The organism is Acinetobacter sp. CY79, from assembly GCF_059515845.1.
Window position 1 is genome coordinate 1 of record NZ_JCAKMY010000026.1, and the last position, 47,103, is coordinate 47,103.

Annotated in this window: 44 protein-coding genes and 2 rRNA genes; 11 read left to right on the plus strand and 35 right to left on the minus strand. The window is 39.0% G+C overall.

Annotated elements, in window-relative coordinates:
• Positions 1-28 precede the first annotated feature (28 nt).
• The gene (locus tag AC5YCE_RS11435) at positions 29-961 is read left to right on the plus strand and encodes an IS5 family transposase (RefSeq protein ID WP_496171020.1); all 933 of its coding nucleotides are present in this window, start codon (positions 29-31) and stop codon (positions 959-961) included.
• A 103-nt stretch (positions 962-1,064) separates the two neighbouring features.
• Complete coding sequence (locus tag AC5YCE_RS11440) at positions 1,065-1,808, plus strand: sporulation protein (RefSeq protein WP_496172128.1); 744 nt, start codon at positions 1,065-1,067, stop codon at positions 1,806-1,808.
• Positions 1,809-1,886: 78 nt separating this feature from the next.
• Here the strand turns inward: AC5YCE_RS11440 and AC5YCE_RS11445 are convergent, their stop codons facing one another.
• Complete coding sequence (locus AC5YCE_RS11445) at positions 1,887-2,534, minus strand: HAD-IA family hydrolase (protein ID WP_496172129.1); 648 nt, start codon at positions 2,532-2,534, stop codon at positions 1,887-1,889.
• A gap of 110 nt (positions 2,535-2,644) precedes the next feature.
• Between AC5YCE_RS11445 and AC5YCE_RS11450 the strand changes: the two genes are divergently transcribed.
• Positions 2,645-3,412, plus strand: coding sequence for a hydroxymethylpyrimidine/phosphomethylpyrimidine kinase (locus AC5YCE_RS11450; RefSeq protein WP_496172130.1), 768 nt, complete (start codon positions 2,645-2,647; stop codon positions 3,410-3,412).
• Between the two features lie 33 nt (positions 3,413-3,445).
• Here the strand turns inward: AC5YCE_RS11450 and AC5YCE_RS11455 are convergent, their stop codons facing one another.
• The 8 genes from AC5YCE_RS11455 to rpe form a co-directional block, all read right to left on the minus strand.
• Positions 3,446-4,096 carry a nuclease-related domain-containing protein gene (locus AC5YCE_RS11455; RefSeq protein WP_496172131.1) on the minus strand — a complete coding sequence of 217 codons (651 nt, stop codon included), beginning with the start codon at positions 4,094-4,096 and terminating at the stop codon, positions 3,446-3,448.
• Positions 4,097-4,134: 38 nt separating this feature from the next.
• Positions 4,135-4,623, minus strand: coding sequence for a methylated-DNA--[protein]-cysteine S-methyltransferase (locus AC5YCE_RS11460; protein ID WP_496172132.1), 489 nt, complete (start codon positions 4,621-4,623; stop codon positions 4,135-4,137).
• Between the two features lie 33 nt (positions 4,624-4,656).
• On the minus strand, positions 4,657-4,971 hold the full coding sequence (sugE, locus tag AC5YCE_RS11465; RefSeq protein WP_496126558.1) for a quaternary ammonium compound efflux SMR transporter SugE: 315 nt from the start codon (positions 4,969-4,971) through the stop codon (positions 4,657-4,659).
• A gap of 72 nt (positions 4,972-5,043) precedes the next feature.
• Positions 5,044-5,361 (minus strand): DMT family transporter, encoded by a 318-nt coding sequence (locus AC5YCE_RS11470; protein ID WP_496172133.1) that lies wholly within the window; start codon positions 5,359-5,361, stop codon positions 5,044-5,046.
• A gap of 225 nt (positions 5,362-5,586) precedes the next feature.
• Positions 5,587-6,381 carry a copper resistance protein B gene (locus AC5YCE_RS11475; RefSeq protein WP_496172134.1) on the minus strand — a complete coding sequence of 265 codons (795 nt, stop codon included), beginning with the start codon at positions 6,379-6,381 and terminating at the stop codon, positions 5,587-5,589.
• A gap of 204 nt (positions 6,382-6,585) precedes the next feature.
• Entirely contained in the window at positions 6,586-7,797 is a 1,212-nt protein-coding gene (locus tag AC5YCE_RS11480; RefSeq protein ID WP_496172135.1) for a glycerate kinase family protein, read from the minus strand.
• 16 nt (positions 7,798-7,813) lie between these two features.
• Positions 7,814-9,262, minus strand: a complete 1,449-nt coding sequence (locus AC5YCE_RS11485; RefSeq protein WP_496172136.1) for an SLC13 family permease — start codon at positions 9,260-9,262, stop codon at positions 7,814-7,816.
• 894 nt (positions 9,263-10,156) lie between these two features.
• Complete coding sequence (gene rpe / locus AC5YCE_RS11490) at positions 10,157-10,843, minus strand: ribulose-phosphate 3-epimerase (RefSeq protein ID WP_496172137.1); 687 nt, start codon at positions 10,841-10,843, stop codon at positions 10,157-10,159.
• Positions 10,844-11,060: 217 nt separating this feature from the next.
• Here rpe and AC5YCE_RS11495 point away from each other — a divergent pair, with 217 nt between their 5' ends.
• Positions 11,061-11,354: a DUF2218 domain-containing protein gene (locus tag AC5YCE_RS11495; RefSeq protein ID WP_496172138.1), complete on the plus strand. Its 294-nt coding sequence runs from the start codon at positions 11,061-11,063 to the stop codon at positions 11,352-11,354.
• A gap of 190 nt (positions 11,355-11,544) precedes the next feature.
• Here the strand turns inward: AC5YCE_RS11495 and AC5YCE_RS11500 are convergent, their stop codons facing one another.
• The 9 genes from AC5YCE_RS11500 to AC5YCE_RS11540 form a co-directional block, all read right to left on the minus strand.
• The gene (locus AC5YCE_RS11500; protein ID WP_496172139.1) at positions 11,545-12,606 is read right to left on the minus strand and encodes a M48 family metallopeptidase; all 1,062 of its coding nucleotides are present in this window, start codon (positions 12,604-12,606) and stop codon (positions 11,545-11,547) included.
• 9 nt (positions 12,607-12,615) lie between these two features.
• Positions 12,616-13,629, minus strand: a complete 1,014-nt coding sequence (locus AC5YCE_RS11505; protein ID WP_496126576.1) for a YjgN family protein — start codon at positions 13,627-13,629, stop codon at positions 12,616-12,618.
• A gap of 248 nt (positions 13,630-13,877) precedes the next feature.
• Complete coding sequence (gene fghA / locus AC5YCE_RS11510) at positions 13,878-14,714, minus strand: S-formylglutathione hydrolase (protein ID WP_496172140.1); 837 nt, start codon at positions 14,712-14,714, stop codon at positions 13,878-13,880.
• Positions 14,715-14,735: 21 nt separating this feature from the next.
• Complete coding sequence (locus AC5YCE_RS11515; protein WP_496172141.1) at positions 14,736-16,193, minus strand: C13 family peptidase; 1,458 nt, start codon at positions 16,191-16,193, stop codon at positions 14,736-14,738.
• A gap of 118 nt (positions 16,194-16,311) precedes the next feature.
• Positions 16,312-17,130: a class I SAM-dependent methyltransferase gene (locus tag AC5YCE_RS11520; protein WP_496172142.1), complete on the minus strand. Its 819-nt coding sequence runs from the start codon at positions 17,128-17,130 to the stop codon at positions 16,312-16,314.
• Positions 17,124-17,948 (minus strand): undecaprenyl-diphosphate phosphatase, encoded by an 825-nt coding sequence (locus AC5YCE_RS11525; protein WP_496172143.1) that lies wholly within the window; start codon positions 17,946-17,948, stop codon positions 17,124-17,126. Before AC5YCE_RS11525 ends, AC5YCE_RS11520 begins: the two co-directional genes overlap by 7 nt.
• A gap of 86 nt (positions 17,949-18,034) precedes the next feature.
• A complete protein-coding gene (tsaB, locus tag AC5YCE_RS11530; protein WP_496126546.1) occupies positions 18,035-18,700 on the minus strand; it encodes a tRNA (adenosine(37)-N6)-threonylcarbamoyltransferase complex dimerization subunit type 1 TsaB in 666 nt (221 codons plus the stop codon).
• Between the two features lie 170 nt (positions 18,701-18,870).
• Positions 18,871-19,398, minus strand: a complete 528-nt coding sequence (locus tag AC5YCE_RS11535) for a gamma carbonic anhydrase family protein (protein ID WP_496126575.1) — start codon at positions 19,396-19,398, stop codon at positions 18,871-18,873.
• A 191-nt stretch (positions 19,399-19,589) separates the two neighbouring features.
• Complete coding sequence (locus tag AC5YCE_RS11540) at positions 19,590-20,204, minus strand: NUDIX hydrolase (protein WP_496172144.1); 615 nt, start codon at positions 20,202-20,204, stop codon at positions 19,590-19,592.
• Positions 20,205-20,333: 129 nt separating this feature from the next.
• On the opposite strand from AC5YCE_RS11540, the gene AC5YCE_RS11545 reads away from it, so the two are divergent.
• A complete protein-coding gene (locus AC5YCE_RS11545; RefSeq protein WP_496126544.1) occupies positions 20,334-20,882 on the plus strand; it encodes an NUDIX hydrolase in 549 nt (182 codons plus the stop codon).
• Between the two features lie 62 nt (positions 20,883-20,944).
• Here the strand turns inward: AC5YCE_RS11545 and filF are convergent, their stop codons facing one another.
• The 6 genes from filF to filA all read right to left on the minus strand — a co-directional run bounded on the left by filF (position 20,945) and on the right by filA (position 28,996).
• Positions 20,945-22,897, minus strand: coding sequence for a putative pilus system protein FilF (filF, locus tag AC5YCE_RS11550; RefSeq protein WP_496172145.1), 1,953 nt, complete (start codon positions 22,895-22,897; stop codon positions 20,945-20,947).
• A gap of 18 nt (positions 22,898-22,915) precedes the next feature.
• A complete protein-coding gene (gene filE / locus AC5YCE_RS11555) occupies positions 22,916-24,175 on the minus strand; it encodes a putative pilus assembly protein FilE (protein ID WP_496172146.1) in 1,260 nt (419 codons plus the stop codon).
• Positions 24,175-25,839 carry a putative pilus system OmpP1/FadL family transporter FilD gene (gene filD, locus AC5YCE_RS11560; RefSeq protein ID WP_496172147.1) on the minus strand — a complete coding sequence of 555 codons (1,665 nt, stop codon included), beginning with the start codon at positions 25,837-25,839 and terminating at the stop codon, positions 24,175-24,177. Before filD ends, filE begins: the two co-directional genes overlap by 1 nt.
• 12 nt (positions 25,840-25,851) lie before the next feature.
• Positions 25,852-27,090 (minus strand): putative pilus system protein FilC, encoded by a 1,239-nt coding sequence (filC, locus tag AC5YCE_RS11565; RefSeq protein WP_496172148.1) that lies wholly within the window; start codon positions 27,088-27,090, stop codon positions 25,852-25,854.
• Between the two features lie 39 nt (positions 27,091-27,129).
• Positions 27,130-27,963: a putative pilus system C39 family peptidase FilB gene (gene filB / locus AC5YCE_RS11570; RefSeq protein WP_496172149.1), complete on the minus strand. Its 834-nt coding sequence runs from the start codon at positions 27,961-27,963 to the stop codon at positions 27,130-27,132.
• A 187-nt stretch (positions 27,964-28,150) separates the two neighbouring features.
• Positions 28,151-28,996: a putative pilus system protein FilA gene (filA, locus tag AC5YCE_RS11575; protein WP_496126538.1), complete on the minus strand. Its 846-nt coding sequence runs from the start codon at positions 28,994-28,996 to the stop codon at positions 28,151-28,153.
• Positions 28,997-29,204: 208 nt separating this feature from the next.
• On the opposite strand from filA, the gene AC5YCE_RS11580 reads away from it, so the two are divergent.
• Entirely contained in the window at positions 29,205-30,602 is a 1,398-nt protein-coding gene (locus AC5YCE_RS11580; RefSeq protein WP_496172150.1) for an anthranilate synthase component I family protein, read from the plus strand.
• A 123-nt stretch (positions 30,603-30,725) separates the two neighbouring features.
• Here AC5YCE_RS11580 and hisC read toward each other — a convergent pair whose 3' ends face one another.
• Complete coding sequence (gene hisC / locus AC5YCE_RS11585; protein ID WP_496172151.1) at positions 30,726-31,820, minus strand: histidinol-phosphate transaminase; 1,095 nt, start codon at positions 31,818-31,820, stop codon at positions 30,726-30,728.
• A 148-nt stretch (positions 31,821-31,968) separates the two neighbouring features.
• A complete protein-coding gene (gene hisD, locus AC5YCE_RS11590) occupies positions 31,969-33,270 on the minus strand; it encodes a histidinol dehydrogenase (RefSeq protein WP_496172152.1) in 1,302 nt (433 codons plus the stop codon).
• 184 nt (positions 33,271-33,454) lie between these two features.
• Here hisD and AC5YCE_RS11595 point away from each other — a divergent pair, with 184 nt between their 5' ends.
• On the plus strand, positions 33,455-34,132 hold the full coding sequence (locus AC5YCE_RS11595) for a hypothetical protein (protein WP_496172153.1): 678 nt from the start codon (positions 33,455-33,457) through the stop codon (positions 34,130-34,132).
• A gap of 41 nt (positions 34,133-34,173) precedes the next feature.
• Here the strand turns inward: AC5YCE_RS11595 and hisG are convergent, their stop codons facing one another.
• The 6 genes from hisG to AC5YCE_RS11625 form a co-directional block, all read right to left on the minus strand.
• Positions 34,174-34,875, minus strand: a complete 702-nt coding sequence (hisG, locus tag AC5YCE_RS11600; RefSeq protein WP_496126535.1) for an ATP phosphoribosyltransferase — start codon at positions 34,873-34,875, stop codon at positions 34,174-34,176.
• Positions 34,872-36,131 (minus strand): UDP-N-acetylglucosamine 1-carboxyvinyltransferase, encoded by a 1,260-nt coding sequence (gene murA / locus AC5YCE_RS11605; RefSeq protein ID WP_496172154.1) that lies wholly within the window; start codon positions 36,129-36,131, stop codon positions 34,872-34,874. Before murA ends, hisG begins: the two co-directional genes overlap by 4 nt.
• Positions 36,132-36,137: 6 nt before the next feature.
• Positions 36,138-36,389, minus strand: a complete 252-nt coding sequence (gene ibaG, locus AC5YCE_RS11610) for a BolA family iron metabolism protein IbaG (protein WP_496126533.1) — start codon at positions 36,387-36,389, stop codon at positions 36,138-36,140.
• Between the two features lie 133 nt (positions 36,390-36,522).
• The gene (locus AC5YCE_RS11615) at positions 36,523-37,113 is read right to left on the minus strand and encodes a cold shock domain-containing protein (RefSeq protein WP_496172155.1); all 591 of its coding nucleotides are present in this window, start codon (positions 37,111-37,113) and stop codon (positions 36,523-36,525) included.
• A gap of 84 nt (positions 37,114-37,197) precedes the next feature.
• Positions 37,198-37,530 (minus strand): ribosome hibernation-promoting factor, HPF/YfiA family, encoded by a 333-nt coding sequence (hpf, locus tag AC5YCE_RS11620; protein WP_496152685.1) that lies wholly within the window; start codon positions 37,528-37,530, stop codon positions 37,198-37,200.
• Positions 37,531-37,723: 193 nt separating this feature from the next.
• A complete protein-coding gene (locus AC5YCE_RS11625) occupies positions 37,724-39,172 on the minus strand; it encodes an RNA polymerase factor sigma-54 (RefSeq protein WP_496172156.1) in 1,449 nt (482 codons plus the stop codon).
• A gap of 516 nt (positions 39,173-39,688) precedes the next feature.
• Here AC5YCE_RS11625 and AC5YCE_RS11630 point away from each other — a divergent pair.
• The 4 genes from AC5YCE_RS11630 to AC5YCE_RS11645 all read left to right on the plus strand — a co-directional run bounded on the left by AC5YCE_RS11630 (position 39,689) and on the right by AC5YCE_RS11645 (position 42,950).
• Complete coding sequence (locus AC5YCE_RS11630) at positions 39,689-40,585, plus strand: amino acid ABC transporter substrate-binding protein (RefSeq protein WP_496172161.1); 897 nt, start codon at positions 39,689-39,691, stop codon at positions 40,583-40,585.
• Positions 40,586-40,672: 87 nt separating this feature from the next.
• On the plus strand, positions 40,673-41,515 hold the full coding sequence (locus tag AC5YCE_RS11635; protein ID WP_496172157.1) for an amino acid ABC transporter permease: 843 nt from the start codon (positions 40,673-40,675) through the stop codon (positions 41,513-41,515).
• A gap of 2 nt (positions 41,516-41,517) precedes the next feature.
• Positions 41,518-42,195: an amino acid ABC transporter permease gene (locus tag AC5YCE_RS11640; protein ID WP_496172158.1), complete on the plus strand. Its 678-nt coding sequence runs from the start codon at positions 41,518-41,520 to the stop codon at positions 42,193-42,195.
• Between the two features lie 11 nt (positions 42,196-42,206).
• Positions 42,207-42,950, plus strand: coding sequence for an amino acid ABC transporter ATP-binding protein (locus tag AC5YCE_RS11645; protein WP_496172159.1), 744 nt, complete (start codon positions 42,207-42,209; stop codon positions 42,948-42,950).
• A 26-nt stretch (positions 42,951-42,976) separates the two neighbouring features.
• Here the strand turns inward: AC5YCE_RS11645 and AC5YCE_RS11650 are convergent, their stop codons facing one another.
• From AC5YCE_RS11650 to AC5YCE_RS11660, 3 genes are all read right to left on the minus strand, one after another.
• Positions 42,977-43,723, minus strand: coding sequence for a hypothetical protein (locus tag AC5YCE_RS11650; RefSeq protein WP_496172160.1), 747 nt, complete (start codon positions 43,721-43,723; stop codon positions 42,977-42,979).
• Positions 43,724-43,888: 165 nt separating this feature from the next.
• Positions 43,889-44,003 (minus strand): 5S ribosomal RNA (gene rrf, locus AC5YCE_RS11655).
• Positions 44,004-44,187: 184 nt separating this feature from the next.
• Positions 44,188-47,084, minus strand: a 23S ribosomal RNA gene (locus AC5YCE_RS11660).
• Between the last annotated feature and the right edge of the window lie 19 nt (positions 47,085-47,103).

Sequence of the window (47,103 nt, forward strand, 5' to 3'; positions counted from 1 at the left end):
AAGGCTTATTCAGCAATATAATTTCAAAATGAATAAACCTGCAGCTAAAATCTACCATACAACCAATTGGTCATCCTATAATCGAGCCTTAATTAATCGAGGCAATATTTCCATTTGGTTTGATCCAAAGACTCAGTGGTATGCACAATCACAAGGCAAGCAAGGTCGAAATCAAACCTATTCCGATACAGCGATTCAATGCTGCTTAATGATCAAATCTCTATTTCGACTCTCTTTACGCATGGTTACAGGTTTTGTTCAAAGCCTGATTAAGCTTTGTGGATTAGATTGGACAGCTCCGGATTATTCCACCCTTTGTCGTAGACAGAAGCATATTGATATTGCGATTAGCTATCAAAAAAGTAGTAATGGGCTGCATCTACTTGTAGATTCTACTGGCTTGAAGTTTCTTGGTGAAGGTGAATGGAAATGCAAGAAACATGGGTCTGAATATCGTCGCCAATGGCGTAAGCTTCACATTGCTATAGATGCTAAAACCCTGCAAATACGTGCAGTACAACTCACCACAAATGATGTCAGTGATTCTCAAGTATTTGAAGATTTACTTGCTCAAATTCCCTTGGATGAACAAATTGATTCTGTTTATACAGATGGTGCTTATGACACAAAGCACTGCCGACAACTCATTTTAGATCGAGATGCATATGCGGTCATTCCACCGAGAAAGAATGCAAAACCTTGGAAAGATCAACAAGCGAGGTCTATAGAACGCAATGAGTTATTGAAAACAGTCAAACGGCTAGGAAGATCGCTTTGGAAAAAGTGGTCTGGTTATCATTGTCGAAGTTTGGTGGAAACCAAGATGCATTGCATCAAATTATTAGGCGATAAATTAACATCAAGAAGTTTCCCTAGTCAGGTGAATGAGATTCATGCACGCATAGCGGTCTTGAATAAATTCACAGAATTAGGTCGCCCTCATACCCAAGTTGTCTCTTAAATTTAACTCAATTAGGGTAGCTCTGCCTTTCAAACCTTTGTGCAACAAAGCCCTTTTGAATAGCGCAAAATTTTAAATGTTGAAATTAAGAGATCCCTGACTCATGCTGAATAAATTACTCTCAAGTATCGGTATCCAAGGCGTACAAGTCGATACCATTCTCCACACTCAACAATTACAAGCAGGTCAGAATCTTTCAGGTGAAATTCATTTTAAAGGTGCCAACAGCGATAAATCCATTAATGGTATTTATCTAAAACTCATGATCAGCGCTGAGGTGGAATCTGGAGACAGTGAATTCAATCAATCGCTGTGTATTGCTCAGTGGCATGTCAGTGGTGCTTTTCAACTCAAAGCCAATCAAGTGCATCAACTGCCTATTCACCTACAACTTCCTTTTGAAACACCTGTGACCGAAGTTCAATGTCGTAGAAACAGCACACGTGTTTGGTTACATACGCATTTAGATATTGATTGGGGTATAGATGCAACGGATAAAGATTTTCTCAGCATCCAACCTACCCCTTGTATGCAAAACTTTATGATTGCCATGCAACAATGCGGTTTCAACTTAGCCACTGTAGATGTAGAAAAAGGACAACTCCGTGGCAATGGTTTTCATTCTACGATTGGGTGTTATCAAGAATTTGAATTTAAACCGAATGCAATGTTCAGTGGCATGAACGAAGTTGAAGTGTCCTTTGTTGCTGAAGCACATCAAACCCATGTCTTACTTGAAATAGATCGTACTTTCCGTGGCGATGGCTTTAAAAGTATGACCATTCCACATCATTTGGCATCTGTAGAAAACATCGTGCACGAAATCAGACGAACATTGTCACTCTAAGATTTATCAATAGAGGTCCATTAAAAAATGCCCTTAGATTTGGGCATTTTTATGGTTTGATCATTCAGCTTAAAAAACTTAAGCAATCACATCCAATAAGTCTGAAAATTGTGCAATCCTTGCTTTAGGCTGACATGCTGTGAATTCTTCATCAGAACCATAACCATATTCAACAGCAATGGTTTCAATGCCATTTCGTCTTGCACCTAAAACATCATGCTCACGATCGCCGACCATTAAACACTCTTCAGGTTTTAACTGTTCTTTTTCCAAGATATAAGCAATCAAATCACCTTTATTGGTGCGATCACCATTCAACTCGCTCCCATAAGGATAATCGAAATATTGAATCAAATTAAAATGTTCTAAAATTTGTTTTGCATACACTTCAGGTTTAGCGGTTGCTAAAAACAGTTTATAGCCTCGTTTTTTTAACTCTGCCAGAGTCGCTGCAACATCTTCAAACACATGATTTTCAAATAAGCCTGTGACAGCAAAACGCTCACGATATCCAAGAAGCGCCTGTTCTGCTAGAACATCATTTGTATCGACATTGAGGATTTTCGCTAAAGAGGCTTTCAGCGGTGGACCAATAATCCAATCAATATTTTCAGTGTCAGGAATCGGATAACCGACTTTATTTAAACCATAACGTGCTGAGGTCGTGATTCCTACTTTTGGATCGGTGAGCGTTCCATCTAAATCAATTAATAAATTCTTAATCACAGCCTGTCCTATCTACCCATCGAATACAAAACATTTACAGCATATAGCTATCGAGACTTCGCTCAATTTTGCCTATACTAACGCAAATTTTATGATTTAAGGACTTTGGTGTGCGCCCAACAGTATTATGCTTTTCAGGACTTGATCCATCGGGTGGCGCTGGACTTCAAGCAGACATTGAAGCCATCGGTCAAAGTGGTGCACACGCGGCAATTGCTTGCACTGCACTCACGGTGCAAAACTCCCAACAAGTTTTTGGATTTGAAGCGACATCAAAAGAATTACTATTAGCCCAAGCCAACGCTGTTGTGGGCGATTTACCGATTAAATGTGTGAAATCTGGCATGCTCGGTACTACCGATAATATTGCAGCGCTTGCTGAGTTTTTGAGACAGCATCCAGATTACTTATATGTCCTTGATCCTGTATTGGTGGCAAACAGCGGTGGCTCATTAGGCAATCAAGCAACTTTGGTTAAAGCTTTTGTGGAGTTAATTCCGCTTGCAGACTTAGTGACGCCAAATACAGTTGAACTTCGTGCATTAACAGGCGAACAAGACATAGAGCTTGCAACACAAAAGTTATTTGAGATGGGTGCTAAAGCCGTACTGGTCAAAGGTGGTCATGAAGATACCCCTGAATATATCCGTAATGCTTTGTATGAAAATGCTGAACTCATCTCAGAAACCAAGTGCCCGCGTTTAGAAGGTGAATATCATGGTTCGGGTTGCTCTTTGGCGAGTTTTATTGCAGGGCGTTTAGCGCAAGGCGATGCCTTAAAAACTGCGGTTCATCATGCTGAAACTTGGTTATTTGGTGTATTAAAGAAAGCTGAAATTCCTGTGGAAGGTGGTCAACGAATTCCTAAACGATTTTAAATTTTAGCTTTTGAAAGCTTACTTAGTAAGCTTTCAATTTTTTTCATTTAGATATGCCACATGATCACGATTGGTTTTCCAAGATTTTTCCAGAACCTCTTTTTCGATCCTGCGTTGAATTCTTTTGAGTTTAATCTGTGAAATGACAGGTTCTTTGAATGTTTCAACATAATATGTCCATTTACCACCTTTAAAGACATTTTTGGGCATCTCAGTTTTAAATTCACAATCGGGCATAAATACGACCAGTGAATGCAAATATTCAGGCTCAACAAGATCACCCAGTATCTGCTCTAAAACCTTTTGGTGTTTATAGTTTTGATGCAATGGATTTTGAAATTTATAAGAATTTTTATAGATTTTTTGCGTCCATGTTTTTTGACGTTCAGTTCCAAAAATCCAGCCTTTATAATTTTTCGTTTCAATAATAAAGATACCAAAAGGACTCAACAGAATATGATCAATCTGAGTCGTGCCCCCGCGCCCGTCAGGTAAAGTACAATCATTGAGTAAAGTATAATGTTCTTTTAAATAGAGTTTGACCTGCGTTTTCACCGCAAACTCACCAAACTTTCCTTTCAAGATGGGTTTAAATGCCTTAATTGCTCCAACAATTAAAAATAACGGAATCATCCACCACAATTGTGAAAACAGTGGAGAGAGCATCGCAGAGTAATCAAGCATATAATTATTCAAATAATATTTTTATAAACAATAACATACTATTCAAATAATTGATTTTCGATCTTCAATAAAATCGCTTTATTCTCCAAACCACCTGCAAATCCAACCAACTCACCTTTCGCCCCAACTACACGGTGACAGGGTGCAATAATCGAAATCGGATTTTTACCATTGGCTGCTCCCACAGCTCGAACTGCTTTTACATTTCCAATCTGTTCCGCAATCTGTTTATAGCTACGCGTTTCACCAAAAGGAATCGTCAACAAAGCTTGCCAAACTTTCTTTTGAAAATCTGTCCCTTGAAAATCCAAGGCTAAATCAAAAACTTTACGTTGATGGTTAAAATATTCTGTAAGTTGTTTTTCTGTATTTAAAAGTACTGGATGATTTTCATCTTCTACCAATGTTGCCATACGTACACGATTCGGATTTTCATTTTCCCAAAGAATAGCAACCAATGCCTGATCATGAGCGACCAATTTTAGCCTGCCCACAGGTGTCTTTATTTCTTTAAAATACAGTTGCATGACAATTCCTAGATCAGAAAATATATCTAAACTTTATGATGATAATTTCATGAGCACTAAACCTGAAATAATAAGTACTGCAGCCAGCATGCGCATTGCACTCGCAGGTTCACCTAAGATAAAAATACCTACTGCAAATGAACCTATAGCGCCTATGCCTGTCCAAACAGTATAGGCTGTTCCCAACGGCAGAGTTTTCATGGCATAGGACAACAAGCCAAAACTCACGATCATAAAGACAATGGTTAAAATGCTTGGCACGAGTTGAGTGAAGCCATTTGAGACTTTCATAAAATAAGCCCAAACCACTTCAAATAAACCCGCAATGATCAATAACACCCAAGCCAAGATTCTTCTCCCCAAAACAAAAAGTTCAGGCCCCTCTGAGTAGAAGCCTGAACATTCATTACAAAAATTGATTTATGACGATGAAATTTTCATCAACACTAAGCCAGAAATAATTAGAATTGCAGCAAGCATACGTATAGCCGTTGCAGGCTCACCTAATATGAAAATTCCCACAAGGAAAGAGCCTATCGCACCAATACCTGTCCAAATCGTATAGGCTGTACCCAGCGGTAAAGTTTTCATGGCATAAGCCAATAAACCGAAACTTAAAATCATGAAGAATATGGTGATGAAACTGGGCGTCAGTTTCGTGAAACCTTCTGATAGTTTCATCGAATATGCCCATACAATTTCAAAAAGACCTGCAAAAATGAGAACAACCCAAGCCATGATGACTTCTCCACTTATCTTATTTAAATGAAGTCAGGTCGTCCTGACGTTTTTTCTTGAAAATTAAATCTGTGTTTAAAACAGAATTTTATATTTTCAAGGGAGGTCGTTCCCCCTCTGTATGAATTGCATCATATCAAATCAAAATGTCAATTTCTAATGGCATTACATTTTTTGACCAAACCTATGCTTTAAAACATCCTAGTCATACTTGTTCAAATCATTTTAAAATTTGATTTCAATCCCTATATCAGATGACCAGTCTTTGCTCGAATTTTCTTGATTTTGGTTTAAGGTTTTTGCTTTGCCTTTACTGTATCCATAAGCAATATCAAAAAATGGGACAATATGACGCGTCAGCGCATAACGCCCTTCCACCCCGATCTGCAATTGATTCAACCCTGTTTGTTCCGCATAGTCGGAGGTGTCTTTTAAAATAAAATCAGCCTCTACATAGGGTTTTAAAGTCACCTGATTGCTTACTTTAAAATTTCGTTGAAGATCCAAACTGACCATACTGTAATCATCAAAATTTGAATATAGATATTGTTCAAATTTAATTTTCGATTTCGAAGTTAGCTCTAAGCCAATCGTTGCACTGGTTGTTTCGTTTTGAATCTCGCGATTGCCATCAAACTCATGTACTGTACCCATTTTGACGTAAACATCCTGAGACACCTTAACACTTGCCAAAGCTTCTAACTGATATTCAACCTGTTTAGATTCTTCTTTTTCTAACTCAAAATTTAACTCAAATCCAAGTTGATCTTTTGTTACTCTGGTTTCGACTTCGGATTCCCAAGTACCTTGGCCATTTTTATCAACCAGCCAGATACTTTTGCTTTTCACTAAAAACGCCATTGGTTCATTCTCAGAACCTAGCGTGATGCCTTTCATATCAAGGTTTTCATCTTCAATGGAATGAGTATGCTGATGTTTAGACAGTGATGTAGCCGCTAAAACGGATTGGTTAAGTCCGAATAAACATAAAAATAAAATTGGAAAAATGAGTCTTTCCAACTGAATCCTCTTCATGAAGAAAAATAAGAAATAACGCAATCGACTTTGTATCAAAACACAACCTAATTGAAATCATTTTTTGAAATAGTGAAACAGCTGAAATTACACCTAAAAGCCTTACTCACTTAATCAAGTATATTCAACCTTGATGGGTTAAATAAGGCTCATGCATTTTTATAATTAGTCTAAAAGATGTACTTAAATTTATGCGATTTTATGACGGGCAATATTCGCTCCGAGTACCAAGGCACGCATGATTCTTTCTGTCGCATCCGTCAATAGACTTTCACCTGATGATAACGCCTCAGATAAAGACATCGGAACTGGAACGATTGAACCCATTGCTTCGATACCAATATCATAGACTTGCTCAGCACCAACCCCTAAAGTTCCCGCCAAAGCGATGACAGGAACATCATATTGAGACGCACGTCTAGCCACTTCGGCAGGAATTTTTCCTCTTGGGGTTTGATAATCAATCGCTCCCTCGGCAGTAATCACCAAATCGCAATGCTGTAACGCTAAATTCAGATCAAATCCAAGGAGGTTGGTATCCATAAAAATGTCGAAACGTGACTCTAAATTGGCACCAATCGCTGCCATTGCGGCACCTAATCCACCTGAAGCCCCTGTACCACGACCACAAGCAAAATCAAAAGCTTTATCATCATGGAGACTAAACTTCGTCAAAAGTTTTGCCCAATGTTCTAGCCCTAAAGATAACTCTTCGACCTGTTCAGGGCTTGCACCTTTTTGAGGACCAAACACCTTAGCAACGCCCTGTTGTCCTGTGAGGACATTAAACATATTTAAAGCTAATGTGATTTTGACTTGTTTATTTAAAATTGAAGGATGTAGGTTAGAAAAATCAATTTGGTCAATCTGCTTTAATGAAGCTCCACCGAAAGGAACTTGATGTCCATTTTTATCGAGAACCTGTGCTCCCAGTGCCTGTAATGCCCCTATTCCCCCATCACAAATACCTGAATCACCACAGCCCACGATAATCTCTTTAGCACCACGTTTGATTGCACCAATAATTAACTCACCTACGCCATAGCTGGTTGTTTTCATCGGATTTCTAGCATTTGAAGGAACAAGCTTTAACCCTGCTGCTGTCGCAATTTCAACCACTGCTTTGGAAGAGTACTCACCCCCTAACATCGCAAAGTGAGCATTAATTTTATGACCGATAGGCCCGGTCACCTTTTTATTGACTAAGTATCCACCTGTGACGCTCGACAAAATCAAGGCAGTATCCTCACCACCATCAGGTATTGGCGTTGCTTGAATCTGACAATATGGAAGCACTCTTTTTACACCATTTCGAATACATTGAGCGACTTGAATTGCGCCTATAGACTCTTTAAAACCACTCGGTAAAATTAAAATTCTTTGCGGTAAATGTGTTTTCATTTCTCATACTCCATTTCTAATCTTCTAATACTTCCATGCCCATTAAGGGCCAAATAAAAAAGCTAAATACGCATAGCGCAACAAACAACAAAGGTGCTAAATACAAGCTAAGCTTAAAAAGATCATGTGGAGAAAATATGGTGATTCCGTCTACTTTATTAAACATTGCAAGTGGTTTAGCAGAAGACGGTAATGTGTGACAAAAACCTGCTGCTGCAGTTGATATAAAGGCTGTTGTGGAAGGTGAGACCCCAAATTCAGATGCAGATGCAATCACAATGGGGATCAATACAGCAGACCTTGCTGAACGAGATTGAATAAATAAATGAGAGAGCAGTGAAATTAAAATAATAATAACAATAAAAGTAACACTTAAAAGCTCACTAGTTTTATCTAGATGATTAAATATATGACTAGATACCCACTCAATCGCTTGGGTCTGTATTAATGCGACTCCCATACCCAAAGTGGCCGCCATAAATAACAGCAGAGACCATGGAACAGTCTTTATTGCCACTGAAAATTTTACAGCACCGACATGAGGCATTGTCATGAGTAAAGCGCCTAATAGTGCAACCAATGCCGTTGAAATTCCATGCCATGTCTCGGTAAACCATAAAATAAGTACGAAACCAAAGATTAATAAACAATTTCTTTGTTGAGTTTTTTGAGTGTGGGGCAAATTTTGTGATAATTCAGGGATAGCTTGAGGGACAATCTTGATTTTTATATTGCGATCTTTATGGGTCGTAAATACTCTTAAAATCAGCTCAGTACATAGTAGACTTGAAACAATCGCAAATGGAAACCCATATAAAAACCACTGTACAAAAGAAAAAGTAGAGTGATTGGCTTGTTCCAAAATTTGATTGGTAATCAGGTGAGCCCCTGCTCCAAGATAAGACCCTACAGCAGACAGTAAAATGACTGAAGGGAATAACAGTCCTAATCCAATCACTAGTCTGGGAGAGCTTTTTAACACCAGAGCAAGCCCTAAAAATATAGGCAATGAAAATGCCGCACGTCCAGAAGTTGCGGGGATCACAAATGCTGAAAGAATAAGTAAAGCACTAGAATAATAAAAAAGTTGCCGAGGCGTATGCGCAAATTGAACAATTTGGCTTGCAAATTTAGACGTAAGTCCCGACTGAGTTAAACCCGCAGTCAAAATAAAGGCGGCGATAAGTAACCAAATTAAATCCTGACCTAAGGATTGATAAATGATTGTCTCATCAAGTACACCAGCGAAAACAAGCGAAATAACGGCAATCAGTGCAATATAAGTATCATCAATTTTAGAAAATACCCACAACCAAATTGCAGTAAAAAAGATACTTAGCGTGATCACACCATCACTAGATAAATTGATGTTTTGCCGATAGAAATTAAACCAAAGTGACGACTGAATAATTAAAAAAAATATCCAAAATGAGAAATGAACTTTATTATCTGATAAAACTCTCATGCTTAAAATCTACAAATTTGAAAAACCGAATTATTAAAAAAAATAAAATCTTTATTAAATTGCCATTAAAGATTAATAAATAACCCGCATTAATATTATGATTGCATGAAAGTATTATGAAATATTACAGAAAAAAACAATTTTTCAATTAGGGAAAACTAAATCCTTTAAAAAGGAATAGATTGTGAATGACTCAAAAGTTCTGAGTCAAATTTTATAGTCTTGAGTTTTTGATCCAGTAATTTTTTAATCTTACTTTTAAATTGAGTATCTTCGTCAACACCTACATCAGCCACCAAACATCTAAATTTCAAAAACTAAACTCTTGCTGAAGCTCGCTAGAAAATGCATGAGGAAAAATGAATTGACGTGCATTGACCTTTTAATAACAACAATTAATTTAATGAGCGATACGGGCAGTATATTTATGCAAGCAATATATGTCACTAACATGGAAAAGCAGTTTTCCCATAACTCATCAGTGTTAAAGATTAATTGAGCAACGTTATCGGTGGATCTATAAATCTGATGACTTGATAGATTAGAGACTTTGCGTATTTTTTAATTTTATAAGGGAGTTATACACACCTTATATCGAAACTGATAAGTCCTGAAACTTAAAAAATATCAACAAGCAATTAAGATGTATCAGCTCAAATATTAGACAGCAATTTTCTCTTTAATTGCGACATTGATGAGCTGATTTATAAAGGCCTCCGAACAGCAAAAAAGAATCCATTTGGATTCTTTTTATACATTTATTGTCTAAATAACGGACCATTAAGTATCAATCGCTTAGTAATTAGTCTAGATATCCACTCGGTTATCAACATAGATACTCACAATGTTAACCACAAACTTATCCACAGCATGATTATAAGTTACTCACAATTCTTATAAGCTAACTGAACCAACCTTCGCTAATTCAGCACGCATTTCATCAATCACAGCTTTATAATCGGGCTTTCCAAAAATTGCTGAACCTGCGACAAACATGTCAGCACCTGCTTCAGCAATTTCACGAATATTTGTAGGGGTTACACCGCCATCCACTTCTAAACGAATATCACGACCTGAAGCATCGATCAACTGTCGAGCTTCACGAAGTTTATCTAAAGTCATTGGAATAAATTTTTGACCGCCAAATCCAGGGTTAACGCTCATCAATAAAACTTGGTCAACTTTATCCATAACATAATCAAGATAGTGCAATGGAGTTGCAGGATTAAAAACTAGTCCCGCTTTGGCGCCACCTGATTTAATCAATTGTAATGAACGGTCTATATGATCTGAAGCTTCAGGATGGAATGTAATGATGTCCGCCCCTGCTTCTAAAAAGTCACCAATCATGCGATCCACAGGCTTAACCATTAAATGCACATCAATCGGTGCTTGAATGCCATACTTCTTTAATGCTTTACATACGCCAGCACCAAAAGTGAGATTCGGTACATAGTGATTATCCATCACATCAAAATGCACAACATCTGCACCAGCCGCTAAAACATTCTCAACCTCCTCACCTAAACGCGCAAAATCAGCAGATAAAATTGAAGGAGCAATAAGATATGGCTTGGACATGGGATAACCTGGCTCAAAGAATATGTTAATAAGGAATTATACCAAACTAATCCAGCTGAATAATTTCGATTATCTATCGTTTTTCAAATAAAGCTGATTCATTTAAGCATTTAACAAACTCAAGGATAAAATTCAACACAGCGTTCTATGCACACAACTATAAAATAAATGAAATAATGATATGATAATGAGAATTATTCAAATATAGACTTACATTATGAAAAGTACCACCGTGATTATGACCAATGAAGCGGCTAGAATTGGAAAACGTTTACTCAATCATTGGAAGCACAAGTTTGAGGTGAGTGAAACCGTAGACCAACATGAACATATCGTATACTCAATCTTTATGCCTGATGCTACGGTGAAACTCACTGCGCTTGAAGAAAAATTAAATGTCGAAATCATCACTGAACGTGAAGATTATAAGATGCTTGAAAAAGTAGTGATTGATCATTTAAGTCGTATGGCACACCAAGAGTTTACCGTTGAATGGCAACATTCGAATTAGAATTTCACCTTGGTATTTTGAAATACAAAATGTTCTATAGATTTTCCTTAATTAAGGTCACTAAACTTGAAAAAAGATAGCTGAATGAACAATATCAATTTTGTTGTATTGTTCATTCAGCTGATGATCTAAATTTTATAAATGACATTCTAGATGGAACTTAGAAATATCTCATTTAAAAAAATTAAACTTAAGGATTAGCAGATTGATATTTTGCTTCAAAATCCCGCACAGTTTTAACACGCTCAGCTGTCGCAGGATGGCTGGAAAGTGCATCTAAAATGGATGGAAACGGCCTAGATTTTTCATCTGTAGAGGCCTCTTCACCAGCATCTTCACTCATGCGTTGTAGTAAATTAGCGAAGTGCCCTGTTTCAATTTTTTTATCATGCATTAGATGCAGCGCATAAAGATCAGATTCACGCTCAAACTCACGAGAATAGCCAGCACCCACAACTGCAATAGGAAGTGTCGCCACTAAATCAGAACTATCACCTGTAATCGCGACATATAAAATACTAAACCCTAGGCTGGATATCGCTTGTTGCAAGCTATGGCGTTTCAATAAATGTGCTTGTTCATGTGCCAACACACCAATGATTTCTTGATCACTATGCGCCATTTCCACCAGTTCATCGGTAAGAATGATCGTATTATTGGGCAATGCCAAGGCATTTGCACCTAACCTGTCACCCAATCTAAACTTCAGTTGAGCTGGCTGATCACCTGCGACAATTTTAAGATAATCCGATTTGATTTTTTGTTGACGCTCAGCCGACAACTTCGTCGGTTGAGTGTAATCATTCACATATTCTTCGGCCTGTCCCCCAATACGAGATAAGGTATTTTCAGGTAATTGAAAAGCAATCATCTTCGCCGCTGAAGGGATTCCCCACTTAACCACTGAAAATCCAAGTGCTAGGATAAACACGATACTAAATAAAATTAACGATGGTGTTCGCTCTAATTTCCATACTTTAGAGTGAAAACTGGTGTGATCAACAGGAATCCAATCGGGTACATCACGATTTTGCAATTCAATTCGTGCGTCATTGTCCAATTCAATCACAGGATTCCGTTGTCCAATAGCGCCAATAAAACTCATTTGATTTTCATGGTAACGGTGACTTTTTTCGACTACATCGTGGTATCTCACCACCACAGACTGTTGATCGAAAGGATGTAATGTTGCTTGGCGAGGTTTTGAAATGACACCATCATAATAAATAATCGGAATAGATTTCATCGTCATCATCCAAGCTTAGAGTGAAATATCGAGATCAAAAATATCACTAATTTCTTCTGCAATTGCATTGTGATCTTGCTGTGCAATATTCATCATCAAATTAGGGTCATCTTGCAAATGCAAACTCATATTCTCAATTTGATAGCGATATAAACGAATCGCCGCCCAAGCTGACATTAATCCAAGGCTTAGAATTTTGACAATCCAATTACTGGCTACGATCCAAGCATAGCGCCATTGATTACAGTCGGTCTTAAATTGGCTGCTACTCAGGCTTGTATTATTCCATGTGGTAATGAATAAACGCGCTTGCATCAGTGGCCCTACAAAAAGTAATCCACCAATATAAATGACGAAAATCAAATATCCGACATATGAGCCTATCAACAAATCTTGCATTGGCATCGCAAATAATGCCAAGACTCCACATACCATCAATACGCCCACAAACATCAGCATCGGAATATAGATTGCAGCCATATAACTTGGCCAATCCGCATTGAGCTTAAACTTCAGCTGACCTGCATAAAGATGGTTCAATGTGTAGCGCTTGTATAGCCAAATCGCAACAGGTGTGAAAATACCCAAGGTGAAAATCACAATCAATGCCGCAAAAAAGAACTGTTTATAAGCTTCTTTGTTCGTGCCTTCAAAATAGAACCGACTGTTGCCAAACTTACTATTCCTCGAAGTAAATCGAATCGTTGCACGTACTAGCCAGGGTAACGCCAAGTAAATAAACAAACCACCAAACGCAGCAATGGTCATTTCCATATAACCTGCGAAGGCAAATACTCCCCAAATACTGAGGGCAATAAGTCGACCCACTAAAATCTTGGTGGGTACACCTGTAAAATCGAAAAAACGGTGAAAAAATTCGGTGTTGTTATAAAAATATCGTAACCGTCTTACTTTAGCCCAAGGCGCATATAGGCTGAGGGTCGCGATGGTCAATAAAATATTGACAATCCAAATACCAAAATACTCCATGGCATTACCATGGAATCGAAAGCGAAATTCACGCCCCATATACACGGGACGATGTTCACTTTCATTGGTCGGTGAAAAGGGTGGATCAATTTCAGAAAAATTGGATGGAATCGAAGGAAGATCAGAATGTTGATGTTGCATTATTATTCTCAATTTATATTTGGAAATGACACTTAAAACATGACGTAATTCGTCAAAAAAAGTAAAAACTGAATGTATATTTTTTACACTACATATTTAAAGCTAAAACAGTAGATATTGAAAGCATCAATATCTACTTTTATATATTATTTTTGCAATTGAAGTGCATGAAATTGCAGATGATCATCTATAAAACTTTGAATAAAGAAATAGCCATGATCATAGCCTGCATGTTCGCGCAAAGTGAGTTTCTGCCCCACAGATTCGCAAGCTAGTTTCATTTTTGCAGGGTTGAGCTGACTATAAAATTGATCATCCACGCCCTGATCAATTAAAACTTCAGAGAATAACGGGCCTTTGGAAAGGACGAGTTCTGTTGCATCATGCGCTTTCCATTGGACTTGATCATCACCTAAATATTGGCTGAATGCTTTCTGCCCCCATGGACAGTCAATGGGTGCACAAATCGGTGAAAATGCTGACACTGATTTAAACTTTTCAGGATACTTCCATGCCAAGGTGAGCGCCCCATGACCACCCATGCTGTGGCCCATGATGCCGATCGCATCCGCTTGAACTGGAAATTCATTTAATACCAGCGGATACAACTCTTCGATCAGATAACTTTCCATCTGAAAGTGTTGCTTCCACGGCGCTTGTGTCGCATTGATATAAAAGCCCGCACCTTGACCAATATCCCAACTATCCCCTTGCTCAACATCATCCCCGCGTGGCGAAGTATCTGGTGAGATGAGAATAAAGCCCAATTGCGCAGCTAGACGCTGTGCATGTGCTTTGATCACAAAGGTTTCTTCAGTACAGGTCAAGCCCGCTAAATAATAAAGTGTAGGACATGAGTCTCCGTCCAGAGCTTGAGGCGGCAAAAAAACCGAAAATTTTGTGGTTCCCTTTAAACACTCAGATTCAAGCTGATAAGTCCGCTGTTCACCTTCAAAGCATTTATTTTTTTGAATCAGTTGCATAGCTCCCCCGCATCAATATTTTTAGTGAGTTTGAACTGTTGTTTCAGGTTTTAAGTTCAATTGATTTAAATCATTGTGTTGAATAGTTTCAGTCCCCAACGCCTGCGCATTAGCTAAAGTCTGAGTTTGCGGGAATAAGCGTTTCTCGAGCTGTGGCAACATCAATTCCATATTTTTCCCAATCACCCACTGTGGCTCAGAAGGCTCAAAACCTTGAGCTTGTTCCCATGTGGCTACAGTGCCCGAAGCTTCATCAAAAGCTGCTTTTAAACTGCTTTTTTCGCGCATGGCTTGATCAAAGAAGGCACGACCAAAATAAGTATAATCCGATTCATTTGAACAACCAAAAGATGAGCGATCTGCAGCCGATGCCGTAATAATCAGCGTATCTGGAGATTGTAAAGCGGGTATAAAACTACCTGAATAGCATGCTGAAATTACAATCACCTTCCAACGAATTCCCGACTTGTCAAGGGTCTCTCTCAACCATTGTGGATCAACATCATCTAAATCAATGGGGTCATTCTCAATTTGAAATTGATTTTGTAACCCGTGTGAAGTCATATATAAAAATAAGACATCACTTTCAGGATTCATTTGTGAACCAATACGTCGCAATGCCAACTCTATACTGGTCTTAGAGGCTATTGGAAATTCAGTCCCAGTAGCAGCATTATTGATCAATGCAATAGAACGACCAAACGTACCAAATCGGGCATCAAACTGTTCCTTGATTCGTTCAATTTCGAATTTAAATACATCTTGTGTCATACCTGCGACACCCATGAAATACCAATGGGATTGCGCGTACTCACCGAATTGGATTTGATCCAAGGCTTTGCCCAGTAACTTTGGCTGACTATATAAAACCTGTTCAGACACTGTAGGTGGAATTGCTTCAACTTTCCAAATCGGTTGATCTTTAACAGCCATTTGCCAAACGATAAGCGTAAATAGCGTAGTGAGCATAATCAATGCTCGTTCCCACCATGGCCACTTTAACTCACGTGCAAATACCCAGACCACCGCCAAACTTTGCCAGACGAATAGCACCATAAACAAGATCGGTAGGTAGTCATAGGTGAAATTTGGCAACCAATCTAAGATACCCAAATATTGAATAAAACTTTGTAAAATCGCGATATGTGTGTCGAGCACCAACCATAATAATGCAGGTACTAGCATCATTCGAGGATTGTTAATTCGCTGGGATAAAAAGATCCCGACAATCAACGCAATAAAAGGCCAAAGCGCATAACTCACTAAACCTTGTTTATTGAACTCTCCCAGATCACCAGCAATGAGCCAACTAAATAAACTATTGGCAACACCCCCTAAAATTCCCCAAAAAATCAGTTGAAGGATGGATGGGCGTACGATTTGCAAAGACTTCCTTGAGCCTAAGAATAACCACATCCCTGCACGTTGGTTACTTTTGAAATCATGCCAAAAATTAATTGAAGGTTTTAGATCTATCATGGATATCTATTATGCAGGTGCCTATATCAGCATGCTTAGTTTATGCTTGGTTAAATTTTTATCAATGCTATTTCAACTATATAACAGATTTAAGTCTGTTATTTGATCATTTACCAAACTACTCAGAAAATTTAGTCTTAAAGTAAGCATCAAAACGACAAGCATCACCTTGCCATTGGTGATCGGGCTTTTGATCATCTAAAAATACAGCCAATCTTGGTCTTTTAACAACGACGCGTTTCGCCATTTTTTGGGCAAGTTTTAATAAATTATCACCCAAGTCCATTTCACCATCTTCTGGCAATAACATATGCAGTAACTGCATTTGTTTTTTAACTTGAGCTTGCTTCTTAATGGCATTTTGATTTTGATCCCGTTGTGGGAACATCGGATCTAGATAAACAACATCAACTTCATTTTGCGCAGCAATCTGCTGTTGTAGATAATCTGCTGAATCAGAAAAGACCAAATGAATCCGTGCAACCGTGCTGGCCAATACAGGATCATTTTTTACTTGGCTTTTGCTCGACTCTAATAAGGTAAATAAAATTGGATGACGCTCCACCAAAGTCACTTCTGCACCCAGATAGGCCATGAGTAAACTATCGTGTCCCAATCCTGCTGTTGCGTCGATCAGTTTGGGTTTTTCAGCCAAATTACAGGCACGTGCGATCATTTCAGACTTTAAACTGGCACGTTTTAAACGCCCAACTTCAGCTGTCCAATCCGGTTGCATTTTCATGCCATTGGCACATAACCAAAGCCCATTTTGATCCACACAGAGTGCTAGTTCAGGATGGAGTCGAAAAAACCGTGCATTGAGTTTTTCAACAACTTCTAAATTTACAGACACTGCACGAGAAGAAAGCACAGCAGAAAACTGCTGTGCTTTCTCTTGAAAGTCTTGTTCTACAAATAAGCGCATTTCGCTTACCATAACTTCCAACCTGTATATGCAAATAACAAAATAACCAAACCTGAAACGATGCGATACCATGCAAAGATCATGAAATCGCGTTTAGCGACATACGCCACCAAGACACGAATTAAAATTAAAGCAGATACAAATGAAACCAGAGTCCCTGTTGCGAGTACCGCCCAATCTTCATTGCTTTGAAATACATCATAACTTTGATATAGATCCAATAAACCAGCACCGATAATGACAGGTATACCCAAAAAGAAAGAAAACTCAGTTGCCGCTTTACGAGAGACGCCTAAGAACATCGCCCCAATAATGGTCGCCCCTGAACGCGAAGTCCCTGGAATTAAAGACAGAACCTGAATGAGTCCCACCCAAATCATGTCCCTATAGGTCATATTTTCAACTTCTGCGGCTTTCACAACTGGCGGATTTTTTTCAATCCAGATGATGATTAGACCACCCACAATCAGACCAATCGCAATGGCAATATCATTAAATAACAATGCTTTTACGGTTTGACCAAAAGTTAAACCGATCAAAACAATTGGAATCGACGCCAATATAAGCCCAATCCCTAAACGGCGACCCTGTTCTTCACCTGTGAACATGCCTGTTGCTGCACCCCACAATCTCGCCCAATATTCATAGATTACTGCTGCAATTGCGCCCATTTGAATTGCAATAACGAAAACGTCACTCTTTTCCTTGGTCCAAAAATTCATTAATTCGGATGCAAGAATCAAATGACCTGTACTCGATATGGGTAAAAACTCTGTAATACCTTCAACAATACCCATAATCGCCGCTTTGAGCAGCAGTAAAATATCCATAAATAGCCTTTTTTATCGCTTATTTGGTTTTAACTTTTTCATCATCATTGGATCAACGTAGCTTAGCTTGCATTGAACAACCTTAACTACAGTTTCTTTTGATCTGCAATTTTTTTCCATGCATCATCACGTAAATATACGGGCAAAGCCAATTCAGCACTCACCCAAATATTATTCAACGCTTGTTGTCTTGCAATGGTTGCAATGTCTTCTGCCGAAGCTGAAATATGTGTATGTTCAGTCGCCTCTGCATCGACAAGTGCTGCACCCGAACCGATGAGCGTATATTGTTGATACTGTTTAGCATCGCTATAGCTTAAAAGCTTCTCCTCATCTACAGCTTGCATAATCTGCTGATCATCGAGTTTAAAGCTTGCGATATACACTTCTTGCATACGCGCATCAATCACAGCAGTCACTTGGTCCATGCCTTGCTCGCGATAAGCAGCTTGTGCCAGTGCTTGCAAAGTGGATACAGGAATAACAGGTAAATCATTTGACCATGCTAAAGCTTGAGTCACTGCAGCATTAATGCGGACACCACTAAATGAACCCGGACCACGACTAAATGCAATCGCAGTCAAATCGATAAGAGAAATTTGAGTTTTTTCTAAACCTTGCTCAATCATTGGGAGAATGGTTTGAGTTTGAGCCTTGGCACGAGCATCATGCTGAAAAAATAATGTCTGGTTTTCATCGATTAACGAAACCGAACACTGCTCATTTGCAGTTTCTAGTGCAAGCAATTTCATGCATGACCCTATACATCGTTAAAATCACGCTATGATACTCCACTCATTTTATTCAAGCGAGTAGTTCCCCTCGCCTGAGTACGCATATTTACACTTCTCATTCATTTCAAATCAATATGAATAACTTAAATATGATGTTCAGTCATAAATGAGCGAATCATTGGTTTACTTTAAAACTCAATTTTTTCAAGATGAATAAAATTTTTATAATGGGCTGCATAATGCAAAGCACTCATCTTGAGTTTAGCTTCTGCAAATTCATCTAAAGTTTTCACGACTTTGCCAGGTGAGCCCATGACCAAAGAGTTATCAGGAATGACCTTTCCTTCTGGAATGAGCGCATTGGCTCCGATAATGCAATTTTTACCAATCACTGCATGATTCAAAACAACAGCATTGATACCGATGAGAGAGTTATCTCCAATGGTACACCCATGTAACATCGCTTGATGACCGATGGTCACGTATTCCCCAATATTTAATTCAATACCATGATCGGTATGGAGTACGACATTTTCTTGAACATTACTAAAATCCCCAATTTTAATTTTACAGTTATCTGCTCTCACCACAGCTCCAAACCAAATGCTGACTTGTTGTCCAAGTTCAACTTGACCAATCACGGTTGCATTTTCAGCAACCCATCCATCCCAGGGTTCATGCATGGCTTTAGGTGACATTCCTTGAAAGGTATACATCATTTTATTTTTTCCTTTTAATGACTTTTAGAAAACAAATTTTTAATAAATTCTAATATTTAGGATTGAAATGCTATTTATCGCTACAGCGTTTTAGATCAGCTCGTTGATCAATTCAAAATCAAAAAATTAATATTCTCTTTTTTCCGATATATATCATGCATCACTCAAACCTATTCAACAAAATTCATTCACTTTGGCTTGAAAAGTGACGATTTAAAATTGGGAGAATTTAATAAAAAGGGCCAACTCTTTTTATAGTCCAAACCGTATTGAAAAAGAGAAATCAAAATACGCGCTGTCAGCCCCCAAACAATTTCATTTTCGATTCTAAGACTTGGAAAATAGATGGATTGTTTAGCCAAACGTACTTCATAAGGCATTGGATTGGCATACATCATATCTTTTAGGGATGCAAAAAAGATCCGATCAATTTCGCTAGGCTGGGCGATTAAATTCACTGTAGGCGGTATCAATCCAACCACAGGTTTAACCAAAATCCCAGTCTTTGAGCGTTCCATCGGTAGATCACCTAACAAAGTAACATCAAATGGATTAAGCGCAGTTTCCTCCCATGCCTCACGTAAAGCAACCACAATATTACTGGTATCGTTGGGATCTCGTTTACCCCCAGGAAAAGACACTTCTCCAGCGTGGTTATTCATATATATCGAACGGCGAGTGAGTAAAACTTTAGGATCATCTTCATTGGTAATCGCAATCAGTACAGCTGCATGCGCGTCTTGCACACGTTTTGCAAAACGTAATCGCTGTTGTAAAAGTTGGGTTAATGGCTGATCCGTCATTCTCAATAACTCAAATCTCTTTTTTGTTGTTATAACATCATATATGAAATTTTATGCGCAAGGCTATAAATGATGCGAAACTCATTATTTTAGGCTATGCTGAGTTATCTTATCATTTCAATGAAGCTTATGCGTTTCTGTACTGCCTGCGGACATCCTACTCAAGAAGAAATTCCTTTAGGCGATCACAAAGTTCGTCAAGTCTGTACACAATGTAAAACCATACACTATGTCAACCCAAAAGTGATTTGCGGTGCTTTAGCCATTTGGGAAGATAAAGTTTTACTATGCCGACGTGCAATCGAACCTCGTTATGGTTTGTGGACACTTCCTGCAGGGTATATGGAATTATTTGAAACCATGGAACAAGGTGCGGCTCGCGAGACCCGTGAAGAAGCTGAGGCTGAAGTTGAAATCGAACAACTCTATTGTATGTACAATATTCCGCGTATCGGTCAAATTTACGTCTTATTTAAATCTAAGTTAATCGAAGGTCGGTTTGGCGCAGGTGATGAAACTATTGAAAGCCGACTCTTTGAAGAACATGAAATTCCGTGGGATGACTTAGCATTCCCGAGTGTTGAGAGGACACTTAGACATTATTTTGAAGACCGTAAAACCAATATATTCCCAAATCATTTGGAAACTCTGGGTACGCGATTGGATCATACAGGTTAAAACTAACACTAAAAAATCCCTCATCAAGAGGGATTTTTTTATGGCTTAATTAAGTCTGATGTCTATTTAATCGCGTAGGTTGAACATGGCAGTAATTTAATCTGTTCAATTCGACCTTCATCCAATTTAGCAAGATTTGCTTGCTCAGGCGTAACTGCGGATGCATTGGCTAAATTAAATATCTTTTGGGAAACTGCATGAAGATTATCCCATTTCACCGTTGCCGTATCAGACTTCCAGTCTGATATATTCAGTGCGTCAGGATGTATACCATCATCGATTAAACGTTTTAAGTTAATACGCGCACCACTGGTTACTACATCAAGCGTTAAAGAGGTAGTTGGATTATTACTTGGTAAAGTAGCAAAACTAGAATTAAATCCGACTATCGCTCCATCTAATTTGCCAAAATCTTTATGTGCTAAAATCATCCGGATCGTCATTGATTTATCTGTTGCTGAAGAGTTAGTCGCGCCAGTCGTCCCTATGCGATACTGTTGCACACTATTCGTATCTACAAGATTTTGATCCACGGTTGAACAGCTTGTTGATGCTAAACTCGTTGCAGTTCGATTTGAACGAATATCGCCATTTTTATCAATCACAATACCCACTTCGACTGGTGCATCACCCGAATTAGTAAAGCTAAATCTTAATGTTGCATAAAGTGGAAAAATATATTTTTCCCCTGCTCTAACTGTATTTTCTGTTTTAAATACGTCATTTCCTAAATAGGTAGCTGGATTGGTTCGAGTTAAATCAATTGCACCTTTAAAACTTTCACCATTCAAACTTTGATTCCAACGTCCATACACTGTTGACGTATCTGCTGGAGCTGGATCCACACCCGTAGCTTGTTTATAGTAATACTGATTGCCAGCAATAACTTTTTGATTGAGAAGCTTACCTTGAAAAATATTTAATTTATCCGTCGTATTTAACCCTGTTTTAAAACTTAAAGGATTTTTAATTTCGTTGCTTAATGGATTGATCCAATCTTTTACGCTGGTCTCAGCTTTCCCTGAATCAATATTGGATTTAATTGGCGCGACTTGAGTAATTAAATTTACGCGAGCGTTACTTGCCAAACCTCCGCTACCACTCTCTGGAGGAATGCCAGTCCACTGTACTGTATACCCAGTGCTGTACCCTTGACGATCGGTAAGTAAATAGAGATTTGCAATCGTTTTTTTACTCGAATTACTTTCACTCGTACCGTTAAAACCTCCAAGATCGACGTTCCCAGCTTGCAAAGCAAAAAAGTTAGCTAAATATATACTCACATTTTTCAAATTCACCAACTGCTCTGCCACAGTGAGCGCAGATGCTTCACTGATTTTATTGCTTATGTTCAGCCATGGTGCTAAATCTGTTAAATAAGAACCATCAATGAAATCTTGTGCACCAACATTGCTTGCTAATACATTTAGACCATTTTTTTGATCCATTCGTAATTCGACAGGCTGCACATCGACTTCAGATTTACTGACTCCATTATCAATGGCAATCGCCTGAAATAATCGTACAAGTCCAACCATCGTTGTATATGTTTCATCGGTGATATTCATATTGGCGGCAGGCTTACCCGTCATCCCAGAAGCGATATCCAATAAGCTAATTTCTATGGGTTGAGCTTGAAGTCGTAAGGTACTCAATTTAGCTAGATCAACTACACCTAAATCAATTCTACGACTTGAGTTATCCCCTTGAATATAAAAATGCACCTTATCTTTGACTTCGCAGCCACCAGTAAAAATATTGCCCTCTTTTAAAACTTCAAAATGGTTATTTGGATCCAACTGACAATCAAAATTTAATCCTGAAATAGGATAAGAAACGACGAAACCTTGGCATTTCTCGCTTGCCCAATCACATCCATTGGTTGAGGTTTTGATACCACCATTTGGATCTTCATTAATGGTTGAACTCTCTCCACCGCCACATCCAGACAATGCAAGACACAGTGCTGAAAATGCAAATGGAAAGGCTTTCTTTAACTTAAATTTATTTGTCATTTTTATTACTCTTTTCAATCATCTTAAAACACTGAGTTTGATTTGACCTTTATTGGTGAGTTGAACATTTTGAACGTCCACGGCTTCTGATAATGGTGTCATAAATAGATAAACAGCATTGGGTGGCTTTTTCAGTACACCCTCTAAAGCAGAATAGCTTGTAGAGGTTGAATTGATATTTTCATTTTTAAACCCACTTACACCTTCGATCACGCATCCTTGCTGATCTAAAAATACAACCAAAGGCCAATAATAACTTGGAGACTTTTGTGAAGATGCATAAGACGTGAAATGAATATTTTCTACAGGCTTATCTAATTTAATCACATCATAAGCAAATTGTTCTTTGATGGGCGGAACTGGCCAAATTCCCATTTCATTTTTATCTAAACTCAATAGTTTAGCCTTACTCATCTTTTTACCTTGAAAACAACCTTGTTCTAATGACTGAACAACTTCATTTTTAGGTAAGCGATAATACGTTGATGCTAATACCACTGGTTCACTTTTTAATGAAGGCGCTTTGATCAATTTTGAAAAAACTGATTTAGATATTCCTTTTTCGCGTTCCACTGTTTCAAAACGCCTTGTTCCTCCCACACTAGAATCAGGCATGATGTAAAAACGTTTTTTACCTTCTAAATTGAATTCGCGATCTTCCAAATATTCGTTATCAACATATTCAACACCGTCGATTTTTGTTATTACTTCACGACTTGCGATTTTATTTTCAGCTAAATTCTCTGAAGAATCCTGATTAGAAGGCGTCACATTTGCTGAATTTTGTATAGTTTGATCACGTTCCTTGACACGTATTGGATCAAAATCTTTTTTAGATGTTTCGAGTTGCTTAGATAAATGATCAACCTTTTTATCATCAATGCTTTGCTTTAGTGAGCCTCTATTTTCAGGAGGAGCATGTTTCTGTCTGATTGGCTTTGATTCTTTCAATTGAACAGGATGTTGCTCAGCCTCTTCAGCATGAAGACTCTTGGGCTGATCTTTTGCAACAGCTTGTGCATTCTTTTCTACTTTCGGAACTAAAGTCTTTGGGCTTGATTCTTGATTTTTTCCTTGGTTATTGATTGAAGTCTCAGGAACTACACTATTTTTTGGCTTACTTATTTCTCTAACTGGTTTTGCTTCACGCTGTTGCACAATCATAGGACGGCCATCTGGACCGATGATAGTATAGAAATCAGCCGCATAAACAGGAATCAATCCAAGCTGTACACAAACTAACGAACAATATGTGAAAATCCTTTTTCTTTTATTCATTACCATCTCGTTCTATAGTTCAAGCCTAAAATGGTGACTTTAGTATTGGTCGATACATTAAGCCCTGCATAAGGGTTATAGAGTAAATTATTAATACTCGTGTCATTTGCAAGCGAACTCGAACCAGCAGGGATATTGTCACGGCTTCTTAAGAAAGCCACCGACAAATCGATATCAGTATCTTCATCAAAGCGATAACCAAGGCCTAAACCGAATAATTGTGCGTTATTGATTGGCACCATCGTATTACGTTTATCATTTGGAATAGCACTGGTTCTAGGCTCATATCCTGCACGTAGTTTTAAACGATCATTAGCAGAATACTCAAATCCGATTCCCCAGCTCCATGATGACTGGAAGCCTAGCGGAAAAGAAAGACTCTTATCTGTTACGTCTGCTGATAAAAGTTTAGCAATTTTTAAGGCATTAATTTGACGATCAAATTCAAACTTAAACTCATCCCAAGCAGAAAAATCAGTCCACCCGACGTCGAAGTTCACTTGTAAATCGGGTAAAACTTTATATTTGATCCCTGCTTGAAAATGCGCGGGGTATTCTAAATCCATCGACAATAAGCCTGATTCACTTGGACCGATATAACTCGGAAAACCGAGAATAGCAGCCAGAATTTGCCCTGTAGCCGAAGAGTTAAGTCCCTTAATGAGCTCACGAGGTGCATTGGCATTTTGAATATTATATTTACCTTTTAAACGCATTTTGGCTGAGCTTTGATAAACCAAACCCAGACCAAATTCATCCGTCGGCTCCCATAATACCCCTAAGTTGTAACTAGGGCTCAGGCTTTGTTCAAGCGCCACTTCCATTTTACCGAAACTGCTAAACGGATTCATGGCTTCATCAGCATTACACATACCAAACAGCATTAAGTCGGTAATGATATTTGAGTTTTGACGAAATGGAGCACAGACCGATTCATCGACCATCCGTAGCACACCAATCAGCTCATTCGGCATTCTAAGATCAGTTTTTAGAGCGATGGCTTGATACGACATCCCCACGCCACCACCAATTGAAAGCTCATCACTGACTTCATAGGCAATGGTTGGTGATAAATAGGTAATCCTCTCTATGGCCACTTGCTGACCCATGTAGTTACCGGGATTACCATCTTCGGCACCAAAACCAGCAACCATTGGAGCATAGACAGAAGTTGCATAGGTCAGTTTAGAACCAGGTGGATTGTAGGAAATTCCAGCTGTAGGGGCGGCAACAGGAATCCCCTCGCCTAGATCAATTACCTTTTTGAGTATCGGAATATACAAGCTCGCATATTCAACATCACCACTCACCGTTCCTTTAAAATCGGTACATAAACTTGACGGATTATCAGGTGAATCATTACAAACTAGAGGGTCATCTGAAAAGCCAAAAACATCATATCCACTGGGTGCAGAAAATTCACGTTGCACATCGAAGTTTGCGATAAGTCCCTGAACATCCGTTTGTAAACCCTTAATTTTGGTCAATGCCGCAGGGTTGAAGTGAACCGCACTTATTCCCGGAGGATCAGCAGTAACAGCATTCCCCATCGATAATGAACGGACATCGACTGATAAATTTTGCCCAAGCTGTGCAAAAACTTGTGTGCTACATCCCGTTAGTACAATGGCAGCGACTAATGGATGTATACGATGGTATTTCATACCGTAGCTCCATTAATTCGCTTTTTTCTTGGCAAAACCTAATATGTCTAATGGGAATGACAGCCCTAAAGATACGTCTGGCGCATCCTCAGTCAGACCAATACCTAAAGTACCATTCACAATCGTTTCAGGGCTTACACGAACACCCAAAGCAATCGCAAATACCGAACTGGTTTGATCCGCTGCTTTATATTTTTCACCAGAAGTATAAGTAAAAGATGTGTTGGTGTTGAAAGATTGTTGATATGACATTGTTAGAGAAACGTCATAGTTAAACGAGTACGCAAATCCGAAAGAAAAACCACCCGTAATACCAGGGTCAAAGGTATCAAGAATTCGATTCGTCCCTGTTAAACCTTCGCCCTGACCATTACCACCACCACGAATTTGGTTCAATCCTGATTCTTTAAAACCATAGTTTGCAGACACTGAAGCAAATAAAACCACTGGATCAATATATTTACGTGTGCTCGCACCAACACCTACAGAATAATACCCTTTACCCGTGGATAGATCCGTTTCTGGATTAATCTCATAAGGACTATCACCTGTTTTGGTAGAAACACTACCAAATAAAATTAAAGGTAATCTACCAGCTTTCAATGGGAACGGTTCCCAACGTGCGCCTAAGTTAATGTCACCCAGCCCCGCTGTTGTCGCATCTTTAAGATTGTCTGATTTGGCCACTAAAGGCACTGAAGCACTAAAAGTCAGATTATCGAGGACACCATATTGTGCAGTGAATGTATTGGTAATGGTATGGCTGGCATCCTCATCAACACGCAATTGATAAAGCTGTCCCTCATCCATTGAAGCATTAATCTGAGAATCTCGATAATATGAATAATCAAGGTCATAGAAAGTGGTGATTTCACCTTTCTTGATGAGAGAATATTGACGCTCATTGGAGGTAAATACTTCTTGTAAATTCGTTTCTTGGGTTGCATCACCTTCTTTTTGTTGTAATGCATTTGCAGCCTGTCCTTCACCTTCTGGCTTTAAAGAAGGTGTTTCATCCTTGTTGATTGTTGGTGCTTCAGCTTGTTGTGTAACAGTTTGAGGTGCTTCACTTGTTTGAACGGGTTCTACATAAGCAGAACCAGCTGTATCACTTTCTACTGGCGTTTCAACTGAAGAGCTTGTTTCTTCAACCTCATTCTCTTTAACGATAGTTTCAGCTGCATAAGCCCCACCCATGACAACATTAATACTCACCGCTAAAAGCGTTTTTTTCATCCATTGATTATTCATTTCATCCTACCCATTTTTATTTGAATTATTTTTAGATCCTTACTTACGTTTATAATAGAGTCGCATAAACGTTGTAATTGGCTGATTGTACGTAGGTGAATTAGGATCTCGGTCAATTACTTTACGCATAGTCGATGCTTTATCCGCAATACGATTCATGTGATCTGTTGAAAACTGTGCATCTACCAAGGCATAGCGATTAATTGTGGCATCTTCAACATGCCTCATATCGGACTCTTGAAGTGCTAAAAGATTTTGTTGTTGTTCTGTAGGTACATTCACTAAAAACAAGGTATTATTTTCCCAAATTTCCTTAAAGCGCTCTTGATCAAAACTAATATTACCAAGTGCAGGGTCTGCAACATATACACGACCATCTTTAAAAGCCTTATAAACAACAAAATGCTTAAATCCAGCATAATGAATTGGAACGATCGCAGGTTGCTTTTGTTTGATCAGATCTTCAAATTTGCCTTTGTAGCCTCCACTTTCATACCCCAAAGCTGTCACAAAACGCTTCATATCTAACAAAGAAAAACTACGTCGCTCAATGATTCGTTCATATTCACCAAAACGCAACAACCCTTCCATCGTCTGTTGTTCGGTAAGCTTTAAACCCGCATGACCATTGAGTATGGTTGTGAGTGCTGCAGATCCACAGCTATAATCATAAGCCTGTCGTACAATTCCTCTGAATTGATCCTCTAAAGCAGGCTTAATCATGACTGGTTCACGATGATATCTTCCGAATGACTTTTCTCTAGGATCGGCAATTTCAGAATAATAAACTGCTTCAGCAGGTTTCTCTTTTATATCGAGTGCATGGCTGGCAAAGTAGTACATAATTACCGAGCCTAAAGTAATTTCTATCATATTTTTTACTATTCTAGTTTAGGCAATCATTGCCCGTGTTTAGCATGGTATTTTAAACATTAAAAATCATATTTTTATTATCGATAAGATACCGTTTTTTCTAGAAAAATACAGTAATTTTAATTCATTTATAGATATATTAAAAAAAAACGCGTGATCAACACGCGTTTTTTTGATTCAAACTAAATTAGTGACCTGTAATGGTGATCGTAGAAGCACCCATATTTAGACCTTTAATTTCCACATCACCAATCGAAGCAACATCTTTAGATCCTAAGCGAATACCCGTAATATAAGCACTCATATTTTGCGCAGCAGGCTTAATTGCAAGACCTGTAGGTGTTACACTAATTTTAGCATCAGCAGCTAAAGTCGTTGTACCAGTCGTCACCAATTGGATATCGCCCAAATGAATTGTACCGCCACCAGCATTATCTTTAATACCTAGATTAGATAACTGTAAGCCACCTGCAATTTGAGACTTAAGGTCAATCATCGCACCTTGAGGTGTAGCACCCAGTTGAATATTTGCACCTACTGAACCAAGAGTTAAGGTTAAGCCAGTAAGAATTTCGTTCGTACTACCTTCTACTACGCCACGAACAACACCGTCTTTATTACCCGCTTTTGCAACGCCGATTGAACCAATCTCAGCCTTTAAACCAGTCACTGCTGCTGCAACGTTAATAAACGCACCATTCGCACCTGTACCCGCATCAGAATCAATGACCAAATCTAGAAGATTTGTATTCGGATCTGTTTGAGAAATTTTTACGCCCGGGCCAGTACCATTACCCACTACAATTGTACCTGCTACACCAGTACCACCATTTGTACCAGCAGCCAAACCATCATTATCATGAACATAGAGTTGATCAACAGTAATTTGCCCGCCATCGAGTTTAATACCGATATTGATACCGTCTTGACCTGTTGTTGAACTCAATGAAGCATCATCCATTGCTTGCATAGCCATTGCATTTGCACTGATTGCGATAGATGAAACCAAAGCAAGTTTAGTAAATAATTTCATTTGTACTCTCCCAAGAGCATTTTTTTTCATTGTTAACCACTCTCCGTATTTCCGCTGTTTTTTGTTTTTTGTACAGCCGAAACTTGAATCCTTGAGCAGTCCGATTTGCATTATTAAATTAACCTTATGCTATCTTATGTTCAACCACTCTTTTTAAAATATGGCCCATTCCCGATAAACGGCAATTCTGTGACTTGGTGGTAACTTTATGGTAGTAATTACCGAGATAGTGCAAAGCATCTCACACTCTATAAACTCTTATTTTTTTTCAAAAAACTTAAGAGTAGATCATTATTCCCAAGGACAAATTTTAGAGAAATTAATCCCATTATTTGGGTTAGTTTATCTAGAAAATGACTCAAATCCTGTTATTGCTTTTCTACCTCATCAATATTTGATGATAAATGGATCAAATGTGACTTGTTTTGAACGTGATCAAGCGTGCCTCTACCAAGAGAAAATCACACTCAACTCGATTCAAGAATTCGTACAATTTTCAGAAACCGATCATTCTGAATGCTCAAATTATTTTCAAGGTGGTTATATTGGCTTCGTAGATTACAACCATGCTGTAAAACAATCTGTATGTAGTCAAACAAAGCCACAACCTCAGTTTTATCTTGGTCAATATGACAGTTTTATTCGATATGAGAATTCATCATGGATTTTTGTCAGTAGTGAAACCAACGCTGAATCGCTTTATGATCAAGTCGTAAGTCTACTTCACTCTAGTTGCTCAACAAATTCAGATATTTTTGAGTTGATTTCACCTTGTAAATCACGTTGGGATAAAAGTGAATACCAGTCAGCCTTTAACAAAATTCAAGACTATATTTTGGCGGGTGACTGTTATCAGATTAATTTAACGCAAGAGTTTCAAGCTCAGGCAAAAGGTCCACTCGTTGAAACAGCACAACAGTTTTGGGCATTAACCAATGCACCTTATGCAGGCTATTTAAAGTTACATGACTTTGAAATTCTGAGTTGTTCACCAGAACTTTTTATTGATTTTAGATCACAGCGCGAAGTCATTACTAAACCAATCAAAGGCACAATGCCTCGTTATGCCGATCCAGTCGAAGACCAAATATCAAAAGACAAGCTCATCAATTCAAAAAAAGATCAGGCTGAAAATGTCATGATCGTTGATTTACTCAGAAATGATTTGAGTGTTTATGCTGAAATCGGCTCGGTAAAAACCACAAAACTTTTTGATATTGAATCATTTAATCAAGTTCACCATATGGTGAGTGAGGTTCGTGCCACACTTAAAAAAGAAGTGCATCCTTTTGAAGTTCTCATGTCTGCATTACCAGGTGGCTCAATTACAGGCGCACCTAAAATTAGAGCAATGCAAATCATCGAAGAACTTGAGGGCTCACCAAGAGGTGCTTATTGTGGATCGATGGGTTATTTTAACTATGATGGCACAGGTTCTTGGAATATTTTGATCCGCACCATTCAAAAGAAAGCGGATCAAGTTTCAATTTGGGCTGGTGGTGGGATCACCATTTCTTCAGATTGTGAAGCTGAATACCAAGAGTGTTTTGATAAAGTATCTGCACTATTGGATCTCATCAATACCTATTATCAACCTGATTTATAAAAATATTGATAATCAGATAACTCAATAAAAAAGCGAATCTTTTGATTCGCTTTTTTACCATCAACTCGCAATCATAATCTAAGTTGTCAAGTTGCCTTAGCTACAAATATTGTAGATGCTCAATTAAACTAAAATTGAATTTTTCAAGGTATCAACCAAACGCTGATTTTGCTCATCTGTACCAATCGTAATTCTTAAGAATTGATTAATACGAGGTTTATTGAAATAACGCACAATAATGCCATGTTCACGTAATTCCGATGCTAAATCACCCGCATCTTTAGTTGGCAATGAAGCAAAAATGAAGTTTGCACTTGATGGCAATACTTTAAAGCCCATTTCAGTCAGTTGAGCCACTAATTTTTTACGACTCGCAATCACCTTATTATTTTGTTCTTCAAAATAAGCTTGATCTTCAAAAGAGGCGACAGCTGCCACAATTGCAAAACGATCCATGGGATAAGAGTTAAAACTATTTTTAACTGCTTCGAGTGCAGCAATAAGGTGGGGTTGTGCGATGGCGAATCCAACACGTAAACCTGCGAGTGAACGTGATTTGGATGTAGTTTGACACACGACTAAGTTTTCGTATTTTTCCACCAAACCAACAGCGGATTCCGCACCAAAATCCACATAGGCTTCATCAATTACCACCACAGAATCTGGATTGGCTTGAAGCACTTCCTCGATCGCAGACAATCCTAATGCAATACTGGTGGGTGCATTCGGATTGGTAATGATAATTCCGCCATTTGGCTGTTTATAGTCATCCACATTGATTTCAAAGTCATCATTTAATGGAATGATTTTGGTCTTGTTGGATAAACCAAAAAACTGACTATACACAGGATAAAAACTGTAAGTGATATCAGGATAAAGAATTGGCTCATCTTGTACAAAAAATGCTTTGAAAATATGTGCCAATACTTCATCAGAACCGTTACCAACAAAGACATTTTCCACAGGAACATGTTGTTGCTTCGCAATCGCTTGTTTTAATTCGGTTGCATCTGGATCTGGATAAAGACGCAATACATCTGCTGAATTTGCCAACACCGCTTGCACCGCTTCAACCACTTTTGGTGACGGCGGATATGGATTTTCATTGGTATTCAATTTTAAAATATTTTGAATTTTGGGTTGTTCGCCTGGTGTATACGGTTCAAGTTCTCGTACTTCAGGGCTCCAAAAACGCATTTGTTCTTTCGTAATATTCATTGTTTAATCTCTTTTCACCCTCTCCTAACCTCTCCCATTGGAGAGGGATCTACACCCTTTGCATCATCTTTCAACTTAATATGTAGTTTAATTATGCAATTTTCCCTCTCCTTTCAGGAGAGGGTTAGGGAGAGGTTTTTAAAACTAATTATTGATAACGGTAGCGGGCAGAACGTGCATGCGCATCCAAGTTTTCTTGTTGCGCCAAGATATCTGCTGTTTTCGCCAAGCTTTTTACACCCTCTTGTGAACACATAATTAAACTCGAACGCTTTTGGAAATCATAAACACCGAGTGGTGATGAGAAACGTGCGGTTCCAGACGTTGGTAACACATGGTTTGGACCTGCACAATAATCACCGATCGCCTCTGGCGTGTAACGACCCATGAAAATTGCACCTGCATGGCGAATATCTTCAGACATTTTTTCAGCTTCGTCTAAACATAACATCAAATGCTCTGGTGCAACTTGATTAATGAGTTGTATCCCTTCAGCACGATCTTTCACTAGAACCAAAGCACCACGGTTCTCTATAGAAGTACGTGCGATATCTGCTTTAGGTAAAGCTTCTAAATGTTTTTCAATCCACTGTTCAACTTCATTCAATAAGGTTTCATCAGGCGTGATAAATACCGCTTGCGCCACGGTGTCATGCTCAGCTTGTGACAATAAGTCCATAGCCAACCACTCTGCATTATTCTCACCTTCTGCATAGACGAGAATTTCAGAAGGTCCTGCAATCATATCGATACCCACTTGACCGAATACTGCACGCTTTGCTGCAGCAACGAAACGGTTACCTGGTCCCGTAATTTTATCGACAGATGGGATGGTTTCAGTCCCATACGCTAATGCAGCAACCGCTTGTGCACCACCAATCGTAAATACACGACTGACACCAGCCAAATATGCAGCTGCCAATACCAGTGGGTTTAACTCACCATTTGGTGCAGGCACAACCATAATAATCTCAGGCACACCTGCCACATGTGCAGGAACTGCATTCATTAACACTGATGATGGATAAGATGCCAAACCACCCGGAACATAAATACCCACACGATCCAATGGTGTCACTTTCTGACCTAAGGTATTACCCAAAGCATCAACATACGTCCAGCCATCTTGCTTTTGTGCTTGATGGAATTCACGAACTCGATTGGCTGCCATCTCTAGCGCTTCACGCACTTCAGTCGTCAAACCTTCAAATGCGGCTTTCAATTGCTCTTGAGTCAGTTCTAGGTCAGAAAATTGATGCGCTGGATGTCGATCGAACTGCTGAGTAAGTTTAAGAACATGAGCATCACCATGCTGACGTACGTCTGCAATGATTTGATCTACGGTTTTTAAAAGCTCTGGGTCACTCACGGTTTCAAAAGCCAACAAATCAGCAAAGACTTGTTTGAAATTTTGATCTTGAGTCGATAAACGTCGCATCAATTTATCCACAATGAATAATAAAGGGTAGCTTTAGTTTACCTGTTTTAACAGCATTTGTGGCGGTGAATCTGTTTCAGAATAGATAGTTTTATTGAAAATTGCTTTTGGAATTATTGACGTATCAGTTAGCATCAGATTTTTAATTATTTATATGTTTACTATTTAATTTTTTCGTTTTAATTAGGGGAAATCAATGAAAGAAATAGAAAAGTATATTGGCTATTACTTATTGGTTTATGTCGTTGTACTGGCACTATGTGGATTTATTCAATACCTTTACAAATGTCAGGGACAATCTCTGCTCTGTGCTGTTAGTAGTGATGGGCTTGTGGAAATATTGACAGTAACTGCTTATGTACTGACTCCAATTGTTGCGATTATTGGATTTCTAAGTTGGAAAAAACAAAAGCAATATGATGTAGAAAAACAGTATGCAGAAATTATTTTAAATAATATTGATGAAATACGAAGTTATTTACATATGTACTACCACCAAGTTAATTCATATAACAATACAGAATCAGCAAAAAATGCATTAAACAATTATGAAAAATTAGATTTGTTGCAGAAACAGTATTTGATTTCATCTAAATTTATAACGCTACAGAAACTCTTGAACAATCCAATATCAAAAAACCTTTTAATAAGTTTTGAAAATGAAACATTATCTTTTATAACAGCAATTGATGTTGCAGTGAAAAATGAACTGCCATTTGCAACAAATAAGAAAATTAGAATCAAAGTTAGCGATGCTAATCAAAAAGATCTTATAGATCGTTATATCCCTCTTTGCGAATTAAAATTACTATTTGACGCCTCTTATGATGGCTTAGCTTTAGAATTAATTAAAATAGTTAAGCTCAAAAAATAAAAAACCGCCCAATAGGACGGTTTTTAAAAACTTAAATCACATTAAGCTTTTTTCGCATTTTCACGCTCTTCAACCGCTTTTTCAAGCTGAGCAAGAATCGGATTTAACAAAGTCTGTTTACGCTTAAAACTGGCTTTGTTCACGATTAAACGTGAAGATACTTTACAAATTTCTTCAAGTGGCTCTAAACCATTTGCACGTAAAGTATTCCCCGTGTCTACAACGTCTACGATGTAATCACCCAAACCAACCAACGGCGCAAGCTCCATTGAACCGTAAAGTTTAATCACGTCCACTTGCTCGCCAAGGCTTGCATAATATTGACGTGTTAAATTCACGTATTTCGTGGCAATTTTTAAACGCCCTTTTGGACGAACCATGCCAACTTTACCTGCTGTCATCAATTTACAAACAGCGATTTTCAAGTCTAATGGTTCATACACATTTTGCGCGCCATGCTCCATCAACACATCTTTACCCGCAACACCAATATCCGCCGCACCATTCTCAACATAAGTGGGTACGTCAGAGGCACGTAAAATCAAAATACGGACGTGTTTATGTGTAGTTGGGAAAATTAACTTACGTGATTTATCAGGATCTTCCAGTAAGTTAATTCCAGCGGTTTCAAGTAAAGGCAGCGTTTCTTTCAAAATACGACCTTTACTCAAAGCCAATGTTAAACCATGATCAAAATTTCCCATGACATCAAAATTAGGATCATCGTTTCTCATATCGCTCATGAACTTACTCGCTTAATTTGGGCACCAATACCTTGTAATTTTGCTTCAATATCTTCATAACCACGATCGATATGATAAATACGATCAATTAAGGTCTCGCCTTCAGCTGCAAGTGCTGCAAGAACTAAAGAAAAAGAAGCACGTAAATCTGTTGCCATGACAGGTGCAGCAGAAAGCTTTTCTACCCCTGTCACTACTGCATCATTACCTTCAACCTGAATGTTTGCCCCCATACGTGACAATTCAGGTACATGCATAAAACGATTTTCAAAAATCGTTTCAGAAATCGTTGCAAACCCGCGACCAATCGCATTCACCGCCATCAATTGAGCTTGCATATCTGTTGGAAATTCTGGGTGTGGCAATGTTTGAAAACTCACCGCTTTGGGACGCTTACCCATCATATCCAGTTCAATCCAATCGTCACCACGGGTCACTTCTGCACCCATTTCTTCGAATTTATCGAGTACAGCTTCCATTAAGGATGGATCTGTATGCGTCGTTTTTACACGACCACCTGTAATTGCAGCTGCAGCAAGATATGAACCTGTTTCGATACGATCGGCGACAACTGAGTATTCACAACCATGTAAGCTTTCAACACCCGTAACAACTAGGGTATCAGTATCTAAACCTTCAATTTTTGCGCCCATTTTAATCAGCATTTGCGCAAGGTCAGTGATCTCAGGTTCACGAGCCGCATTACGGATAGTCGTTACACCATCTGCAAGTACAGCAGCAGTCAAAATATTTTCTGTTCCACCCACGGTCACCATATCAAAGATGACTTCACCACCTTTAAGACGACCATCAACTTTGGCATGCACATAGCCGTTTTCAACTTCAATTTGTGCACCTAAAGCTTCAAGCGCTTTTAAATGCTGATCAACAGGGCGCGAACCAATGGCACAACCACCTGGAAGTGATACTTGTGCACTACCATAGCGCGCGAGTAATGGACCAAGCACCAAAATAGACGCACGCATGGTTTTTACAAGTTCGTAAGGTGCAAATTGATTATCCAATGTAGACACGTCAGCCGTTACCGTATCACCTTCATAGGTCATAGTAACGCCTAATCCACTGATCAATTTCACCAAAGTATTTACATCTTTCAAATGCGGTACATTGCGCAGTGTAATCGGGCTATCAGCCAAGATCATTGCAGCCAATAAAGGAAGTGCTGCATTCTTTGCCCCAGAAATACGGACTTCACCTTCGAGTCTCGTACCACCAGTAATTAAAAATTTATCCATTAAATCTTAAGCTCCGAAAAGACTAGCTTTGCGCCATTCTTCTTTTGTCATTGCGCGAATGGTCACTGCATGAACTTCGCCACTTTTTATATATTCATTCAGCGGAGCATATACAGACTGTTGGCGTGCAACAGTTCTCTTACCTTCAAACTGATCATCTACAATACGGAGGTCAAACTTCCCACCTTGTCCACTTACAGCAACATCAGCAGCAGGAAAAGCAGCTGTTAAAATTTCAGTGAGCTGTTCACTATTCATTGCAAAGACCTCTTATGGGACGATCATTAGTGTAAAAACCGTTTATTTTACTATAAGTCGGCAATTTAATTCATTAAGACATACAATTAATCTATAAAAAATAGGCTAATCACAGCCAATATCCCCTTATCCACTACCATCTAGAATCATTTTCACACGGTTCGCCATCATGATTTCCATCCATTTTTGTACCAGGGCAGTTCCGAACAAACCAACGTGCTTCTTCTCTAGAGTTCATTTCTGAGCAATGAACTCGACCATCACAGTTATATCCATTCGGATTTGAGTTTGTTGATGGGTTTACAAGGGTTTGAATCGAATTCGGTGCTTGTGCTGCGAGATTTGATCGCTGATATTTATGATCAATTGCATAAACTAATCCAGCGATCACTAAAAGACCAACAAGCATAAATCGCAATCCACCACCTAATTTATGTTTGGTATAAGTGTTCTTAGAAGCTACTCTTTCCCTAGATAAAGTACGGCTTTGTGGTGTGTGCCTTTCAGTTTCAATCTTTAAATCCAGCCGAACAATATTCTCAGCTTTAAATTTGCCATTCTCACTTATGATTCTAAATTTAAAGCGTTCCCCTTGCTTCGGCTCAACATGTTTGTTTGGGCAATTTGTTATATGAAAAAAGATGTCTTTATTTTCCCCTGCAACACTAATAAAACCAAAACCTTTTTCTACATTATAGGTTTTAACAATTCCCTCAACAAACATAACTACACATCCGTTTTTTTTAAAATTTGAATAATAAAAAAGAGGTTTATCAACCTCTTCCTTAGAATTCTATAGGATTCATTCTCAAACTGCTAATGGTTGGTATTCCATCTGCATTTTACGATAGCGCGTAAGTTGTTTTTTAATTTTTTCAGTCAACTTTTTAATTGAAGCATACATATCATCACCAGAAGCTTGGGCAAATAATTCCACACCCGGTAAGCGCACAATCGCTTCCGCAATATGATTTGCACTGCCCTTTTTAGAGCGTTTATCCACTTGATGATCTTTGGTAAGTTTCACCTGCATACTATTCACCTGATCAAGGTGTTTGGTCATTTCGGAAAATTTACCTCGAATACTCTCTTCAATAGCTGGAGTGATACTTAAATGATGTCCGCGAATTGTAATTTGCATACGTCTTCCCTCTCCGTTATAGGATGTGAACAAGTCAAAGTCGAAAGATGACATGACAGCGCGATCATTTTGGAAATACGCTACAATACAATCATGAAATCATTTCGACTTGCCTCATACAATAAAAAGTAGCATAAAAAACAGATTCATTATTTAGTCATAATGAATCTCTAAAATAATCACACTTCAAATTTTAGATCAAGACTTTTCGATCAGAAGATGCTGGAATATGTAACGATTCTCGATACTTTGCCACTGTACGACGCGCAACATCAATCCCATCTTCATTGAGCATTTTTGCTAATGAATTATCTGATAATGGCTTACGTGGATTTTCATCCGCAATCAGTTTTTTAATTTTTGCACGAATTGCTGTTGAAGATGCCTCACCACCTGTTGTCGTTCCCACATGACTCGAAAAGAAATATTTCAATTCAAATAACCCACGTGGTGTCAGTAAAAATTTATTGGTGGTGACACGAGATACTGTGGATTCGTGTAATTCAACTTCCTCCGCTACCTCTCGAAGAACTAAAGGCTTCATGCCCTCCGCACCAACTTCTAAAAACTCTCGTTGATGCTCAACAATACACGTGGCAACTTTCAATAAGGTTTTATGGCGTTCATCGACACTTTTAATAAAATTTTTAGCATCTAACATTTGATTACGCAGATATTGATTATCAGGACTTTGATCTGCACGACGAATCATATTTGAATAAAAAGAATTGATCCTTAATTTGGGCAGTACATCTGGATTAAGCTGAACATGCCACGACTCATTTTTCTTCGAAACAACGACATCAGGAATTTGATAATCCGATTCTTTTTCTTCAAATCTTAAACCCGGATAAGCCTGCAAAGTTTTTAATAATTCGATCCCTGATTTTAGCTGCTCCAACTTAAATCCAGTCTGCTTAATCAATTTATTAAGATCATTCGCAATGAGTAACTCATAATGTTTGAGTAACATCATCGCTTCTGATCGAGCAAATGTATGTTGAGGCAACACATTCAATTGAATATATAAACATTCAACCAAGTTACGCGCACCCACGCCTAAAGGATCTAAGCGCTGTATGTGTTTTAACACTACAGCAACTTCATCAAGCTCTACCTCCTCCTGATAATTCATTTGATCTAAGAGATGCTGAACAGCTTCAAGGACTTCTTCCAAAGTCTCATCCAAAAAACCCTTATCACCCAATGCATCCACAATACAATGCGCAATCAAACGATCAATTTGAGAAAAATTCAGTAAATTCACTTGCTCTAAAACATGTTGCTTTAAACTGGTGTACCCTTGGCGATTGTCTTCTCGCTCTTCAAAATCTGGCATTTCCATTGCAGATGACTGATGCGTATAAACATCATCCCAGTCCGTATCTACGGGTAACTCATTAGGCAGGTGATCCGCATTTAATTCATGTGTCAAATCTGTTGTTGGATGCTCAACAATTTCTTCAAGACTCTGAATCGGTGCCTCTTCTTCTACTTGCTCAAGCAGTGGATTACTTTCTAATTGTAATTGAACTTCTTGTTCCAACTCTAAACTTGATAACTGTAGTAAACGGATGGCTTGTTGCAATTGAGGGGTTAAGGACAAAGAATTTGATACTTTAAGTCCCAGCGATAACTTCATAAACAACATCCCCCTCAGCAGTGTAATTAATAAGCAAAAAACATGCCTGTTATTTTTATAACACAACCATATTGTCTTTGAAAGCAGTTATTTAAATATATATTTTTACAAAATTTAAATTTATTTATTATTTTTCAATAACTTTAGTTAAACCAAAGTTGTATGAATTTGAGTATTTTTAGATTTTGTAAAATTTTAAAGCATCTGTGATAAAGCTTTGAATATCATTTTTATAAATAGATCTGAAAGTAATATCAAATGAATAAATGACGAATCCTCTGTTCAATCTCACTATTTCAAATAAAATGAATTGAGAATAAAGAAATCGTGGATGCAATTGGATGGCATTCACTCAGTCTTTTTTTAGCTTTACTTATTCTTAAGGACGGTATAAAACAGCGATAGGGTTATTTTATATACACCTTTTTTGAATATGGTATGAATTTTGAATAAGCATTAAACGAAAAAATTTAATAACTACGGTTAAACATCAGTATTAGAAATGGAGATTTAATGATGAAAAAATTATCAACCAAAGTACTTGCCTCGACCTTAGGCGTAATTCTAGCTGGTGGTGCATTTACCACCGTGCAAGCAGATACCATCGCTAAAATCAAAAAATCAGGTAAAGTGGTCATTGGTTATCGCGAATCCTCCGATCCGATCTCCTATATCGTTGGTGGTAAACCAATGGGTTATGCGATTGATATTTGTAATAACTTCGCCAACACACTGAAAAAAGATTTAAAACTCCCAAACTTAAAAGTTGAATATAAAGCAGTTACATCATCCACTCGTATTCCTGAAATGCTTGCAGGAAATATCGACATGGAGTGTGGTACAACCACAAATTCAATTCAACGTCAGCAACAAGTCAGTTTCTCAACAAACTACTACGCAACCGAAGTTCGCATGGCTGTGAAAGCCAATTCAACAGTTAAAGATTTAGGTGACTTGAACGGCAAAGCAGTCGCAACAACCCAAGGCACTACATCTGATAAATACATTAAAATGGGCGCTAAAGGCGAACAAGTTAAAGTGACCAATGTATATGGTAAGGATCACTCCGACTCGTTTGCAATGGTTGCATCAGGTCGTGCAGCTGCCTTTGTGATGGATGACAACATCCTTGCAGGTCTGATTGCAAAATCTTCAAATCCAAAAGATTTTAAAATCGTAGGTCCTGTTCTATCTTCTGAACCCTATGGCATTATGCTTCCAAAAGGTGATACTGCCTATAAATCGATTGCGGATAAAGTCGTGACGGGTATGTGGAAAAATGGTCAAATGGCCGCTCTTTACAAAAAATGGTTCCAATCACCAATTCCACCAAAAAATATCAATCTCAATATGCCAATGAGTACCTCTTACAACAAACTAAAAGCAGCGCCAAATGATAAAGGGATTAATTAATCTTTTCTTAATTTAACAATACAGCCAAAGCATATTCCATGCTTTGGCTTATTTAATGATAAAAAATAATTTACTCAAGGAGCACACATGTCAGTTGGCTCACTTAATTGGACTGCTTATTGTTTAGCATCAAACGAATACGGGGAAGATAAGGCCGCTTGGGCTGAATCCATCTGTAAAGCGATTGGTGGTGAAAGTTACTCCCCTCTTGCAGATGCACCCACTTGGATACAAATTCTTGGATCAGGTGTATGGACAATGCTATGGACAGCATTTGCTGCATTTATTATTGCCTTTCTGCTTGGCTCTTTAATTGGAATTATGCGTACATTACCCAGTAAGCCTTTGGCTTTCATCGGTACATGCTACGTTGAACTGTTCCGAAATATTCCGCTCATTGTACAACTTTTCTTCTGGGCATTTGTATTTCCACAACTTCTACCGCTCAGCATGAGTACAGGAAGCGGAGAAATGGTTCCGGGTGGTTGGTGGCAAAATATTCTCAATGACAATCCTGCCATTATTGGTGTTTTCGCATTAGGACTTTACACGGCTGCGCGTATTGCAGAACAAGTTCGTGCAGGGATTAGTACCGTTTCCCAAGGTCAAAAAAACGCAGCTTTTGCCATTGGTCTAACCCAAAACCAAAGTTATCGTTATGTCATTTTACCAGTGGCTTATCGTATCGTTTGGCCAACACTGACTTCAGAAGCCATGAATGTCTTTAAAAACTCCGCGGTGTTATTTGCGCTCAGTGTGCTCAATTTCTTTGCCTATACCAAAACAATGCGTGAAGAAACCTCACAAGATATTGTGATTTTGATCCTCTCGACCCCAGTTTATCTTGTGATTACCTATGCAATTAAATACTTAATGGGTTGGATCGAAAAACGCATGGCTGTACCCGGTCTTGGCTCAGGAGGTAAATAAGCATGGATTTTAGTATTCTACAAAATGAAGATGTCATTACCACACTGATTCAAGGTTTTAAATTTACCATTACTGTGACTGTGCTTTCCATCATTGGTGGTATTTTGATTGGTACACCTTTGGCGATGATGCGTTTATCAAACAACAAAATCGCCAGTGGATTTGCTAAATTCTATGTCGACTTTTTCCGTGGTGTACCCCTGATTCAAGTCATCTTTATTTTTTACTTTTTACTGCCAAAGTTCTTTGATTTTCAATATCACACCTATTGGGGACCATTATTCTCAAGTGTGGTGACTTTTGCGATCTTTGAAGCTGCTTTTTTCTCTGAAATTGTGCGGTCAGGAATTCAATCGGTTTCTAAAGGTCAAGTCAATGCGGGTTATGCACTTGGTTTTACTTATGGTCAAACCATGTCAAATGTCGTTTTGCCACAAGCCTTCCGTAACATGTTGCCAGTGATCTTGACCCAGTCGATCGTCCTTTTCCAAGATGTTTCATTGGTTTATGTGATTAGTGCACCAGACTTCTTGGGTAATGCAAATACACTCGCCAATACCTATGGTTCCGAAACCAAAGCAGTATTCTACCTGCTCGTTGCAGTGATTTATTTTGTTATATCTTTCGCGCTGTCTCGTTTAGTGAAGCGTTTACATCAAAAAATAGCCATTATTCGATAAGGAGAATCAATATGCCAATGATAGAAATTCAAGACATCTCAAAATGGTATGGAGATTTTCAGGTCTTAACGGACTGTACAACCTCTATCGAAAAAGGTGAAGTTGTTGTGGTATGTGGACCTTCAGGTTCTGGTAAATCAACCCTCATTAAAACCGTGAATGCTTTAGAACCTTTTCAAAAAGGTAATATCATCGTTGATGGTACAGCACTCAAAGATCCTAAAACTGATCTTGCTAAATTCCGTTCTCGGGTCGGAATGGTGTTTCAGCACTTTGAATTATTTCCACATATGACCGTATTGGATAACCTCACCATCGGACAAATCAAAGTGTTAAATCGCTCCACTGAAGAGGCTAGAAAGAAAGCTTTACAATATCTAGATCGCGTAGGACTTGCAGCGCATAAAGACAAATTTCCTGGTCAGCTTTCAGGAGGTCAGCAACAACGTGTGGCAATTGCTCGTGGTTTGTGTATGGATCCGATCTGTATGTTGTTTGATGAGCCTACTTCAGCACTCGATCCAGAAATGGTCGGCGAAGTGTTAGAAGTAATGACTCAACTTGCAAAAGAAGGTATGACCATGATGTGCGTAACCCATGAAATGGGCTTTGCACGTAAAGTATCGAGTCGTGTGATCTTTATGGATCAGGGTAAAATTTTAGAAGATTGCGCGACTGATGACTTCTTTAATAAACCTGAAGAGCGTCATGAACGTACGAAGTTTTTCTTAGAAAAGATTTCAATTATGCATTGATAAAAGCCCCCAAATTGGGGGCTTTATTAAAAAATATCTGTATCAAAGAGTTTACCTTTTAATTTTAGAATTAATGTTTCGAATCTTAATGCAGGTAGTTTTTCAAATACGTTATTTAATCGAACTATCTCAGTAGCAGTAAATTTCCCACCTGAATCTAGCTTTGTTAACATAAATTTAATTATTTCTGGCACTTCTTCTAAATGATCATCAAGACACTTCTCTAAAAAATTAAGTGAATCTGTCAGTGCCATATTGTTTGAACTGTTATTAATCATTTTGTCTTTTAGATGCTTCAAATCTAATGTTTTAAACTTTAGATTAATTCTCTTTATTTCATTATTGTATTTTTCCTTAATATTATTAGTTTCAATATCCAAATTTTTTTTATAATTTTCAAAAGTATTATTTATGTTCAATGTGTGTTCTTTCTGATGTTCAGTAAATTTTGAATCGAATATATTGGTTAAAGATCGCATCTCATTAGATAACTCATTGCGAATTGACTCTTTGTCACGCTCATATACTCTAAAATTTGCAAACCATCCAAAACCAACTATTAATCCAACTAACACAAAAACACCCCCTAGTGCCCAATACACCGTATTGAGAATCATCGACTGGAAATCTTTAGCATCTTCCAACTGGTGTTCTAAAATTAGTATCTGATTTTTTAACATTTCTATATTGTTTGAATTATCAGATTCAACAGCATTACATAAATTTGAGAAAGAAAAAATCAGAACTAAAATTACTAAGTACTTAGATACCATAAACTAACTCCCCAAAAGCCTTTACATTTAAGTATATTTTTCAAACGTTGAATATATCATTGGTTATGCTTTTTTATATTGTTCTCCAAAGTAATTTATTATTTCATTTTATAAGCATAAAAAAACACCCCTCTGCATTAGCGGAGGGGTGTTTTAAGAATAATGAGCTGGCGATGACTTACTCTCACATGGGTAACCCCACACTACCATCAGCGCAAAGAGGTTTCACTTCTGAGTTCGGGAAGGGATCAGGTGGTTCACTCTTGCTATTGTCGCCAGCACAACTGTTGTGACTTTGCTTGGGTCTTATTCACATCGTTTGATGTATGCCGTTGCTTGGTCAAAGAAGTTATTAACAGATATATCTGAGTTGAATATTGTGATACTAACGGCTTACTGAATCAAGCTATTTTGATGTATATCGAATCAATTGAGCTTTTATACAACAACTGTTTGGGTGTTGTATAGTCAAGCCTCACGAGTAATTAGTATTGGTCAGCTTCACATATCACTATGCTTCCACATCCAACCTATCAACGTTGTAGTCTTCAACGGCTCTTTAGAGGACATAAAGTCCTTGGGAAATCTTATCTTGAGGTAGGCTTCCCGCTTAGATGCTTTCAGCGGTTATCCCTTCCGAACATAGCTACCCGGCGATGCGACTGGCGTCACAACCGGTACACCAGAGGTTCGTCCACTCTGGTCCTCTCGTACTAGGAGCAGATCCTCTCAAATTTCCAACGCCCACGGTAGATAGGGACCGAACTGTCTCACGACGTTCTAAACCCAGCTCGCGTACCTCTTTAAATGGCGAACAGCCATACCCTTGGGACCTGCTTCAGCCCCAGGATGAGATGAGCCGACATCGAGGTGCCAAACACCGCCGTCGATATGAACTCTTGGGCGGTATCAGCCTGTTATCCCCAGAGTACCTTTTATCCGTTGAGCGATGGCCCTTCCATACAGAACCACCGGATCACTAAGACCTACTTTCGTACCTGCTCGACTTGTGGGTCTCGCAGTTAAGCGCGCTTTTGCCTTTATACTCTACGCGTGATTTCCGACCACGCTGAGCGCACCTTCGTACTCCTCCGTTACTCTTTAGGAGGAGACCGCCCCAGTCAAACTACCCACCAGACATGGTCCTCGCTCCAGATCATGGAGCAGAGTTAGAACCTCAATATTACCAGGGTGGTATTTCAAGATTGGCTCCACTCGAACTAGCGTCCGAGTTTCAAAGCCTCCCACCTATCCTACACAAGTAAGATCAAAGTTCAATGTCAAGCTGCAGTAAAGGTTCACGGGGTCTTTCCGTCTAGCCGCGGGTACACCGCATCTTCACGGCGAATTCGATTTCACTGAGTCTCTGCTGGAGACAGCGCCCCCATCATTATGCCATTCGTGCAGGTCGGAACTTACCCGACAAGGAATTTCGCTACCTTAGGACCGTTATAGTTACGGCCGCCGTTTACTGGGGCTTCGATCAAGAGCTTCGCTTACGCTAACCCCATCAATTAACCTTCCAGCACCGGGCAGGCATCACACCCTATACGTCCACTTTCGTGTTTGCAGAGTGCTATGTTTTTAATAAACAGTTGCAGGGGCCTGGTTTCTGTGGCTGCTCGCCGCTCAAACCGCAAGGGTTATCACCGCCAGCAGCGTACCTTCTCCCGAAGTTACGGTACCATTTTGCCTAGTTCCTTCAGCAGAGTTCTCTCAAGCGCTTTGGTCTACTCGACCTGACCACCTGTGTCGGTTTCGGGTACGATTCCTGTGTAACTGAAGCTTAGAGACTTTTCCTGGAAGTATGGTATCAGCCACTTCACTGCACAAGTGCAGCTTGCTATCAGTTCTCAGCATAGAGTACCCCGGATTTGCCTAAGATACATGCCTACAACCTTTCACCTGGACAACCAACGCCAGGCTGACTTAACCTTCTCCGTCCTCTCATCGCATTACACAGAAGTATTGGAATATTAACCAATTTCCCATCGACTACGCCTTTCGGCCTCGCCTTAGGGGTCGACTCACCCAGCCCCGATTAACGTTGGACTGGAACCCTTGGTCTTTCAGCGTGCGAGTTTTTCACTCGCATTGTCGTTACTCACGTCAGCATTCGCACTTCTGATACCTCCAGCAGACTTCTCAATCCACCTTCATCGGCTTACAGAACGCTCCCCTACCACTTGCAATAAATTGCAAATCCGCAGCTTCGGCACATAGTTTTAGCCCCGTTACATCTTCCGCGCAGGCCGACTCGACTAGTGAGCTATTACGCTTTCTTTAAAGGGTGGCTGCTTCTAAGCCAACCTCCTAGCTGTCTATGCCTTCCCACATCGTTTCCCACTTAACTATGATTTTGGGGCCTTAGCTGGCGGTCTGGATTGTTTTCCTCTTGACTACGGACGTTAGCACCCGCAGTCTGTCTCCCGGATAGTACTCATTGGTATTCGGAGTTTGCATCGGTTTGGTAAGTCGGGATGACCCCCTAGCCGAAACAGTGCTCTACCCCCAATGGTATTCGTCCGAGGCGCTACCTAAATAGCTTTCGGGGAGAACCAGCTATCACCAGGCTTGATTAGCCTTTCACCCCTATCCACAAGTCATCCCCTGGCTTTTCAACGACAGTGGGTTCGGTCCTCCAGTTAGTGTTACCCAACCTTCAACCTGCTCATGGATAGATCGCCTGGTTTCGGGTCTACACCCAGCAACTAAACGCCCTATTAAGACTCGATTTCTCTACGGCTCCCCTATTCGGTTAACCTTGCTACTGAATGTAAGTCGCTGACCCATTATACAAAAGGTACGCAGTCACCGGACACAATGCCGGCTCCCACTGCTTGTATGCATGCGGTTTCAGGATCTATTTCACTCCCCTCACAGGGGTTCTTTTCGCCTTTCCCTCACGGTACTGGTTCACTATCGGTCAGTCAGGAGTATTTAGCCTTGGAGGATGGTCCCCCCATATTCAGACAAGGTTTCACGTGCCCCGCCCTACTCGACATCATCATATCAGCCCTTTCGTGTACAGGACTATCACCCACTACGGTTGCACTTCCCAGAGCATTCCACTAGAACTGATATGACTTAATGGGCTTTTCCCCGTTCGCTCGCCGCTACTAAGGGAATCTCAATTGATTTCTTTTCCTAAGGGTACTGAGATGTTTCACTTCCCCTCGTTCGCCTTGCAACACTATGTATTCATGTTGCAATACCTACCTTATGGTAAGTGGGTTTCCCCATTCAGAAATCTCCGGATCACAGGATATTTGCCGCCTCCCCGGAGCTTATCGCAGGCTATTACGTCTTTCATCGCCTCTGACTGCCAAGGCATCCACCACATGCACTTAATTACTTGACTATACAACCCCAAACAGTCG

What these genes read in the sequence shown, in the direction of transcription:
- tsaB (WP_496126546.1), bottom strand. Translation starts at nt 18,700, where the DNA reads ATGAAATTGCTTGCACTAGAAACTGCAAATGAGCAGTGTTCGGTTTCG.
- AC5YCE_RS11645 (WP_496172159.1), top strand. Translation starts at nt 42,207, where the DNA reads ATGCCAATGATAGAAATTCAAGACATCTCAAAATGGTATGGAGATTTT.
- AC5YCE_RS11440 (WP_496172128.1), top strand. Translation starts at nt 1,065, where the DNA reads ATGCTGAATAAATTACTCTCAAGTATCGGTATCCAAGGCGTACAAGTC.
- AC5YCE_RS11520 (WP_496172142.1), bottom strand. Translation starts at nt 17,130, where the DNA reads ATGGTAAGCGAAATGCGCTTATTTGTAGAACAAGACTTTCAAGAGAAA.
- AC5YCE_RS11495 (WP_496172138.1), top strand. Translation starts at nt 11,061, where the DNA reads ATGAAAAGTACCACCGTGATTATGACCAATGAAGCGGCTAGAATTGGA.
- filF (WP_496172145.1), bottom strand. Translation starts at nt 22,897, where the DNA reads ATGACAAATAAATTTAAGTTAAAGAAAGCCTTTCCATTTGCATTTTCA.
- AC5YCE_RS11635 (WP_496172157.1), top strand. Translation starts at nt 40,673, where the DNA reads ATGTCAGTTGGCTCACTTAATTGGACTGCTTATTGTTTAGCATCAAAC.
- AC5YCE_RS11460 (WP_496172132.1), bottom strand. Translation starts at nt 4,623, where the DNA reads ATGCAACTGTATTTTAAAGAAATAAAGACACCTGTGGGCAGGCTAAAA.
- filD (WP_496172147.1), bottom strand. Translation starts at nt 25,839, where the DNA reads ATGAAATACCATCGTATACATCCATTAGTCGCTGCCATTGTACTAACG.
- AC5YCE_RS11625 (WP_496172156.1), bottom strand. Translation starts at nt 39,172, where the DNA reads ATGAAGTTATCGCTGGGACTTAAAGTATCAAATTCTTTGTCCTTAACC.
- AC5YCE_RS11630 (WP_496172161.1), top strand. Translation starts at nt 39,689, where the DNA reads ATGAAAAAATTATCAACCAAAGTACTTGCCTCGACCTTAGGCGTAATT.
- AC5YCE_RS11545 (WP_496126544.1), top strand. Translation starts at nt 20,334, where the DNA reads ATGCGTTTCTGTACTGCCTGCGGACATCCTACTCAAGAAGAAATTCCT.
- AC5YCE_RS11515 (WP_496172141.1), bottom strand. Translation starts at nt 16,193, where the DNA reads ATGATAGATCTAAAACCTTCAATTAATTTTTGGCATGATTTCAAAAGT.
- filC (WP_496172148.1), bottom strand. Translation starts at nt 27,090, where the DNA reads ATGAATAATCAATGGATGAAAAAAACGCTTTTAGCGGTGAGTATTAAT.
- AC5YCE_RS11455 (WP_496172131.1), bottom strand. Translation starts at nt 4,096, where the DNA reads ATGCTTGATTACTCTGCGATGCTCTCTCCACTGTTTTCACAATTGTGG.
- rpe (WP_496172137.1), bottom strand. Translation starts at nt 10,843, where the DNA reads ATGTCCAAGCCATATCTTATTGCTCCTTCAATTTTATCTGCTGATTTT.
- hpf (WP_496152685.1), bottom strand. Translation starts at nt 37,530, where the DNA reads ATGCAAATTACAATTCGCGGACATCATTTAAGTATCACTCCAGCTATT.
- filE (WP_496172146.1), bottom strand. Translation starts at nt 24,175, where the DNA reads ATGAATAAAAGAAAAAGGATTTTCACATATTGTTCGTTAGTTTGTGTA.
- AC5YCE_RS11540 (WP_496172144.1), bottom strand. Translation starts at nt 20,204, where the DNA reads ATGACGGATCAGCCATTAACCCAACTTTTACAACAGCGATTACGTTTT.
- AC5YCE_RS11500 (WP_496172139.1), bottom strand. Translation starts at nt 12,606, where the DNA reads ATGACGATGAAATCTATTCCGATTATTTATTATGATGGTGTCATTTCA.
- fghA (WP_496172140.1), bottom strand. Translation starts at nt 14,714, where the DNA reads ATGCAACTGATTCAAAAAAATAAATGCTTTGAAGGTGAACAGCGGACT.
- AC5YCE_RS11470 (WP_496172133.1), bottom strand. Translation starts at nt 5,361, where the DNA reads ATGGCTTGGGTTGTTCTCATTTTTGCAGGTCTTTTTGAAATTGTATGG.
- AC5YCE_RS11435 (WP_496171020.1), top strand. Translation starts at nt 29, where the DNA reads ATGAATAAACCTGCAGCTAAAATCTACCATACAACCAATTGGTCATCC.
- AC5YCE_RS11615 (WP_496172155.1), bottom strand. Translation starts at nt 37,113, where the DNA reads ATGTTTGTTGAGGGAATTGTTAAAACCTATAATGTAGAAAAAGGTTTT.
- AC5YCE_RS11640 (WP_496172158.1), top strand. Translation starts at nt 41,518, where the DNA reads ATGGATTTTAGTATTCTACAAAATGAAGATGTCATTACCACACTGATT.
- ibaG (WP_496126533.1), bottom strand. Translation starts at nt 36,389, where the DNA reads ATGAATAGTGAACAGCTCACTGAAATTTTAACAGCTGCTTTTCCTGCT.
- AC5YCE_RS11580 (WP_496172150.1), top strand. Translation starts at nt 29,205, where the DNA reads ATGGTAGTAATTACCGAGATAGTGCAAAGCATCTCACACTCTATAAAC.
- AC5YCE_RS11485 (WP_496172136.1), bottom strand. Translation starts at nt 9,262, where the DNA reads ATGAGAGTTTTATCAGATAATAAAGTTCATTTCTCATTTTGGATATTT.
- AC5YCE_RS11505 (WP_496126576.1), bottom strand. Translation starts at nt 13,629, where the DNA reads ATGGGGCGTGAATTTCGCTTTCGATTCCATGGTAATGCCATGGAGTAT.
- hisC (WP_496172151.1), bottom strand. Translation starts at nt 31,820, where the DNA reads ATGAATATTACGAAAGAACAAATGCGTTTTTGGAGCCCTGAAGTACGA.
- AC5YCE_RS11535 (WP_496126575.1), bottom strand. Translation starts at nt 19,398, where the DNA reads ATGTATACCTTTCAAGGAATGTCACCTAAAGCCATGCATGAACCCTGG.
- AC5YCE_RS11650 (WP_496172160.1), bottom strand. Translation starts at nt 43,723, where the DNA reads ATGGTATCTAAGTACTTAGTAATTTTAGTTCTGATTTTTTCTTTCTCA.
- murA (WP_496172154.1), bottom strand. Translation starts at nt 36,131, where the DNA reads ATGGATAAATTTTTAATTACTGGTGGTACGAGACTCGAAGGTGAAGTC.
- AC5YCE_RS11595 (WP_496172153.1), top strand. Translation starts at nt 33,455, where the DNA reads ATGAAAGAAATAGAAAAGTATATTGGCTATTACTTATTGGTTTATGTC.
- AC5YCE_RS11480 (WP_496172135.1), bottom strand. Translation starts at nt 7,797, where the DNA reads ATGAAAACACATTTACCGCAAAGAATTTTAATTTTACCGAGTGGTTTT.
- hisG (WP_496126535.1), bottom strand. Translation starts at nt 34,875, where the DNA reads ATGAGCGATATGAGAAACGATGATCCTAATTTTGATGTCATGGGAAAT.
- AC5YCE_RS11525 (WP_496172143.1), bottom strand. Translation starts at nt 17,948, where the DNA reads ATGGATATTTTACTGCTGCTCAAAGCGGCGATTATGGGTATTGTTGAA.
- filA (WP_496126538.1), bottom strand. Translation starts at nt 28,996, where the DNA reads ATGAAATTATTTACTAAACTTGCTTTGGTTTCATCTATCGCAATCAGT.
- filB (WP_496172149.1), bottom strand. Translation starts at nt 27,963, where the DNA reads ATGATAGAAATTACTTTAGGCTCGGTAATTATGTACTACTTTGCCAGC.